This window comes from Lepagella muris (assembly GCF_004793975.1).
GTDB lineage: Bacteria > Bacteroidota > Bacteroidia > Bacteroidales > Muribaculaceae > Lepagella > Lepagella muris.
In genome coordinates this window covers 1-54528 of record NZ_SRYB01000031.1, presented here as the reverse complement: position 1 = coordinate 54528, position 54528 = coordinate 1, and the positions used below count along the sequence as shown (strand labels likewise).

Here is a 54528-nt window from a genome sequence, read left to right as displayed (position 1 = left end):
AGCACACCGGATTCTGGTTCCGTTTGTGAGAGTTCGAGTCTTTCCAAGGCAACAATAACATAGTAAATACACGATGCCTTGTGGTGTAATGGTAGCACACCGGATTCTGGTTCCGTTTGTGAGAGTTCGAGTCTTTCCAAGGCAACAAAAAAAGCGTTCTTTTGAACGCTTTTTTTGTTATCTTTATTTAAACACCGGATTTATCAATCTCTCAAACATAACATTCCTATAGATACAACGTTAATTTTATGGATTCATATTAAATTTGAGCAAATTTTTAGACATGAGTGAAAAGTCTATTGAAATTAAAGGTGCAAGAGTCAATAATCTTAAAAATATAGATCTCTCGCTTCCTCTTAACAGTTTTACTGTGATCACAGGAGTGAGCGGATCCGGCAAATCATCTCTTGCCTTCGATACAATATATGCAGAAGGACAACGAAGATATGTAGAAAGTTTATCATCCTATGCCAGGCAATTTCTTGGCCGATTAGCTAAACCAGAATGCGATTATATCAAAGGACTTCCTCCGGCAATAGCCATTGAACAAAAAGTCAATACCCGTAATCCACGAAGCACTGTAGGCACTTCTACAGAAATATATGACTATCTTAGAATATTATTTGCAAGGATCGGTCATACATACTCTCCAATATCTAATCTCGAAGTAAAAAAGCATACCATAGAAGATATCGTATCAATGATGTATTCTTATCCTGAAGGGACAAGAATGGCAGTACTCATAGATATAAATATCCCAGCTGATCGGACATTACGTCAACAACTTGAAATTTATCTTAAACAAGGATATTCCCGAATAGAACAAAATGGATCTTTTCTCGAGATCGAAGATATTCTTGCCAATAAAGCAGACGATATATCCCATAATTTCCGGTTGCTTATTGACCGACTTGCCGTATCATACAACAAAGATGAAATATCTCGTCTTACAGATTCTGTAGAAACAGCATATTATGAAGGGCATGAGGAGTGTATAATAAAGGTATGGGGTAATGATGGGATACATGAACACATGTTTTCAAAAAAATTCTCTGCAGATGGAATTGATTTCAGGGAACCCAATGATCTAATGTTCAATTTCAATAATCCTTATGGAGCTTGTCCTACCTGTGAAGGATTTGGAAAAATATTGGGTATAAGTGAAGATCTTGTAATACCGGATAAAACATTATCCGTATATCAAGATGCAGTCTGCTGTTGGAAAGGAGAGAAAATGAGTGAATGGAAAAAACATCTTATCCATTTGGCTCCTCATTTCAATTTCCCAATCCATACTCCTTATGCAGAATTGACTTCATCTCAACGAAATTTCTTATGGAATGGCAATTCTTCCTGGGAGGGTATAAACGGATTTTTTAAATGGGTTGATGAAAACCAATATAAAATACAATATCGTGTTCTTAAAGCACGATATCGAGGAAAAACCACTTGTCCGGAGTGTGGAGGTTCAAGATTAAAAAAAGATGTGGAATATGTCAAAATAGGAGGCTATTCAATCACCGAGATTGTCAAGATTCCAATATCGGAACTTCGCAATATATTCAATAATTTAAAAATTTCCGAGACGGAACGCATAATTGCTAAACGACTGTTGACTGAAATTAACAACCGTCTTGAGTTTTTAGATGAAGTGGGATTAGGATACCTCACTCTTGACAGACTCTCTTCTACCCTATCCGGAGGCGAAAGTCAACGTATTAATCTGGCTACCTCGCTTGGCTCATCTCTTGTCGGATCAATTTATATACTTGATGAACCAAGTATAGGATTACATTCCCGTGATACCAATAGATTAATTACTGTATTGCGTAAGCTGCAACAGATAGGAAATACAGTAATTGTTGTTGAACATGATGAGGAAATAATGTTGGCATCCGACTATATTGTGGATATTGGCAAAGATGCAGGCAGACTCGGAGGAAATCTCATATATCAAGGCAATTTAAAGGATGCAATTGATAAAAATGAGGAAACTGACTCATATACCGTCGAATACCTACGAGGTATTCGACAGATTGATTATTCTCCTATACGACGCCCTTGGAAGAAATATATAGAGGTCGTGAAGGCTCAGGAGAATAACCTAAAAAACATTGATGTGAAATTTCCTTTAGGAATAATGACAGTTGTGACCGGTGTCAGCGGTTCCGGGAAATCTACCCTTGTAAAAGAGATTTTATATAAAGCCTTGGCAAGATATCTCGGGAATACGGTAGATGCTCCCGGTGCCCATAATAAACTGACGGGAAATCTAAACGAGATTAAAGCAATTGAATTCGTTGACCAAAATCCTATAGGGACATCTACAAGATCCAATCCGGCGACATATCTGAAAGCCTTTGATGAAATTAGAAAGCTATTCTCCGAACAGCCACTTTCAAAGCAAATGGGATTCTCTCCATCCTATTTTTCTTTCAATTCGGAAGGTGGTAGGTGCGAAGAATGCAAAGGGGAAGGTACAATTACCATCCCAATGCAGTTTATGGCTGATATTCAAGTAGAATGTGAGGTTTGTCATGGCAAACGATTCAAAAAAGAGGTTCTTGATGTAGAATATCGTGGAAAAAATATCTATGATTTTCTTGACATGACTGTGAATCAGGCTATAGAATTCCTTGAAATAAACCCCGGAACGATTGAGAAGAGAATTATCCGTCGTTTAAAGCCCCTTCAGGATGTAGGATTAGGATATGTGAAACTTGGACAAAGCTCCTCTACGCTTTCAGGAGGAGAAAGCCAAAGAGTAAAACTGGCTTATTTCATATCGCAAGAAAAAACAGACCATACCCTATTCATTTTTGATGAACCAACAACAGGTCTTCATTTCCATGACATTGCAACCCTATTAAAATCTCTGAATGCTCTTATTGAGAAAGGACATACAGTGATAATTATAGAACATAATCTTGATATCATAAAATCTGCCGATTGGATCATTGATATAGGTCCGGAAGGGGGAGAAAAAGGTGGTGACATCGTCGCCCAAGGGACCCCGGAAGATATTGCAGAATGTAAGGAATCACATACCGCTCTTTTCCTAAAACCTAAATTAATACATTCTTCCAAATAAGATAAAGCCTATATGCTTTATAAGCAGATTCATTTCAACAATATTCACTCAATTCCTTCAGACGCAATAAAATTTGAGTCTGAAAGGGATAGATTCTAACTGATTTAAAACATTCACAGATGATAAAATCTACAAACATACACTCATCTTCCATATTGATTCCAATAGCAATTATACCAATATTCTCTATTGGCTGCACAAATAAAACTGAAAATAACAGACATGACTTCGCACGACAATTATTTGAGCGGAGTGCAGTCTTAACCAAAATGTATATCGACAGCTTAAGTAATGCATCTGATTCTACCGAAATTCAGCGAATCGCTCTGAATTTCAACAACAGAATAACATCTCTAAACTATGAGTTTCCGCCTGATACTGATCTTGAATTAAATGAGGAGGAAAATGACTCATTGATAAAACTGAATAAAATGTTTACCAAGATGATGCACGTTAAAGATTCCATAATCTCACATCCCACTGTCGCCAATGATTCAGTTATAATAAACCAGCCTGAAGCACCCAACGAAAAAGACCACTGATAGGATCTCTAAATGGATCCTACCAGTGGACATGAAATAATCTCATACATTCTTATTATGGAAGTATTATCTTGACAATACTTCCATTTCACAGATATTGCAATTAAATCTAAGATTCCAAGAAATCTTGCCATTTATCAAAGTCAACGGTTCTTCATACTTTATATTTGACTGTTCTCCCCTCTTCAATTGAAAATTTCCATGCGGCTTATTTCGCTTACATAGTCCGAGTTCTCTCAAGATACAATATCTCGTTGTCATGACAACTGTGCCCTTTTCCAATTCTTTTTTACGCTCCTCTATTGCATATTCTATCTCTGTCACTCCATGTTCCTTATAAAACGCTGCTGCTATGGAATTTGCCACATTATCTCGATAATCAAGTATTTTAGCAGGGAACTTAAATTCTCTATTTTCCGCACGACGCATATCAAAATGATATGTCGCCAGATTTGCCATATCAAGCATATATACCATCTTCCGCCTAAGTTTAGAAATTTCCGAACGAGGAATAAATATATCTGCACCAAGAGTTGATTTAAATGATACTAATGAATAGACAGTATTACCTAATTTTGCAAACTCTCTTTCAATATCCATTGGCTTTATCGCAATATCTTGCTTCACATCTAACGGCAATCTTATTTCCACACCTCTTTCATCACGTGCAGTGATGCCAGTTGGATCCACATCTATTTTTAATGTTATTTTCCTTATCGCAGAATCTTTTCGCATCAATTTTTGCCATTCAATATCACTTGTACGATGTATTATTGCTCCTTTGGGAATATTAATTTTTTTATTTGTAATAATCTTGCCATTCTCTACCCTATTTATGTTTACCCCATTATAGCAATTATTATGATCAAAGAAACTTATTCCATCTCCATTATTTAAATCACTTACATTTACCACTTCCCCCATTGATTTAGGAGTCAATAATGATGCAATAGAGGCTGGTCTACGGGACTCAAGAAAATAAGTGGTAAATCCCCGATTAAAACTCTTGTCCAATTTAGGATCAAATGAACACACAGACGTTCCACTTGAACTTCTGATATATTCATTAGGTCTTGATTTTATTAACTCGTTAATTCTTTTATTGTAAAAAGAGACCACATTCTTTACATAGTCTTCCTCTTTAAGACGCCCCTCTATTTTAAAAGAAGACACACCATTCTCAATAAGTCTATCAATTATATGCGATGCATTAAAATCTCTTAGCGACAACAAATGTTTATCTTCAGAGATTATCCTTCCAGCATTATCTCTCAACAAATAAGGCAAGCGGCAAATTTGTGCGCATTCTCCCCGATTCGCACTCCTGCCTGTAGCCACACAACTCGCATGACATCTGCCGGAATAGCTCACACAAAGAGCCCCATGTATAAAACATTCCACCGGGATATCCACACTTTTAACAATCGATTGTATCTCCGGAATTGTCAATTCTCTTGCAAGTACCAACTGGGAGAAACCAACTTCTTGTAAAAAGCGAGCCTTTTCAGGAGTCCTTATATCACATTGTGTGCTGGCATGTAAAGCTATCGGAGGTAAATCCAAACGGAGCATAGCCATATCCTGAACAATCAATGCATCAACACGTGCTTTGTATAAATCTCTACAAAGAGTCTCTACCTGCTTCAATTCCCTATCATAGATTATCGTATTTACTGTGACGTAAACCTTTGCCCTATATTGATGAGCAAAATCCACTACCTCCGCAATATCTTCAATACTATTTGAAGCAGCCTTTCTTGCACCATGACTTGTTGCTCCCAAATAAACCGCATCTGCACCATGCAGAATTGCTTGCTTTGCTATATGTTTATTGGCAGCCGGTGCTAATAACTCAATTTTTCGAGGGTTTACCATCTGTATTATTTTCTTATTACGATTTATATCTCGGAAACAGATACAATGAATTTATCTAAATTATCAAAGACTCCCGACAATCATAAATTTATTTCTTAAACAATCTGTCAATATTTCTCTTATCCTCTCGCTCTTTTATTGACTGACGCTTATCATACTGTTTCTTACCTCGTCCTATACCTATAATAATTTTAGCGTATCCTTTATCACTTATGAATATTCGAAGTGGAACAATTGTAAATCCGGCATCAGACGATTGCTTCGATATTTTTTCAATCTCCTTTTTTGACAACAATAATTTCCTATCACGTCTAACCACATGATTATTGTATGATCCATATTTATATTCTGAGATATGCATCCCTTTTACCCAAACCTCTCCATGGTCAACTATACAATAACTATCCGTCAGATTGGCCTTACCATCTCGGATTGATTTTATTTCAGTACCGGTAAGCACCATGCCTGCCGTATACGTATCGCCTATTTCATAATCAAAACGGGCTTTCCTATTCTTTATATTTATCTGATCTGATTTCATATTCTTTCTATTTAAAATTGTTTTGGCAATAAGAATCCTATACACCAAGAAAGTACTGATGGAATACCAACAATCAAAAGACATAAGATAAACGTATATGTCATTTGGATGTTCTCCGGAAATTTAAGGAATTTAGCACCTCTACTGATGATATATATAGTCCAAAGAGGTATAAATATCATAAATGACCACAACATTGGCAATAACACGGTCAATGTCCCGAATAATGATAATGTAGAGAGACTGATTACAATCAAGACCTTCCCAAAATCATTTGTTTGAAAATATTCCGCTTTAGGCATTACTATCTTTGAAATAATCAAGATGCAGAAATATCCAAAGAAAAACGAAACAAATGAACTCACGGCATCAATCATCGCATTAGCTAATGAAAGAGATGGATAATATGCCATCACAACAAATTTACTTAACGCCAACACTGCTAATAAAGGATAGAAACATCCTCGCTGAGCCATCTCTGATGTAATCTTAGCACGTCTTACTGATTTCCATCCCTCTATAGGGCTTAACATGACCTTAAGCATCAAGCGGAATACTACCGAAAATGAGACCATATTCTCCAGGGAGTCATCTTCAATATTATATTCAACTGAATTACGATCCACTTGCGCATAATTCGGACCGGAGTTATCAATTGGTGCATCTGATCCTTGCTTATCCACAAATTTATCGTCTGATTCTTCTGAATAAACGTATATATTATTGGTATCTTCTTCTTTCATATCTAACTACAAAGTTAGCTAATTCTAAAATATACACAAAATTATTTTCAGTAATCATAATAAATAAAAATAAGGTCCCTCTAAGAGAGACCTCATTTTTATTTTTCAATTGCATTTGTATCATTCAGCAGCACGATCTTCATTCAGAAGACGAATCATCTCAATCGCACTCTTCGGAATACGCGTGCCGGGACCGAAAATAGCGGCAACTCCAGCCTTATACAAGAAGTCATAATCCTGAGCCGGAATAACGCCACCTGCAGTAACCATAATATCAGGACGGCCCAATTTCTCCAATTCTGCTATAACTTGAGGAATCAGGGTCTTATGTCCTGCGGCAAGAGAAGAGACACCAAGAATATGCACATCATTCTCTACAGCCTGACGGGCTGCTTCTTCCGGAGTTTGGAACAATGGTCCCATATCCACATCAAATCCACAGTCTGCATATCCTGTTGCCACAACTTTTGCACCTCGGTCATGACCATCTTGCCCCATCTTGGCAATCATTATACGAGGTTGACGACCTTCCTTCTTTGCAAAATCAGCAACGACTCTACGGGCTTCCTCAAATTCAGGATCACCCTTCTCTTCACTACTATACACTCCAGATATGGTTTTAATTACAGCCTTATATCGACCTACAACTGCCTCACAGGCATCTGAAATCTCACCAAGTGTAGCACGCAATCCGGCAGCCTTTACAGCCAAATCAAGAAGATTACCCTTTGATGGATCCTTCACACATTCAGTTATAGCCACCAAGGCCTTCTTTACTGCCTCTTCATCTCTATGAGCCTTAAGATCCTCAATTCGGGCACACTGTTCTTTACGCACTTCAGTATTGTCCACCTCAAGGATATCTATCGGATCCTCATGATCAAGACGATATTTATTGATACCGACAATTGTCTGCTTTCCGGAATCAATACGAGCCTGAGTGCGGGCAGCTGCCTCTTCAATCCTCATTTTCGGAAGACCGGTCTCAATAGCTTTTGCCATTCCACCCAACTTTTCGATCTCTTGAATATGCTCCCAAGCCTTATGTGCGATCTCATTTGTCAGAGCTTCCACATAATAGCTACCGCCCCAAGGATCCACCTGTTTGGTGACGTATGTCTCCTCCTGAATATAAATCTGAGTATTACGTGCAATACGTGCAGAGAAATCTGTAGGAAGAGCTATCGCCTCGTCAAGTGCATTGGTATGTAGTGATTGAGTATGACCAAGTACAGCTCCCATTGCTTCCACACAAGTACGTCCAACATTATTAAACGGATCCTGTTCCGTAAGGCTCCAGCCAGAAGTTTGACTATGCGTACGCAATGCAAGTGATTTCGGATTCTTCGGGTTAAATTGTTTTACAATCTTAGCCCAAAGCATACGCGCCGCTCTCATCTTTGCAATCTCCATAAAATAGTTCATCGAAATTGCCCAGAAAAATGACAAACGAGGTGCAAAAGAGTCAATATCCATTCCTGCATTTACTCCTGCCTTCAGATACTCCAGACCATCTGCCAAAGTATATGCCAACTCAATGTCTGCTGTTGCTCCTGCCTCTTGCATGTGGTAGCCGGAAATTGAAATTGAATTGAACTTAGGCATATTCTTTGAAGTATATTCAAAGATATCGGCTATGATCTTCATTGAGAACGACGGCGGATAGATATAGGTGTTACGCACCATAAACTCCTTCAGAATATCATTCTGAATCGTACCTGCCATTTCATCAAGCTTCGCACCCTGCTCAAGACCCGCATTGATATAGAACGCAAGCACAGGAAGCACAGCACCATTCATCGTCATTGAGACAGACATCTTATTCAATGGAATACCATCGAACAATACCTTCATATCTTCAAGCGAACAGATTGAAACACCAGCCTTACCCACATCTCCAACCACACGCTCATGATTTGCATCATAACCACGGTGAGTAGGAAGGTCGAATGCAACAGAAAGTCCTTTTTGACCGGAAGCAAGATTACGGCGATAGAATGCATTCGACTCGGCAGCAGTCGAGAATCCTGCATATTGGCGTATTGTCCAAGGACGAAGGGGATACATCGCACTATACGGACCTCTCAAAAATGGAGGGATACCGGAAACGAAGTCAAGATGCTCTAATCCGTTGAGATCTTCTTCTGTATATATCGGTTTTACCGGGATAAGCTCGGCTGTAATCCAATCGGCTTCCTTATTAACCGACGCGGGGGCAGACGTGCGTTCAGCAATCGCTGCTTTAATATCTATTTCTTTGAAATTGGGTCTCATGTCAGTTGAGGAGTTTTGCGTTAAACTTAACAAGTGTGTCAAGCACATTCACACGAACATGGATAAATTCTTCAATGCCAACAGCCTTGAGATCTTCCATACATGCCGGAGCTCCGGCAACTACAAACATCGCACGTCCATCAAGCTCCTTGTAGGCCTCAGGTGCCAACTCCGCATATTCGTCATCACTTGAACAAAGGACGACAATATCCGCGCCCTTCTCAATCGCTGCATCAACACCCTCTTTTACAGTATTGAATCCGATATTGTCAATTATTTCATATCCGGCACAACCGAAGAAGTTTGCAGAGAACTGCGCACGAGCAAGACGCATAGCAAGATTTCCAATCGTGAGCATAAACACTTTAGGACGCTTTCCACTGCGTTCTGTATCAAGTCTGAGCTGTTCGAACTGACTTGCTGCACGATCAAAAATCAATGACTCTACCGCACCATCCTCTACAGCTGCATTACATCCGCAACCACAGATTTCTCCGGATTTCTCCAATTTACCAAGAGCAGTCTCATTGAAATTAGGATATTGGTTTGTTCCAAGAAGAATCTCTTTTCGTCGAGCCACATCTGTATGACGTTTAACTCCGGATTCATTTACCTTCTTCTGGATTTCTCCGGTTTCAAGCAATGCAAGGAATCCACCTTGCTCCTCCACTTCACTGAATAAATTCCATGCAACTTCAGCTATTGAGGCTGTCAAAGTCTCCACATAGTAAGATCCGCCCGCAGGATCAACCACTTTATTCAAATGGCTCTCCTCACGAAGAAGCAGCTGCTGATTGCGTGCAATACGTTCGCTGAACTCATCAGGACGTTTATATTGCAAATCAAATGGAAGAGTCTCTATTGAATCTACACCTGCCAATGCTGCACTCATAGTCTCAGTCTGTGAGCGAAGAAGATTTACGTGAGCATCATAGATTGTCTGATTAAACTGGCTGGTCACTGCGTGTACCATCATTTTGCAACATTCCTCTTCTGCACCGTATGCCTTGACAATTTCCGCCCACAACATACGTCCTGCACGGAATTTTGCAAGTTCCATAAAATAATTAGAAGAAATGCCCATATTAAATTTGATTCTTCCAGCCGCATCACATGCCGGCATTCCTGCCTCAGTAAGGATTGTCATCCATTCAGCACCCCAAGCAAGGGCATATCCCAACTCTTGAGTGATATATGCGCCAGCATTATTTAGCATGCAGCTATCAACGACAAAGCAACGTATATTCTTAATGTCTTTTACGACATCATACAGCTTCAACGCCTCTTCTTTTATATCCTTTGGGAAAGAAATGCCATGACGGAGAAGACGTTTAAACGGATCAAAGTTAATTGATCCGCGGAAGCTATCTTCAAGACCATGCTTCTTTATATATTCAACCAATATCCCTGCTATTGCAACAGCCTTACCATTACAGCATCCGATATTCAGTTCCACCTTATTAAGGTCAATACCTGCAAGTATAACCTCAAGATCCGCCATTGTGGTGTCACGTTCAAGCGTGATTCCTATCGAATCAACCCCTCTGTCAATGGCATGCAATGCCTCTCGGTTAATCGCTTCAGGAGTTTCTCCTGAAATCTGCTGTCGAATAAGCCAGTCGTTATTGTCACGTGTGCCTCTGACATAAGGGAACTGACCTGGAAGAGTTCCCATGTGTGCGAGATGCTCAAGATCCTCGCGACGATAAAAAGGCTGCACATTAAAGCCCTCATTTGTACGCCAAACAAGTTTCTTGTTGAAATCGGCGCCCTTGAGGTCGACAGTTATCTTCTCTTTCCAAGCCTCTGTTGAGGTGGGAGAAAACATGTCAAATAATTTTTCGGTGTTTGCCATAAGTTTTATAGCTCGTTAATGATATAGATGTATAAGATCTTATCTTTTTAATCATGGAAACGTGTTCTTAAACTCAATCCTATTGGATTCTTGAAATATCACAAGAAGGTATTAAATTCAAGGCATGCATCATTTACGATGCATGCTTATGCATCGCTTCCGTTGCAAATTTAACCAATACTTTTAAATTGAAGAAATTTTTCCGTTATTAATTTACATTTTTTATAATAGTTACTCCACAATCAGCTGTTTTCCCTCACATCTCATTAATTTTCCGGGAAAATCCGATGCTAACTGAAGATTATGCGTAGCCATTACCACGCAATGTCCTGCATTCGAAAGTTGATGAAGCAACGCAGCAATCTGATAGCCGGTTTGAGGATCCAAGTTTCCGGTAGGCTCATCGGCAAGTATAAGATCAGGTTTATTAAGCAATGCTCTCGCTATTACAATTCGTTGCTGTTCCCCACCACTGAGTTCATGTGGCATCTTATAGCTTTTATTTGCCATACCAACCATTGACAAAACCTCATCAATCCGACTGTCAATATCATTTTTATTATTCCACCCGGTAGCCTTCAACACAAATTTCAGATTTCCACTTACCGATCGGTCTTGCAATAATTGGAAATCCTGAAAAACTATCCCTATTTTTCTGCGAAGATAGGGAATCTGCGATTTTTTTATGGAAAGTAAATCAAACCCCATTATCTCTGCGCAATCGCCCGAATATAAGGGCACATCAGCATACATCGTTTTCATAAGACTACTTTTCCCACTTCCTACTCTACCGACAAGATAGTAGAATTCTCCCTTTGAAAGAGAAAATGTGACACCTTTAAGCACATTCTTATCTCCTCTTTCTATCTCCACTCCTCTATATTTAACTATTATGCTCATTTCTTTTTCATATTATTTCACAAAATTAAGTAAATATTTTTCAATGTCAAAACAAAATATTGGCTGCATTCGTCTGAAATCATTTCAAATGAATGCAGCCAATATTTAACAATGTTTTAGACTAATCAATCGCAAATAAAAAAAATAACAGAATTTGAAGTTATCTTTTCCAATTATCTTCCGAATGATATTTTTAATGCAGATGTCTTTAATCCAGGAGAGCTGACAGTTATCTTGGCATTACCCTTCCTACCATTATTTTTCAGCACACCTAAAGCCCGTCCATGCCACGCTTTATGTGTAGAATCGTAATAGGGATCATCATCCTTTATATCTGCATTTCCTAATGCAATGAGTTCGCCACCCCCTATCACAGAAACATTCAATTCATTATCAGCAGTGGGCACCACATTTCCATTCTTATCAACAATCTCAATTGAGACAAATGCCATAGAAGGAGTATCTGATGACGCATCTTCAGAATCAACCGTCAACCTTATACCATACGGCTTCCCGGCAGTAGTAAGCACTTTAGTCTCTTTTACAATCCCATCCGCTCCTATGCCTTCCGCTCTCAATACGCCTTCCTTATAAGGTAACTCAAAAGTCGCCTTCATGCACTCCACTCCCTTTTCTGCAATTTTATCATCATTCAGATACAGCCTAACTTTTGGATAATGAGAATAAACTTCCACCTCTATAGGCTTACCCTCATATCCGGGCCAATTCCACGACTCGTATGTAGGCCAATTCCCCCACATCGTGGTTTTTATTTTTCCCACATATCCGTCAGGCTCTTTCACAGCCAAATATAATTGTTCGCCATCTTCATTCCACAACATAGAACGATAATGGCTGATAGGTTTTCGATATCCGGTCAAATCAATATCACCACAATGGGAAGCATGCCATGGATAAAGCGGGCGTTCAAAATGTTCACCGGGCACATCTCCTTCATAATAATGTCTCCCTATTCCTGATTCTCCTATATAATCTATGGCAGTCCACACAAAATCCCCCACGATATAAGGATTCTCAACACATTTTTTATAATTACTCCAGGCATCCTTTGGAAAAGATTCTGTCTGCACCATCACTCTCTCAGGATTACGCAAATGATCTTTCTCTGATTCATGAATCATATAATTGTACCCAACTATATCATGAACGTCTGCAAGTGGATCATACGTCTTCCAATCCTTTCCCCAACAAGCTAATGCAGATGTCACTGGACGCAAGGGATCCAATTCTCTACAACGAGATGCCAACATATTTGCCGTGGTCACGACTTCAATTTTATCTCGTTCTATCACTTCATTCCCAATACTCCAGCAAAACACAGAAGGATGATTGCGGTCTCTAAGCAGCATAGCATCCAGATCAGACTGCCAATGCTCATCAAATAATATATGATAATCATGATCATTCTTAGCATCTCGCCAACCATCAAATGATTCATCGATCACAAGGAGTCCATATTCATCACATGCATCAAGAAATTCTTCTGAAGAAAGATTATGCGATGTACGCACTGCATTAAAACCAGCATCCTTCAACAATCTTACCCTCCTACGTTCTGCTGCAGGATAGGCAGCCGCGCCAAGGATTCCATTGTCATGATGCACACAACCTCCATTAAGCAGTATTTTCTCTCCATTCAATTTCAATCCCTCTGCTGCATTCCATTCAACCGTGCGAAACCCAATATTTTTTATAATAGAATCCAACGTCTTCCCATTTTCCCGAACACAAACATTAGCTTCATACAACATCGGAGAATCTGGCGACCACGATTTAGCCTCAGGGACGTCTATTGATTGCTTAACTATAAAACCCTTCGTATTAGATGGCACCGTCACTGATGATAATTTTTCATGTCCCAAAATGCTCAAAGAAACATCAACTGAGCGCGGTTCATCACCATCATTATCCAACGACAACTCCATATAAAGCGTAGAAAGATCCGGCGTAGTGAAAAATACGCCCCAATTAGATATATGCAGATTCTCTTGCTGAATAAATTGCACATCTCTATACAGACCCGAACCGGAATACCAACGGCAATTTTTTTGTTTGGAATTATCCACCCTGATAACTACCACATTCTTTCCCGATTTTAAATATTTCGAAATATCCACAAAATATGGACTATAGCCATATCTGTGTCCCCCAACTTTCTCACCATTCAAATACACATCTGAATTCATGTAAGCACCACCCACATACAGCTGATATCTCTTATTCTTCTCCACGTCCTTTATAAAAAAGGATTTTCGATACCATCCGATTCCACCTTCAAGATATCCGCCATCATTTCCAGGCAAAGCATTTTTATCAAAAGGTAATTCTATGCTCCAATCGTGTGGTATGTTAAGTTTACGCCACTCATGGTCATCGTATGAGGGAGATATGCATGTGGAGTCTGAATGAAGAGAGAAGCTCCAATCTTTATTAAAGACAACATCGTTACCGGCGACAGGCAATACATACAGAGTTGAAAGCATTCCAACAACTGAAAATATACCAAAACGTTTACTCATGATACATTATGTTAGGCATAACTATTAATAATTTTACACAAAAAAGTGGAGACAAATTAAAAATTTATCTCCACTTAAGTGTCCAAGATGAGACTCGAACTCACACAGCCTACCGGCCACTACCCCCTCAAAGTAGCGCGTCTACCAATTCCGCCACCTGGACATACATTGATCGGAGTGGAGCGAAAAACGGGACTCGAACCCGCGACCCCGACCTTGGCAAGGTCGTGCTCTACCAACTGAGCTATTTTCGCATTGCGTTCAGAAAATTCCGATCAATTATTATTTCAATGTTCTTGGAGCGAAAAACGGGACTCGAACCCGCGACCCCGACCTTGGCAAGGTCGTGCTCTACCAACTGAGCTATTTTCGCATTGCGTTCAGAAAATTCCGATCAATTATTATTTCAATGTTCTTGGAGCGAAAAACGGGACTCGAACCCGCGACCCCGACCTTGGCAAGGTCGTGCTCTACCAACTGAGCTATTTTCGCATATTTATTTTGCAACTTTCAAGAGTATCATTCTCCCTTTTTGCGTTGCAAAGTTACTACCTTTTTTTCATCTGTGCAAACTTTTTATTTAATATTTTTATATCTATCTTAATATCTCATTGATTCTAAATCCAATAATTTCTTATTTTTTTTATAATTTTATAATCCTAATTCATCAAAATTCTCATAAAATCCACAGATAGCCTTAGTCTTTTTATCTCACAGGTCATCATCTCTTCGAATATGAAGTGATATTCCCGACCTGGACCTCAAGTATCAATCGCTGATAAAAAATAAAATTATTCTTTGCGAAATTGAAATTCAATTGAGCTTCCAGATTAAGATTCTTATTTGAAAAAATTTTTGCATATATATCAGTCCTATTGTAGAAAGAAGACATATAGAATGGCTCACCTTGATACAATACACTGCCAAGTTCTCCATACTCCGGGAATAGCTTTCCTCCAATATAAAGAGAATTTCTTAAGCCTAAGAATTTCCATTCTGCCAACAGATCCATCCAAAAACCTCCGGGAGTGCGCCAGCCTATTTCATCCGCCCTATTCCTCTCTATAGTCATTACAGCTCCTGCCTTTACGTTAAATTTATCCAAAGGCACGTATTTATCTAACTCCATACCCAAATATGTATTTACAAGAAAATTATCAACCACACGTTCATCATCCGGAGAATTTTTTCGTCGGGCAAGGTGATTCATCATCAAATGCCCTCCTATAATAAACACATCCCCCTTGGGTTTACACTCCCCATGAAACACTATATTAAACGCCTCTCGCGTAATCTCCGACTGAATACCTCTCCAGTCTATATATGCATCAAAGAATCCTTTATCATGATTATATTGCACAAGAGCCCCCCGGATGCTTTTTTGGAAATACTCCAACGAATCATTCCATAGAAATCCAGGCAATCGCTGATGCAATTGCGTCCGTGGAAACATTCCCATAGAAAATTTCCATGTGTCAGATTCATGCCGATAATACAACAATGGTATAATCTTTCCATTTTTCACTGTATTTTCAAGTGGTTGAGTCCACACTGCGCCTCCGGAAATCCTATCCTTATCAGAAAACTTCAAACCTATTTCAGGCGCAAGCGTAACAAAAAAGAAGGTCTTTGCATTATTCATTTTTGTATCCCCCTCTCTATTATCAAATACAGAACCCATATTTACTTCCCATGTCGGCTCAATCGCCAAAACAATATCAACACAGAGCAATGACAACATCATTACCCCTAATATACGTTTCACTCTGTTAATCATAACAATATCTTTTTTATCAAAATTTATATTGCAAAAATATAAAAATATCCTCAATTCATTTGCACAATTCAAAATAATGTTGTAATTTTGCATCGCAATTCAGAAAGGACCCATTCTTTTTAAGTTGCACAACTCTCAGTATTTGTCCAGGTGGCGGAATTGGTAGACGCGCTACTTTGAGGGGGTAGTGGCCGGTAGGCTGTGTGAGTTCGAGTCTCATCTTGGACACCTGAAACTGCAAATCGCAAATTGCGATTTGCAGTTTTTATTTTATCTTATTAGCTCCAAATACTGCATAATAAGGAGAGACGACATCATATCGCCTCCCCCTATTATTCACTTAAAATACAATATAGTTCAGACAACTTCAATATCAGACCAATGTTTTCCCAAACGGGAACATTGCAAGACGCATTAATTTGAAGTGTTGCATTCCAAATGGCACACCTACAATAGTAATACAAAATACTACCCCCCATAGCAGATGAGTTAATGCTATCGGAATCCCACCTACAAACCACCATATAAAATTCAGAATCGAATTAAGACATCCTCCGGACGATGGCGACGTAGGCTCAACTGAAGTGCCAAACGGCAATAATGCCAACAGACTCAACTTTATCGTCTGCAATCCAAATGGAATGCCAATAATTGTCAACATCATAGCCACACTTGACACAAGATATTCAACAGCGATCATCAATCCGCCGAAGATTATCCATATTATATTAAGCAATACATTCATAATCTTCAATATAACTCAATAAGACATATCATCTCAATTTTCAATCTCCACTTTTGATGCCTACTTAAATGTATCTGGCAAATCATTCTCATACAAGACTATATCTCCAGACCTCAACAACGTGGATAACACCAGCTGAGCATCATTGAAGCTGTCCACCACATGTAGATTCTCCTTTTTGAATCCAGCCTTATTTATACCGGAGAGAATTGCATCACGATTATATTGCCCAACGATAATCGCAACATCGCAACTTTTAGCGATTTTCTCTCCGAATGCTTCATTAAGTTCATTCTGCCGACTTCCCAATTCAATCATTCCCGGGGTGACTACAATACGTTTCCCTGTCTTAAATTCAGACAAGACATCCAACGCCATTTTCGAACCGGTAGGATTTGAATTAAAGGCGTCATCAATTATAGTAACGCCACCGGCTGTTTGCTTCATGCTCAACCTGTGCTCCACCTGTTCTATTCCAGAAACACCACGTCGTATTTTTTCCTCACTCATTCCCAAACGCAATGCCACTATGACAGCCGCAATAAGATTTGATATATTACATTCTCCGACAAGACGCGTCGACAATTCAATCACCCCGCCATCCGGTTTACGTATTGCAAATGAAGTTCCGTTTACAGTATATTTTATCGACTCCGCACTATATTGACAATCTTTTCTATTTTCATTTGCCACACAATAGCGGACACATTCCACATTCCTCACATCTCTATTGGCACAATATTCAAAATCATTATTAACTACAGCAAAGCCATCCGCCGGTAAGGAATCCACAAGTTCAAACTTAGTGGATTGCACATTCTCTATACTTTTGAAAGACTCGAGATGCATTGGACCCACTGCCGTAATAATACCCATATCCGGATGAACCAAATCACAGATCTCCTTTATATCACCTTTCTGCTTTGCTCCCATCTCACATATAAAAATGGTATTGTATGGCTTCATCATTTCCCTTACAGTACGTATTACCCCCATAGGCGTGTTGAATGATCCAGGTGTCATCAAGACATCATACTCTTCCGATAAAATTCGGTAAAGATAATGCTTAGTACTTGTCTTACCATAAGACCCGGTAATTCCTATTATCTTTAAATTTGGCATAGATTGCAGTATCGAATAAGCCTCATTCCAGTATCGCCTATTGATCATCCTTTCCACAGGCATAAGCACAACTACTGCCAACATGACAATCGCCCACGAAAATATTGCCATAAGCAGAACGCTTCCTATTGCAATAGCTTGCGGCGGATACAAACCAAACACAATGTTCTCTTTATAGGTAGAAATGACTAATCCAATAAATATCAATAAGGAAATCAATGCCGATACTGTATATATACGCCAGACCCTATTAGTAAACACCAACGGCTTTTTATGTTTTTTCTTGAAAATCATAAAACATTTAACTACCATTACAATCGAAGCAATCAGCATTGCGAGCCTCAAATCAAGCAATGTTGAAAACACAAGAAACAACAAAGCCACATCCACCATTCGCCAGGTGCTTCCTATATCTTGCTTCAAGTATTTCCAATACCTCTTAATCCTGTAACTATTCTGCTGCAACATGTGGATATCATGCTTAAAGTTCAATACCATATAAGCACCACATACCACATAAATAACTATTAAAAATAGACTCATATCTTATATTTTATTTGAATTTACAAATTAAACGACCGATTTTTAAGCAGGAATTTAAAGGACATATATCCTATTTCAGCTCTTCTTTAAAAAACTCCCTAATCACTGACTTAAACCCATAAGGATTATCCAGGAAGCTATAATGCCCACAAGCCTGGAAACTAACCAATCCGGAATCCGGAATCAACCGCTCCATTGTCTTGGCATCTGAAAGTGGAGTGGCAGTATCATCTTCCCCCCATATCAATAGAGTAGGTGCCTTTATCTTTGGCATGACATATTTCAGATCTTCATTCACACATTTGCTCATCACGCCTCGCATGACTGGAGATGAATTTCGATAATCTGCAGATCCTCTTTGGGATCTGATGCTATCTATCAATGCATTCCCCTTATTCTTCCCAAGTATCATTGGCGCAATCTTCTTTAAGAGTTTAAACGTATAAACCTTATAGTAATATCTCAAACTGCGCTTAGGCTTAATTCCCGCTGCATCCACGAGCACAACCTTCGACACATCATTTCTTGAAGATAATAGAATAGCAATACGTCCCCCGAAAGAATGCCCTATTAATACAGGTCGACAAATATTTAGTTGAGCAATAAATTGCTCAACTGTTCGTGTAAACTCTTCAATTCCCCACACTTCAGTTGGTTCTTGGCTTTTACCATGACCGGGAAGATCAATATTATACACCTTCATGCCCGGCTCAAGTATAGACGCAATGCTTTTTACTGTCGTATGGTCGCAACCCCATCCATGCATCAAAACGACGGGCACACCCCCATCCTTACCCGACTCTTCATAAAAGAGCCTGATTCCATTTATAGTTATTTCTTTTTCCATACATTACTTTCATATTAACAGACAACCCGACACTCAATTTCTTGATTCCGGACTTAACCTACATCAGCAGCATCAAATGCCCTGTCTGACCAATTCCAAACTACAAAATTATAAAAAATACTTAAGAGCACTCCCCCTTACACCATTTATATTTGCTCATACCGCAATTTTTTCGTATATTTGCATCCAACTCAAATCCTCGTGGTGACGCACATTTGCGTAATTATTTGATTAACCTCTCAGTTGTGCGGTGCGTACTGCGCAACTACAAGTTTTTTCGTCTGCAATGATAACAAAATGGAATTACCAACCACTCTCCCTTCAGCAAAAATCTGCAGCTGACGAGATGCTCCCTCAATGCGGGGGGGCAGCACCTATTGCAGAATTGCTTATCAGGCGAGGAGTCAATACACCTCGAGGTGCACAAGCATTCTTCACCCCATCCATCGCGGATCTACATGATCCATTCCTGATGCCGGACATGGACAAGGCTGTTAATCGTCTTAATAAGGCCATGGGGGCTAAAGAACGAATAATGATCTACGGAGACTATGATGTCGACGGAACTACTGCAGTAGCATTAGTCTATAAGTATCTCCAGAATTATTATAGCAATATTGAATACTACATTCCTACCAGATATGAGGAGGGATATGGAATCTCTTTAAAGAGTATTGATTACGCAGCAGAAAATGATGTTAAGCTCGTAATCGTGCTGGATTGTGGAATAAAAGCAATTGATGAAATCGCATACGCAAAAGAAAAAGGTATCGACTTCATTATATGTGATCATCATGTTCCTGATGACATTCTTCCTCCTGCTGTGGCAATACTCAATCCCAAGATGCCAAACACCACTTATCCCTGCCCTCACCTATCGGGATGCGGTGTTGGATTTAAGTTCATGCAAGCTTTTGCATTGAGCAATGGGCTTTCCAATCATAATGAATTAGAATCACTCCTTGATCTTGTTGCTGTCAGCATTGCCGCCGACATTGTGCCCATTGTTGGAGAAAATAGAGTCATGGCATATCATGGTTTACGTAGACTCAACTCAAATCCCAATCTTGGATTAAGAAGTATTATACGCCTGTGCAAACTTACCAATAAAGATATTACCATCAGTGACGTGATATTCAAAATTGGTCCACGGATTAATGCTTCCGGAAGAATGCAGAGTGGTATTGAGGCAGTCGATCTGCTTGTCTGTCGTGACCTGCATGATGCTTATGAGAAAGGGAAGGATATTGATCAATACAACCGCAACAGAAAGGAACTTGACAAAAAAATCACAGACGAGGCAAACGACCTGATTGAACGGAATGTAGGCATAATACATGGAAAGCGTTCAATTGTCGTATACAATAAGGATTGGCACAAAGGCATCATTGGCATTGTAGCCTCCCGATTGACTGAACTATATTACAAGCCATCTGTTGTATTGACATTCTCCAACGGGATTGCCACCGGATCTTCAAGATCCGTACAAGGTTTTGATATCTATTCCGCAGTAAATTCCACTCGTGATCTTCTTGAAAACTTCGGTGGTCACACCTACGCCGTAGGTCTTTCGCTCAAAGAGGAAAATATTCCGGAATTCCAAAGAAGATTTGAAGAATATGTTGCTACTCACATTCAGCCAAATCAATTGTCGCCAATGATTGATATTGATGCCACAATTGAATTTGCAGACATAACTCCTGAATTAGTGGCATACTTGAAAAAATTCAATCCCTTCGGTCCCGGAAATCAAAATCCGATATTCTGTACAAGAAATGTTTTTGATTTCGGCACGAGCAAATTGGTAGGTAAAAATCTTGAACATATCAAATTGGAGTTGGAAGATGACAGCACAAGCAGAGTAATAAATGCAATTGCTTTTAATATGGCACCATATTTTGAGCACATACATGCCCACAAACCTATTGATATCTGCTATACAATCGAGCAGTCTAAACATTCCGGCAGCCTTGACTCCATTCAATTGATGATTAAAGATATCAGACCATCAACAGAATAACGTTTTGTATTTATTAGATTTCAATGATTACCTTCTTCGTAAAATATGACAACCCACGAAATTCTCAAGAGATATTGGGGATATGATAGCTTCAGACCTCTTCAGGAAGATATCATAAATTCAGTGTTAAAGGGGGACGACACCCTTGGATTAATGCCCACTGGAGGAGGTAAATCCATTACTTTTCAAGTGCCGGGACTTTTTTTTGAATCCGGAGTAACTGTTGTTGTGACTCCCTTGATATCATTAATGAAAGACCAAGTAGATAATCTGAAAAGGCACGGTATAAAAGCTGTATGTTTCCATTCGGGAATGTCTGGGAAAGAAGTACGTTATGCTTGGGAAAAATTAATGTATGGGAAAGCAAAATTTCTATACATTGCTCCGGAACGATTACAAAACGAAAGATTTATGCTGGAACTACGTCAAATAGACGTAAGGCTTATCGTTGTAGATGAGGCACATTGCATATCTCAATGGGGATATGACTTCAGACCATCATATCTAAGGATAAAATCCTTACGCCTGTTAAAGCCAAACGTTCCGGTTCTTGCACTTACTGCCACAGCTACTCCGGAAGTCGTAGATGATATAATGTTGCAGTTAGACTTCAAGAAAACCAATATATTCAAGAAGAGCTTTTCAAGAGACAACATAAGTTATATTGTCAGATATTCTGACACAAAAATACATGATATTTTACATATTCTCTCCAGAACATCCGGATCCTCTATCGTGTATGTACGAAGTCGGAAAAGATGCCGGGAAATTTCCGATTTTCTGTCATCAGCCGATATATCGTCAACATATTACCATGCCGGGCTTGATTTCAAAGTAAAAGAGCAACGTCAGAATGCATGGCAATCAAATGCCGTAAGGGTTATGGTCGCGACAAACGCATTTGGTATGGGAATTGACAAGCCGGATGTAAGGGTCGTGATCCATTACGATATACCGCCATCTCTTGAAGAATATTATCAAGAAGCCGGTAGAGCCGGTAGGGACGGACTCGCCTCCTTTGCTGTACTTCTCGCAACGAAGACAGATCCCGGAGTGATGCGCCGAAGAATTACTGAAGCCTTTCCCGAAAGAAAAATTGTAAAAAAGACTTATGAACGCATCTGTAATTTCCTGCATGTCTCAATAGGTGAAGGTTATGATTCTGTAAGAGAGTTTGACATCACTAAATTTTGTAATTTATTTGAGATTCAGGAAAAACAATGCCGGGCAAGTATTCGCCTACTATCTCAAGCCGGATATTTACACTTCATTGAGGAAATTGACAGCAGGTCTCGATTCAAAATGTTATGTCCGAGAGAAGAGCTATACGATATCCATGAATGGTCAATAAATGCAGAAAAGACTCTGACAGCCACACTAAGGAAATATACAGGAGTCTTCTCTGACTATGTATATATTGTGGAATCAGACATCGCTTCCTGTACTCAGCTTTCTAAAAATGAAATCTACGAGGCTATGCTTGAATTATCAAGGATGAAAATCATAAGCTATATTCCTCATTCCGGCATACCTATGATATATTTTCCAACAGCACGAGAAGAAACATCTTCATTATTAATTGGGAAAAATATTTATGAATCTCGGAAAAATGCAATGTCTGCCAGAATTGAAGCCATGCTTGATTACACTTTTTCAAAAAAGGATTGTCGGGTGCAACGTATGTTAGCATATTTTGGAGAATCCGATTCCGGAAATTGCAGCAAATGTGATATATGTAGGGATAAAAGAAAGAAATTAAAGTCTGATTCCAATAATCAGACAGAGATTATAAATAATATTCTCTCTTTTATGAAAACAAAACCTGATGGCACAACTCTTACAATCATATTACAACAATGTGGAAAGGATACTGCTTTAATCTCTTCTGCCATATCTTTTCTTTGCAATGAAGGATTCATGTCATGTAATAATAATATTTATCGTCTCAATTCCTCTGTAATATGATAATTCGTAAGTTTCTTATGCAATATGATCTGACTTGCTGATTGTAATAACTTATTTGTCTCCTATGAGCGATCAACAAATCCGGAAATTGAAGGGATACAAACAATATGATAATTGAAATTCATAATGGCTCATATCATATAGGCTACTATACATTTGACGACATTTCTGATATAATTGAATATATCTGCAATCATACAACTTCTATATGAGAGGCTCAGTCACTTCAATATTCACCATACTGCCAAATGCCGGGATATGATCAAACGGTCTTTCATCATCGATACTTCCTGCCAAAATCATGGCATGAAGTATCGTCCCTCCATGTGTAAAACACAGGACTGACTTATACCCATCTCGGATACATTCATTTATAAATACTCTCACCCGCCTTTGATGATCCTCAAATGACTCTCCTCCTGGAGTGACCTTATGTCTCCAATCATTGAAGTATTCTTCAAGCTGATGCTCTTCAATTTCTGCATAAGATTTCATTTCCCAATCACCGAAATCCATCTCGGCAAGATTATCATCAACATCCGCATATCCAAAACCACAAAATTCTGCCAATCGACGACAACGCGTAAGTGGACTTGTAAACACCCTATCAAATTTATTATCTCCAATATTCATCCTGACGATCTCCGCCTCGGCTTCAAATGTACTTTTCAACAACACATCTGTCTTCCCATATATAGTCCCCTTTGGCACATCAGGAGTAGTGTGCCGAATCAACGTTAATTTCATATATACATCGCCACAAAAATTATACAAAACACCAATTCCGTCATTATATAGACAGCCCCACAACAATCTCCCGTATATCCTCCTATCTTCTTTTTCAAGTATAACATCAGAAGAAAGGATACGGCAAATGCGCCCAACGAAGCAAAAAGGAATATATATGATAATTCCATAAAAACAACTGACATAACAACCATAGGCATAACACCCAATACAAATGCCAATACAGTATCCATTACACCCGGACGATTATATGACACTGCATTTTTTGACACATTTCTCCTTGCATACTCCAAAAATGATAGCATTCTACCTGAACAAAATTTTCCCCATGGGTCCGCGCCTAAAATCATGCAGACACCACCTTCAACAGGCAATGATGATAACAGAGACACAATAAGGCAAAACATTACAATCAGCGAGATCACACCGTATGTGCCCACATGAGAATCTTTCATTATCGAAAGAATCTTTTCCCTATCACGTCCGCCTCCAAACCCATCAAAGAAATCTGCCAATCCATCTTCATGGTATCCGCCTGTAGCCATCATGCGGCAACCAACAGCCAAAATTGCAGAAGGCAACGGTGGAAGCATCTGGCAAAGCAATACATATATTCCTCCACATATAAGTCCTGTAATCCAGCCGCAAAATGGCCACCAAGTGACCACATTCCTATAAGATTCAGAAGACAGATTGGGAAAAATCCTCCAAAATGGGATTTTTGTAAACATCGTTAATGATGCTATTGCCTGTTCCGCGAGCCTGTTCATGTAAAATATTTTGTGACACTTACCTTTTTAAAACTATCCATTTCATTTATCATTCTCACCGCAGAATCAACTATCGGATAGGCACAGACTGCACCGGTGCCTTCACCAAGACGCATTGACAGGTGTAAGACCGGACGGCCACCAAGTATTTCCAACAATTTCTTATGACCGGACTCATCTCCGACATGACCATATATGACATATTCTTTTACTTCCGGATAAAACATTGAGGCAGCCAACAGACATGCCGACATTATGAACCCATCCAACAAAATAACCATTTTAAGTTCAGCAGCCTGAAGCATAGCTCCGATTGCCATCACCATCTCAAACCCTCCGTATGCGCAAATAGCTTTTTCGGGATTACTTCGCAAATACTGCTTATCATAACGGTCAAGTGATTTCTTGAGGACATTAAGTTTATGTCTGACTCCGGAGGAATCAAGTCCAGCTCCTGCCCCTACACACCTCTCCAAATCAACATCTCCGAAAATTGACATCCATAATGACGAAGAAGATGTATTGCCACTACCCATTTCTCCAAAACTTACAACGTTGCAACCCTCAGCATATATTTTTCTAACTACATCTGCACCCGCCTCTATCGCTTCATTCATCTCATCAATAGACATTGCATCCTCATGCAAATAATTACGGGTACCTCGGGATATTTTCTTACATAAAATTCCCAATTCTTCAGGGAAATCAAAATCAACTCCGGCATCAACTAACATCAATTTAAAACCATGCTGATTACACAAAAAATTGATTCCGGATGTACCTGTAGCGAAATGAATCATCTGCTGGTATGTCACCTCCTTCGGAGAAAGACTTATACCCTCCTCTATTACTCCATGATCTCCTCCAAACAAAACGTTATACGGATTCTTCAGACATGGCGACAATGTTTGCTGAATTAAAGACACCCTTAATGCTAATTCCTCCAAGAAGCCTAATGAACCCTTAGGCTTTGTAAGGAAATTGATTTTTTCAATTATATCATTCTCAATCCCTTTATCAGGAGAATCGATCTTAAATTCTTTCATTACCAAAATATTGATGTTTTTGCTTGATGTCTGATTATTTTTTATTTAAGTCTTAATGGAATTCCGGAGACTATCATGTATACCTCGTCTGCGACAGATGCCACATACTGATTAAGTTCACCCTGAAGATCAGAAAAATCACGTTGCATTTTATTCGCAGATATACCACCCAGTCCTATTTCATTACTCACGACCACTATTGTCGAGCCTACATGATGAAATAGTCTATCAAGTTCCATTTTTACTGAATCATACGCAATTTCCGATTTTTCTCCACATGCGAAGAAATGATTTGTCGCAAACATTGTCAGACAATCAAGCAACACGGTCTTATTCGTGAAATCAGCATCAAAATGAAGTGGAGACTCAATCGTATCCCAATTGTCGCCTCTTCTTTTTCGATGTTTTTCCACTCTCAAGACCATCTCCTGATCTGAGATCTCCGCTGTGGCAAGATACACTGGATTTTTTGAATTTGCCAAGACATAACTCTCAGCAAATCTACTTTTTCCTGATCTTTGCCCTCCGGTAATCAGAACAATCTTGCCATTCTCCATTAATTATTCGATTTAGTGATCATAAAATCAGATCAGAACGCAATCCTACCCTTTTGTGCCTGTTGAACCATCTTTTCTCCCGGCACAAGATAAATCTCCAATCTACGATTCTTATCCCTATTATCCATTGAATCATTCGACTTCAAGGGCATGTCATCTCCTAATGAATATGAAAATAAATAGCGAGTATCTGCTCCACTCTCATCAAACCAATCAAAGACTGCATTTACCCTATCTGTCGTAAGCTGTTCTCTATACAAATCTGATCCGGTGTTATCAGTATGCATGACAAGCATTACCCTATACATATCCGGATCCTTCAGATACCGTCTTATCGGAGCAAGATAATCTCCCGCATCACGACGCAGTTCTGTCATATTAGGAGCAAATAGCAAATGAGCAGGAATCGTGACTAACAGCACTTCCTTGTTTCGGAATGCCTCTACCGTACATTCACCTTTTGGAGTATACTTCCCATTAAGCAGACGAGTCTTACCCTCCTTTGTCTGGAACTTCTGAATCAATTCTGAAGTTTTACCAACATCTACAGAATTCAGCATCTCAATAAAATCCATACTATCAAGATCACTAAATCGGGCAGTTGCCGACACAGTAGAGTCCTGTGGCTTAGGCTGCTTACCATTAATTGTTACCGGAGACAACATAATCAGGCAACACCCTGCAATACTATTAAATAAAATCTTCAAGCGATTCTTCATAATCCAATTCTGCCTTTACGATAAGTTCCACGTCTTTTGAATCCATAATCAATTCTTGATCATTCTTCACCTCTTTTTTCACGTATTTAACGAGATCGTCCACATCAAGCTGCTCCTCTTCTGTCTCTATAGAGTTTAACGAAAGATATCCATTATCCTCATAATAGTCCCAAATTATATCTACTATGCTCAATATTTCATCATCGTCATATTTCTCCCTTATAGATTCAGGAAGTTCCGCACGAATGAATTTTACGGCATTATCCTCATTAAATGAATATTGATTATTTTCCATATTTCTTGCTATTTTTAATAAATATAATTTCGACTCCCGACTTAGTTGTCATTTGTCTTTATTCTTTTTATTAAGGTCAATCAAGCCATCCGGCAAACTCATTTTTATAACTTTATCCTCATCATTGATTTCTTGTATAAAGTCATCCACAACAGGGATAAAAACCTCATCTCCTTCAGGGGTATCAACTACAAATAGAAGATTCTCCGTAGATGAGTCAACCCTCGACACAACGCCTATCATCTCTTTGGATGAATCATCAAATACACCATAGCCACTGAAATCATCCTCCTCATAGACATCGTCTCCATCCAATTCCAGGAAAGATACCAATTCTGATTTAATACCATAGATTGTTTTATTCACAAAATCCTTTGCATCGTATTCCGAATCAATACCTTCAAGTTTTATCAGATATGATGTAGAACCTTTAGGTCTCACCGACGAAGCAAAAAACGGTACAAATATTCCATCAATATCTACCACTACAGCATTACCTTCTGACACATATTCTGAATCAATATCCAAAATTGCATTCAATTCTCCTTTGAGTGCATGTGTCTTCTGGAATTTACCTATTGCCTTTATATCCTTCTCTTCTATCATTCCTCACTTCTTATAATATGGGCTCCAAGCTTATTCAAGCGTTCATCTATTCTTTCATAACCACGGTCTATCTGATTGATATTTTGTATCCGGCTCGTACCCCTTGCTCCCAACGCCGCTATGAGCATCGCTATTCCGGCACGAATATCAGGTGAGACCATATTGGTAGAATGTAAACAATGAAACTTACCGGCTCCGATTACAGCAGCACGGTGTGGATCACACAATATTATCTTTGCTCCCATATCTATCAATTTATCCACAAAGAACAAGCGACTCTCAAACATCTTTTGATGAATAAGCACACTCCCCTTAGCCTGGGTGGCAACCACAAGAAATATACTTAACAAATCAGGAGACAAACCGGGCCATGGAGCATCAGAAAATGTCATTATAGATCCATCCATAAACGAATCTATGGCATAAATCTCGTCTTGTCTGACATGAATGTTATCCCCCTCAACCTCCATATTCACTCCAAGACGACGAAAACATTCCGGCATTATTCCCAAATCATCTATACCCACATTCTCCAACACAATATCCGAACCGGTCATGGCCGCCACTCCTATAAAGCTGCCCACCTCTATCATATCGGGAAGCATTTTATGATCAGTCCCACCAAGATAATCCACCCCACAGATTGTAAGCAAATTCGAACCGATACCAGTTATTTTAGCACCCATTCTTACGAGCATCTTACACAATTGCTGAATATATGGTTCGCATGCCGCATTATAAATTGTTGTGACTCCGGAGGCAAGCACTGCTGCCATTATGATATTGGCAGTGCCTGTAACCGATGCCTCATCAAGCAACATGTAACATCCCTTTAGACCGTTGGGAGCAGTAATATTATAATACTTTCCTAATTCATCATATTCAAATTCCGCCCCAAGTTTCTGCCAACCCCAGAAATGGGTATCAAGGCGACGACGACCGATTTTATCTCCACCCGGCTTAGGAAGTATTGCCTTACCAAATCTTGCAAGCAATGGTCCGACTATCATGACTGAGCCCCTCAAAGACTGAGCCTTCTTGCGAAATTGCTCAGAATAAAGATATTCGGTATCTATTTCTTTTGCACTGAAACTTACCGTATTATTATCTATATGCTCTGTCTCCACTCCCATTTCCTCTATCAGGGATATTAAGTTTCTTACATCCGCGATATCAGGGAGATTACTGATAACCACCCTTTCAGGTGTCAATAATGTAGCACAAATCACTTCCAATGCCTCATTCTTGGCTCCTTGTGGAGATATATTGCCTTGCAACCTATGACCTCCCTCAACAATTAGTGAACTCATGAATATGATGCTTTACTTTTTCTTTTTCGCTTTTTTACCACTCGCCTGTTGTGTCACATCAAGGTATTCATTCAGACGATAATTTTCCGGATCTATCTGAATCTTACCATCAGAAATTTCTGCTATATCCATAAATACACGTGCATCATTTGCCAATTCAGGATTTTGCATGACAAGAAGTTTCTTCATCTGATTTGCTATCAGGAAAATCAACTGATCTTTTTCCACACAGTTATCCATTACGGCAACTTCCTGTATCATCAACTGGATATTTCTGCCATAATGTCTGAATCTATTCACCTCCCCTCCGTATGGTATTTTTTTACGTTCCGGACTTAATTGATCTTTACCAATCACCTCACAGGGGAATTCTATGTCAAGCTTAAATCTTGACATTACATTAATGTGATCCCAAATCTTCTGTTTATCCCCTTTATCTCCAAGCATTGATGGGAAAAGAGTAGCCATGACTTCAGAGATTGCAACCGCACACCTTGTACGCTCCTCCTTATCCTCTATCGCCACACAATAATCAATCATCCGTTGTATGTTTCTGCCATACTCAGGCATGAGCAATTGCGACTCATTGGTATTATATGGTATTATTTTCATATTCATCTGATTATTGGATATACATCAATAAAATATTTAATGATATCCTTGGTTTGCAATTAATATCTGACGTTTTGACACCTACTTATTCAACACTCTATTTTTAGGAATTGTTGTCTGATATTCCTTTAGATAATTGGGAGTGGAATAAGCGACATCAATAAAACGGTTCTCCTGGAAATATTTCTCAGCCAATGCCATCATATCACGCGCATGAGGATTAATATTTTCCAACCATTCACCATTCTGTCCTCCATAGACACCTTTGAATTTAGCAGCGCCGTCACCAAAAAACACCACTTTACGATAGGGATAAAGATTTTCAAACGAACCTTCGTCAAGAATCACAGGACCTTCCTCTATAATATTTGAAAGCCTGAAATCTATTGCTCCGGCAAAGACCTCCATCCGCCTGGCATCTACCATTGGCACCAATATTTCGTCACCTTGCCATTCAAGATTTCGGAACATCGCCTTGACTGCCATTATCTGTAATGTAGATATTCCTATCAACGGGACACCAAGACTAAATGCCAAACCTTTTGCGAGAGATAACCCTATTCTAAGCCCGGTATAAGATCCCGGTCCAAGACTGACAGCCACTGCATCGAGTTTTTCCCCTTTTCTATTAACTTCATCCATGCAGCGTTCAACAAATGGAGCAAGTTTCACCGCATGATTCATCCCTTCGGTATCCTCCAATTGGAACTCCACCACTCCATCCTTTGTCAAAGCCACGCTACATGTCATAGACGATGTTTCAATATTTATTATTAGTGCCATTATTCTTTTCGATTAATTTTTGCATGATAAGCCTCCACACAATTTTGACCATCTATTGCAGCCGATACTATACCGCCTGCATATCCTGCCCCTTCTCCCGCCGGATAGAGATCCTCTACCGATATATGGTTTAAAGTTTCTTTATCCCTTGGGATTCTGACCGGACTCGATGTCCGTGATTCCAACCCCACCATCAATCCATCATGGGAAATAAACCCATGACATTTACGGTCAAAGATTTTAAATCCCTCCTTCAATCTACTTGAAATTTCTGTTGGCAACAGTAGATCCAGACGCGCGGCATGCACTCCGGCAGGATAAGAACTGCGAGGAAGGCTCTTCGAATCTTTTCCGGATATAAAATCTGTCATTCTTTGAGCCGGAGCATTTATTGAATTTCCTGATGCCTCAAAAAATCTTTTTTCAAGATTCTCTTGTAATGCCATCATCTCAAGTGGTCCTTCTGATTCAAATCCTGATATATCTCCCGGATGAAGTTCCACCACCATGCCAGAATTTGCCCATTGGCTGGCTCTTGCAGAAGCCGACATTCCATTGACTACAGACTGACGATCTCCCGACATAGCAGGGACAACAACACCACCGGGGCACATACAAAATGAATACACACCTCTTCCATCAACCTGAGTCACGAAACTATATTCCGCTGCCGGCAAATATTCCCCTCTACCATCTTTTGAATGATATTGCAAACAGTCTATCAATGTTTGGGGATGTTCAAGTCTGACCCCAATCGCAAGACCTTTTGCTTCAAGCGCAATATTTTCTTTATGTAGAAAGCGGTATACATCCCTTGCTGAATGTCCGGTTGCCATGATGACTGCACCCCTAACTTCTCCTGAATTTGTCCGCACACCTCTGACTACATTATCTTCAAGAATCAATCCGGTGACCTTCTCCCGAAATCTCACCTCTCCTCCACATTTCAATATCGTATTGCGGATATTCTTTATGACATCCGGAAGTTTATCACTCCCGATATGAGGATGAGCGTCCACAAGAATATCTTCCGAAGCTCCATGTTGATGCAGCAATTGAAGTATCTCTCTCACATTTCCCCTTTTCTTGCTGCGGGTATATAATTTACCGTCGCTATACGCACCGGCACCTCCTTCCCCAAAACAATAATTAGATTCATTGTCAACCTTTCCTTCCCGGCTTATTTTAGCAAGCTCTATCCTTCGTGTATCAACATCGCTTCCTCTCTCAAGCAAAATCGGACGGATACCCAACTCAATTGCCTTTAATGCTGCAAACAATCCTGCCGGACCAGCTCCTACTATCACAATCTGAGGAGCATCCTCCGGTAACTTTTTAAAAACTACCGGCTCATATTGAGCCTTAACTTTCAAGTCATCGCCTGTAGCGATTCTTACCGTAAGGTTAATCGCCACATTACGCTGACGAGCGTCAATTGATCGCTTTATGATTTTCAAATCATTTATGTCATTCTCCTTTATTCCACAATCCGTTGCCACCCTCTTTTTCAGCAAAGAAGGTACTGCCGCGATTTTGGGAGAAACCCTAAAGGAAACATCTGTTATCATTTCATACACTTTTTTCAAACTGCAAATATAATTTATTATATTGGATTTAAAAATATTTTGTATAAGTTAATATCGTTTTTTTATAATTTTCGTAATGAAGTTGCCTAAATCTCATCTACAGACTTTGAATATAAAGATCACGTATTATGTTTCAAATTGAAGATTTTTCACTAAATTTGCAGATGAAGTTGTTCGTCACACAATATTACAATGACATCTTTTCAAAGATGGATATATGTCAATTTCATGGGCAAACCGATAAGCCTTTGATGATACTTGATTTTAAATTATTTAAAATCAAAGGAATAACTTCAGATTTTCATCACTTTAATTTTTAATAATATGAGAGATATAACCAATGCCGGTTTTTTATTTGATTTAGACGGTGTGCTCATTGACAGCGAAAAGGAATATTCAAAAATATGGTCACAAGTAAACTGCGAATATCCAAGTGGCACCCCATCATTGGAAAAAATAATCAAGGGTTGCACCCTGGATAAAATTCTTGATGATCATTATCCAGATCCGGAAATCAGAGTCAAGGTAGTAAAACGTCTTTATGAACTTGAGAAACTAATGAAATACGATTATACCCCCGGAGCAGAATACCTATTAAAAAGACTTAAAGAATTAAAACAGCCCATAGCTCTTGTCACCAGCAGCAACGATGATAAAATGGCTCATCTTGATGAGGAAATCCCGGAATTGAGAGGGCTATTTGATTATATCGTGACAGCAGACCAAATATCCAAATCAAAACCGGATCCGGAGGGCTATCTTCTTGGTGCGGAAAAAATAGATCGAGACATCCGAAACTGCGTCGTATTTGAAGATTCTCTTCAAGGAGTAAAAGCAGGCAAGGCTTCCGGAGCATTCGTCATCGGAGTCGCCGGCACTCTTCCTAAAGAGACGCTTGCCCCTTATTCCGATATTGTCATTGATTCCCTAACAGAGCTTAATATTGAAGAGCTCGTCAAAATTGCCTCGCAACGAAATGAATAATAATATACCTCTGGCAGAAAGGCTTCGCCCTACATCTCTGGATGATTATATCGGGCAACAGCACCTTGTGGGAGACAATGGCATAATCAGGAAAATGATTGATTCCGGAAGAATCAATTCATTCATTCTATGGGGACCTCCGGGCGTAGGAAAAACCACTCTTGCAAAAATCATTGCAAAAACCACAGAAGCGGCCTTCTACACTCTCAGTGCCGTGACATCCGGAGTGAAAGATGTAAGAGACGTGATTGATCGCTGTAAAGCTGAAATGAGAAGCATGTTTACAACGGTCCGCCCTATTCTTTTCATTGATGAAATACATCGGTTCAGCAAATCACAGCAAGATTCATTACTTGGAGCCGTGGAACAAGGCATAGTCACTCTTATCGGTGCCACTACAGAAAATCCATCATTCGAAGTAATCCGCCCTCTTCTTTCAAGAAGCCAGGTCTACACTCTCAAGCCTTTGGACAACTCTGATCTTGAGACATTACTTGATCGTGCGTTACACAAAGACACTATCCTTTCCTCAAGAGATATTGAAGTGATTGAGAAAAAGGCCCTGTTCCGTTTTTCCGGAGGAGACGCCCGAAAGTTGTTAAATATACTTGATTTAATTGAACAATCCACTCCCAAAAATGAAAAAATAACTATCACCGACAATCTCGTCACTGAACGGCTTCAAGAAAATCCGGCTGAATATGATCGAGATGGTGAGATGCACTATGATATCATTTCTGCATTCATAAAATCAATCAGAGGAAGCGATGCCGATGCAGCCATATACTGGCTTGCACGAATGGTAGCAGGGGGAGAAGACCCAAAGTTTATAGCCCGACGCCTTGTCATTCTTGCAGCGGAAGATATTGGACTCGCTAATCCCAATGCCTTGTTGCTTGCCAACGCGACATTTGATTCAATCCACAAGATCGGATGGCCTGAAGGGAGGATCATCTTGGCAGAATGCACAATCTACCTTGCCAATTCGCCAAAGAGCAATTCTGCATATAAAGCTATTGGGGCGGCAATGGAGGCTGTAGCTCAAACCGGGAATCTCCCCGTCCCTTTGCATTTGAGAAATGCTCCCACAAAACTCATGAAAGACCTCGGCTATCATGAAGGCTACAAATATGCACACGACTATAAGGGGAATTTCGTAAAACAACAATATCTTCCTGACCAGCTAATCGAATCCAGATTCTGGATACCATGCGATAATCCTCAGGAAGCCCGAATGTGGGAAAATATTGAAAAATTACGTTCCGAAAACAGTTGACTGCTATATTTGAAAAATAATTAAAGAATTTTTTCATTATTTCATTGTTTTATTTTGAAGATATTAATAAAACAATTAAATTTGCCACGTATTCGTACTAAAACTTTAGATTTCATGAAAAAACACAATTTCTACGCAGGCCCCAGTATAATGAGCCAGTTCACCATTGAAGAAACTGCTAAGGCAGTTCACAACTTCGCGGATATGGGATTATCCATTCTTGAGATTTCTCACCGTAGCAAGCAATTTCAAGCGGTGATGGATGAAACGGTAGCTCTCTTCAAGGAGTTGCTCGAAATTCCGGAAGGATATAGTGTCCTGTTCCTCGGTGGCGGCGCAAGTCTTCAGTTCGCAATGGTGCCGATGAATATGCTTTCAAAAAAAGCTGCCTATCTTGACACAGGTGTATGGGCAAGCAAAGCAATCAAAGAGGCAAAATTATTTGGAGACGTTGACATCGTTGCTTCTTCCAAAGACAAAAACTACACCTATATTCCAAAAGACTTTGTAGTGCCTGCAGACGTGGATTATTTCCACTACACTTCAAACAACACTATCTACGGAACTGAGTTGCGTAAAGATCCTGAAGTTGGGGCTCGTCTTATAGCAGATATGAGTTCCGACATATTCAGCCGTCCTGTTGATATATCCAAATATGACCTTATCTATGGAGGCGCACAGAAAAATCTTGCACCTTCCGGTGTCACTTTCGTTATCGTCAAAGACGATGCCCTCGGTCATGTGGATCGCCCAATACCGACAATGCTTGATTATCGCACCCATGTAAAGAAGGGTTCCATGTTCAATACGCCGCCGGTTCTCCCGATTTTCTCTGCATTACAGACTCTAAAATACTACAAACAACTCGGTGGTATTCGCGAAATAGAGAAAATGGATATTGCAAAGGCAGAGACCCTTTACAATGCAATTGATGGCAGTAAGATGTTTGTCGCCACTGTTCCTAATCATGAAGACCGTTCTATTATGAACGTTTGCTTCGTGATGAAACCGGAATATAAAGAATTGGAAAAAGAATTCATTGATTTCGCTACTGAAAAAGGCATGGTAGGCATAAAAGGTCATCGTGACGTCGGTGGATTCCGTGCTTCTCTCTACAATGCGCTACCAATGGAGAGCGTGAATGCTCTTGTCGCTGCAATGAAAGAATTCGAAGCGAAACACTAATTTCCCCTAACAGGAACATAATCTAACAAAAGCAGACAGAAGGTAGTATTACTTTCTGTCTGTCAAACATCCTTTATTATGAAAATTCTTGTATTCACAGAAAAACCTTTTGCTCCGGCAGCCGTTAAGGCGATTGCAGACGTAATCAATGCATCTGGAAATGATATGGAACTGGTGGAAAGAGGGACCAGAGCTGATCTTCTAAATGCAGTTAAAGATGCTGAAGGATTAATCGTCCGTAGCGATGTGATTGATGCTGAGGTAATGGAGGCTGCACCAAAACTTAAAGTGATCGTAAGAGCCGGTGCAGGCTACGACAATATTGACCTTCAAGCAGCCACAAACCATGGTATTTGCGTAATGAACACCCCGGGACAAAACTCAAATGCTGTGGCAGAACTTGTATTCGGTATGATTGTCATGATGTGTAGAAACCAATATAACGGCACATCCGGCTCCGAACTGAAAGGGAAATCTCTTGGTATATATGCCTTCGGACAAGTTGGCAGAAATGTAGCACGTATTGCCAAAGGATTCGGCATGAAGATACAGGCTCTCGACGTGTTTGTCTCTGACGAGGTGATGGAGGCTGAAGGTGTCACTCCGGTGCATGATGTAAATGAACTCTTCTCTCAGAACGATTTTGTTTCGCTTCATATTCCCGCCACTCCTCAGACAAGAAATTCCATTGGGTATGATCTTGTGATGAAAATGCCCAAAAACGGTGTGCTGGTAAATACTGCGCGTAAGGAAGTAATTGATGAAGAAGGTTTAAAGAAAGCTTTGGAAGAGCGTCCTGATCTTCGTTATGTAAGCGACATCAAGCCGGCTGCTGCCGAGGAATTTGAGAAGCTATTTGCATCTCGCGTATTCTTCACACCAAAGAAAATGGGAGCACAGACAGCTGAAGCCAACTTTAATGCCGGGGTTGCTGCTGCCGAACAATCGATTGCATATCTCAAAGATGGTTGGAATAAATTCCAAGTAAATAAATAATTTATTTCTCAGTTAATATAAGATCCTGTTTTTCATCAAATCAGGAATCTAAATCTCGGAAGGAATCCCACTTCCGAGATTTTTTATATTATATCCAGATCTTACATAAAATGAAAAAATTTATACGCACCTAATTACCAATTAATTACGCACAAACATTCATTCCTAAGTAATTTTATTTATAATCAAACGTTTATATCATAAAATTATAACACTGACAATCAAAAATACATTACCATATCATAAAACCATCTATCAATGTCTGGTATAAAAGTTGATATATCTTATTCAAGGGAACTTTTGGCAATATCCCCCATCATTGTGTTTCTTATCGTCTATCTTGTTACTTCTCTTATATTTGGCGATTTCTATAAGATGCCTATAAGTGTAGCCTTGATGATAGCATCTATATGGGCAGCATTCACATTGAAAGGAAAAAGTATTTCGCAAAAAATAGAAATCTTTTCAAAAGAAGCCGGATCCTCAAATGTGCTATACATGGTGTGGATCTTCATTTTAGCCGGAGCTTTTGCAGCAATCGCTAAACAAAGTGGAGCAGTTGAAGCCACCGTTGATCTGGCTCTCATCATACTTCCATCTTATATGATTGTTCCAGGTCTTTTTATCGCCACATGCTTTATTTCCATGGCTATAGGCACATCTGTAGGAACCGTGGTTGCATTGACACCTCTCGCGGTGAATATGGCTGAAGGTGCAGGTGCCCCGGTCCCTTTCTTTGTTGCCATTCTACTTGGAGGCGCATTCTTTGGAGACAATCTCTCATTCATCTCTGACACAACTATTGCTGCCACAAGGACACAAGGTTGTGATATGAAAGATAAGTTTTTAGCAAATATACGGATTGTTTTGCCTGCTGCAGCAATAGCCTTATTCCTATATTGTCTCTTTTCTCCGACACTCGAATCCGCCCCACAACCATCCGGAAGGAGTTTGTGGCTCGTGATTCCTTACTTAATCGTAATAGCCTGTGCATTATATGGCATAACTGTGACAGTGGTTCTACTTATAGGAATCATCTCTGCCATGATAGCAGCAATATTGGAAGGGATATCAATACTTGATATCTTCTCTATTGCTGGAGAAGGTATCGATTCAGTTGGACCTCTCGTAATGATAACCTTATTAGCTGCCGGAATGTTGGGCATGATTAAAAGCGCAGGGGGTATCGATTTTATTCTTAAAATTCTTGGCAGGAATATTTCAACCTCCAGAGGCGCTCAACTAAGCATATCCCTACTCGTAGGAATTGTCAATTTATGTACCGCAAACAATACGGTTGCTATTCTGACTGTAGGCTCTCTTGCGAAAAAAATCGCAGATACATATAATATCCCACCTCGCAAGACCGCTTCATTACTTGATACCGGATCTTGCATCGTACAGGCTATAATCCCTTATGGCGCACAGACGCTAATGGCGGCATCACTTGCAGGTATATCCCCGATAGCTCCTTGGCAATATCTTTTCTATCCGCAAATTCTCATTCTATGTCTGGCAATATCAATCATGATAACCCCAAAGCGCAAATTACACAATAAATAAATTGAGATCTCAATATTTTACAAAGAAAGGTCTGCATCCTCATTATTAAGATGCAGACCTTCCTTCTTTAGGATAATTAAATTTCATTTACTTCGAGCTCAGCCGCACCGTAGTAGTGAACGTGCCTATTTCAGGTGCTCCCTCCGGTAATTTCTCTTCATCCTCTACGACAACTAACGGAATATTCACAACAGCACTTGTAATGCTCTTATCCACCTGTAGCACTGTAGAAGTTACTGTAAATGTATGAGTTCCGGGCTTCATATCCTTTGTTGTAAAGGAGAAATTGAATTTACCCTCCTCTATACTTGCCCATATAGGGTATCCATCCAAATGATATCTTACCCCAGTGACGGTAGCTGCCTTATCCGTAAGAGATTTAACTGATACTCCGTCAACCGATACTGTATCACCTACTACCGTATAAAATTTACTGTCAACCTGACTTACCCCACTCAACGTCACAGAAAAATCAACCTGAGCGAGATCATCATCATCACTGCACGATGCAAAGAATGCCAAAGGCAACAGGAATAACAGATAGAATAGCTTTTTCATTTTTTATCTCCTTCTTTCTTGTTAATTTATTAAATTGTTAAACTTCTTATTTTATGACTCTTTATCACTTTTTAATTATGAGTCATTTTATATATCCAATGAGTATTTACCTCAACATTGATCAATGTATCTGAATGGACTTTATCTTATAACATCCGACAAACAATAATGTTGAGTATTTACATATAAAAAAGCGAAGGAGTCATCATGATTCCTTCGCCTTCTAAATTTCTGTAACACGTATGCCTACAACTTATTTAAGTTTTAATCAAGTTTGTGAATTACAAGACCGGATCTCAACTTCGGTTCAAACCAAGTTGTCTTAGGCGGCATTATATTACCACTGTCTGCTATGTCTATAAGCTGTCCCATCGTCACTGGGTACAATGCTAATGCCATTTTCATTTCGCCACTGTCTACTCGCCTCTTTAGCTCGCCGAGTCCTCTGATTCCGCCGACAAAATCTATACGCTTATCTGTGCGTAAATCAGTAATTCCTAATATATCGCGAAGTATAAGATTGGAAGATACCGTCACGTCAAGAATACCGATTGGATCATTATCGTCGTATGTCCCCTCCTTTGCTGTCAAAGAATACCATTTACCATCCACATACAGAGAAAAATTGTGCAAACCAGCAGGAGAATAGATATTCTCACCCTTCTCCTCAACTTCAAAATTCTCACGCAGTTTATCAAGGAATTCATCAACTGTCAATCCGTTAAGATCCTTCACAACTCTATTATAGTCTATAATACGAAGATGTGAAGCAGGGAAAGCCACTGCCAAGAAATAATTATACTCCTCATCCCCTTTATGCGACGGATTATTAGCCGCTTTCTCGGCTCCGACAAGAGCTGCCGCTGCCGATCTATGATGACCATCCGCAATATAGAGATTAGGAATCTTTGCAAATTCTTCTGTTACTTTTGAAATGGTATCCTCATCCTCTATCACCCACAATGAATGACCAAAGCCATCCGGAGCAATAAAATCATATTCCGGCTCCCTGGCAGTCACTTCCCGAATTATCTGTTCAAGAGCATCATTATCAGGAAATGCGAAAAACACCGGCTCTATATTAGCATTATTTATTCTGACATGCTTCATTCGGTCTTCTTCCTTATCCCGACGAGTAAGTTCATGCTTCTTTATCCTTCCCTCCATATAATCATTGACCCAGGCTCCCACTACAAATCCATACTGTGTACGGCCATCCATTGTCTGGGCATAAATATAATAATTCTCCTTGGAATCCTGAACAAGCCAGCCCTCCCTTTGAAATTTATTAAAATTCTCGACTGCCTTGTCATATACTTTGGGATCATGCTCATCTGTGCCCGGTTCGAAATCTATCTCCGGTTTGATGATATGGTATAACGATTTCTCATTATCCCCTGCCTCTTTACGGGCTTCGTCACTGTTCAGCACGTCATACGGACGCGAAACAACTTCTTCTACAAGCTCGCGGGGTGGACGCACTCCACGAAATGGTTTCACTTTTGCCATGGTAATAATTTAAGATTTATGATGTAGGTACTATATGTCAAGTTACCTCTATTCATGTAACGTAACCTATCTCATTCTATTTTATGAATAGATGACTTCTGACTCTTTTTTCTACACTTCTCACATACTCCATATATACATGTAGAGACATAAGCTGCACGGAAATCGCTAAACTTCATATTTGCTAATGCACCGTCGATATCTTCCAAATCCACTTCTCGAATCTCTCCACACTCCGTACAAACCAAATGACTGTGGGTCTGGCTTGCTCTTTCATATCTCGCCTGATGAGTATCAAAAAGCAAACGTCTGACAATTCCTGCCGAACACAGTAATTCCAACGTACTGTATATTGTAGCACGACTGACATGATACCCACTGCTCTCAAGAGCCTTATAAAGGCAATCCACGTCAAAATGGTCGTTGTAATAAAGCACACAACGTAATATCTCAAAACGTTCCGGTGTTTTACGTAACCGTCTCAAACGCAAAAATGAGATGAATTTTTCCTCTTCCTCCTTATGATTTTCAAGACATCGGTTGCACATTCTTATGAAATTCTTCATGTTAATCGGCATCTTACAAGATAAGACACCATGTATGGCGCCCATTGGAATAAATATCTTGAAGTCTGCCGGGATCAATTTATTGAAAACTCCATTGCAAATTTAAAAATATAGGGGCAGAAATGCAAATTTCTGCCCCTAAAATACCTATTTATATGTAGATGATTATATCCTGACCTCATTTTCCGGATAATGAAGTCTTTTAGTCTTATTTCAAAAATTTAAAAATTTCAGAGTTATGACTTCAATATTAGAAGCTCAACATCATCATAGCCGTTATCCTGTTGGCACTCCCATTTGTCCCATTGAAATTCATCCTTTTGCCCGATAGATACTCCATACCTACCTCAAATCTTGGAGTAATGTCCCAATATAGATTAAATGCGCCATACAGTCCATACTTATATTGTCCGTCGCCGGGATTATGTTTCGGATAATAACGTTGTTCTGAAAGTGCCACATCTGCAAACAATTTATGAGTGAAATAATATTTTGCACCAAGCACAAACCCTGTAGCCATCGGAGCATACAATTTCCCTTTCTTATCCGGATCTGCGATGAGATCAAAACTTCCACCGGCAAGATCTGTGGTATAGGATGCATGTCCTTTCCCTAAAGACGCTATTCCATAAAGATTTAGGCTGTTGTTTACTTTTATTATTGTCGACAATTGGGCTCCCCAGCCAAATATATTATAATTTTTACCAACAATCAGATCCCGGTATGATAAAATTCTACCAAGCCCTGACAATCTCACATGGCTCTCACCCCCATCCCATTGATATTGTGCAAATGCTGCCACATCAGGCACGTAATCACTACAGGCCTTGGTGGTAGTTCCATCTGCTGATATCGAACTTGACGGAAATTCTAACGATCCTGCGACACTCCAACGGTTCTTAAATGTATGCATGTATCTTACAAGCACACTTGTCCTACTATTAATCCCATTTGGTCCTGCTGCATCTATTGTAGACGGCTCCGCTTGTGTATCCTCAAACGTGGTGGTGGCATATCCGGCTGTCCAGTCGCCCATAGTGATGTACGCCTTCTTCAATTTAAAGTCCCTGTTATTATAACCGGAAAAGTCTGCCTGAAAGAATCCCATGAAATTACCGAAAACACTGTTTTTACCTAATATTGTAAAAAACAATCCGGTGCCTGCCGGTGTAGCGGCAAGTCTTCTCATTGACGTCGGATCTTTGGGGATCTGTATAAAATATGGTGAAAAACCACTGATTGGAATCGAACCATTCCAATCATAATATCCTCTGATACGCACAACTCCTCCAATTCCCATTGCAAGATTATTACTCTTACTCATAAACATAAAATATGGAGCACGTGGATCCTGAAAATGTCTGAATTGGTTGACATAAAACATATTCAGCATCTTCTCAACGGAATCCTTTGCCACATTAGCGTCACCGGAAGATATAACATGCGTAGATTCTATTATTGACCTATCCCTTTTCTTTGCTTTAGACACCAAGGGTTCTGGTTCTGGTCCTGATTCTGACACCGCTAATGGCACACCATTACCGGAATCCAAACTATCAATCGACAGGATTCCTACGTTGCCTGCTAATTCCGCATATTGAGCGGCTGCCTGGATTTGAGGCACATAAATGCCTACAGCTAACGCTCCTAAAGCCAGACCTCCAATTAATGTCCTTTTTGATGCAATGAAATTCATAGTGGAATGTTTTTAAACGTGTGGATTAATTAAGTTGTATGATCCAACTTTTGTATAAATAACATCCCTTACTCGTGATAGGTTCAAACTGTATTCTGCTTAGATACCCCATATTCAGGATAGAGTGAGAGTTGTCACTATTCAAACAGATACCGCAACAATTCCTCTATCTTTCCAACCTCCACTACCTTTATCTTAAACTTATCCTTTACTCCTTTTAAATTATCTTTAGGAATAACCACAGCATCAAACCCAAGTTTCTCCACTTCTGCCACACGTTGATCTATTCGCGTAACTGTCCTGATTTCCCCGGAAAGACCGACCTCTCCTATAAAACATGTTTTTCTTGACACGGATATGTCAAAATTAGACGACATTATCGCTGCGACAACAGCCATGTCTATCGCAGGGTCAACCACTTTCAATCCCCCCGCCATATTCAGGAATACGTCTTTCTGTCCCAATTTGAATCGGGCACGTTTCTCTAATACCGCAAGAATCATATTCAGACGACGCTGATCATAACCCGTGACTGAACGTTGAGGCGTGCCATACGCCGCCGTAGACACCAATGCCTGTACTTCCACCATAAATGGTCTGACTCCCTCTATTGTCACCCCTATTGCTATGCCGCTCATCTCTTCCTCACGATTTTCTGAAAGAAGCATTTCCGATGGATTCTTCACCTCTCTCAATCCCTTCTGTACCATTTCATAAATCCCTATCTCCGATGTAGAGCCGAAGCGGTTTTTTATTGAGCGTAGAATACGATATAGATATTGGCGATCACCTTCAAACTGAAGCACGGTGTCCACTATATGCTCCAACACTTTCGGACCTGCAATTGCCCCATCCTTATTGATATGACCTACAAGAATAACCGGCACACCTGATTCCTTAGCATATCGGAGAAGTGCCGCAGCACATTCCCTTACCTGACTGACACTGCCAGAGGCTGATTCAATCTGATCTGATGCAATCGTCTGGATTGAATCGACCACGACTATCTCCGGAACCACATTTTCAATTTGGGTAAATATATTATCAAGTCTTGTTTCACACAAAATATATGTATTATCCGATACTTTTCCAAGCCGATCCGCACGCAATTTAAGCTGGGTTGCACTCTCTTCTCCCGACACATATAGTATTCTCTTATTACGTATCGACAGAATATTTTGAAGCAACAGCGTCGATTTTCCTATGCCCGGCTCACCACCAATCAAAGTAAGACTGCCTGCAACAAGTCCCCCTCCAAGGACTCGATTCAATTCGCTTGAGGGCATAATTATACGAGGTTCATCAAGTGTCTCTATCTCTGACAGTTTTACAGGACGTTGGATTTTACTACTGCCAAGCTTCAAATCAGTCTTCTTTGACACCGTTATTTTTTCCTCTGCAAATGAATTCCATTCTCCGCATCCGGGACACCTGCCAAGCCATTTAGGAGATTCGTATCCGCAAGACTGACAGAAAAACACATTCTTTACCTTCGCCATTGATATTAATGCTTTATATTATTTCCACACATATCTTCTCTCCATTAATCATAAAAGATCATGATAAAGGAAATCATCATGCTATTTATCCTAATGATTTCTGAACGTTGACAACGTTATCGCAGTTGCAATTGCCACATTCAACGATTCCCCATGGGAGTCATCTCTATATGGAGGTATCAGCAACGGATGATCAACCAGACTTCTTACATCCTCCGACAATCCATTCCCCTCATTTCCCATAACAATAAAACCGGCTTGCCCAAGCGTAGTCTTAAATATATCGTTCCCTTCAAGCATCATTCCATAAACCGGGAATGACTGATGACAATTAATAACACTGCATAAATCCGCATAACACACTTTCACTCTTTTCAACGATCCCATTGTGGCTTGTATCGCTTTCGGATTATATATATCCACCGTATCTTCCGAAGCAATCACCTTATCCACCCCAAACCAGTCGGCAGTGCGCACGATTGTGCCAAGATTGCCCGGATCTTGAATACCATCCAGCAGCAATATCAATTCGTCATTAAAATTCTCCAATATCTTATTCTGTTCCGGAATATGAAAGACAGCTATTACTTCAGAAGCATTAGATAGCGTTGATATCTTCTTTAATAATGTATCTGATGCTTCCAGCACCCTATTCTCCCAATCCCGACATAGATCAAGATGCGTTGCTATCCAATCACGTGTAGCCACTATGCTCTCCAGTTCAAACGCGCCTAAAGTATCAACCACACATTTCTCTCCTTCTGCCAAAAAAAGCCCATGCTTTCTCCTCATTTTTTTTGACGATAACGATGCATATACGGCGGCTTTTGTTTTAGACAACTCCATTCTCACGTAATTTTATTATTTTTAATTATTTTAAAGGCAAAGATAATGTTATTTTTTGGAAACAAATAAGAATTTTGTTAATTTTGTACGTTAACTATAAATAAATTCTTCACATGAAATATATAGGTGCCCACGTAAGTATAACGGGAGGTGTGTCAAATGCTCCTGTAAAGGCTCACACAATAGGAGCAAAGGCATTCGCCCTATTCACAGGAAGTAGCTCTCGTTGGGTCTCGAAAGAGATTTCCCCAAAAGAGGCAGACAAATTTAAAGAGAATTGCGACAAGTTGGGATTTTCCCCCGACGTAATCTTACCACATGATAATTTTCTAATTAATCTCGGTTCGCCGGATAGTGCAAAACTCGAACTTTCAAGAAAATCATTTCTTGATGAGATGAACCGTTGCCAATTGTTAGGACTGACGATGATTAATTTCCATCCCGGAAGTCATCTCAACCAAATAGACCATGACAAATGTCTTGACAGGATAGCAGAATCAATAAACATCACACTTGACAAGACGAATGGTGTGACTGCCGTGCTTGAAAATGTGGCAGGACAGGGATCTAATATGGGGCATTCTTTTGAGCAACTTGCCCACATCATCGATAAGATTGAAGACAAATCAAGAATTGGTGTATGTGTCGACACCTGTCACGCATATTCCGCTGGATATGATCTCGCAACAGAAGCTGGATATATCGATACCTGGAAACAATTCGACAACATCATTGGGATGAAATATCTGCGTGGAATGCATCTCAATGATGATAAAAGAGAACTCGGATCAAGAATCGACCGTCACGAATCTATCGGGAAAGGCACTCTTGGGAATGAATTCTTTTCCCGGCTCGTAAATGATCCAAACCTTGATGGAATACCATTAATCCTTGAGACTCCGGACGACAGCATCTGGGCACAAGAGATTGCTTGGCTTTATGACCAAATCAGAAAATAAATAAAAATTATTATAATGAAAATTAAACCTGATTTAAGTTTCTGGAAGCTGTGGAATCTCAGTTTCGGATTTTTTGGCGTACAGATTGCCTACGCCCTGCAAAGTGCAAACGTCTCAAGAATATTCACAACGATTGGTGCCGACCCACACGATCTGAGTTATTTCTGGATTCTTCCCCCTCTTATGGGTCTATTGGTGCAACCTATAGTGGGAATGATGAGCGACAGGACATGGAATAGGTTTGGACGACGTCTTCCCTATCTAATCTTCGGAGCCACAATTGCCGTAGTTGTCATGTGTCTTCTTCCTAACGCCGGAAGTTTCCAGTTTACTGTAGCAAGTGCTATCCTTTTTGGTCTTATTGCCCTGATGCTCCTCGACACGTCAATCAACATGGCAATGCAGCCATTTAAGATGCTCGTTGGCGATATGGTCAACGAGAAACAGAAAGGTCTGGCATATTCCATACAAAGTTTCTTATGCAATGCCGGTTCTGTAGTCGGATACATCTTCCCGATCTGTCTCGGATGGATTGGAATGAAAAACACGGCTCCTTCCGGTGTCGCTCCTCCCACTGTAATATGGTCTTTCTATATCGGGGCAGCTATTCTATTGATATGCGTCGTATATTCATTGTTAAAAATCAAGGAATGGCCTCCTCATGTCTACAATGAATATAATGGTGGTGAGAATGCAGCTAAAGAGAAGACTCCTGGGGTCATTTCCCTTCTTAAAAATGCACCCTCCACATTCTGGTCTGTCGGTCTGGTGCAATTCTTCTGTTGGTTTGCATTCCTATTCTTATGGACATACACAACAAATACCGTAGCCCTCAATGCATTCGACACGCCTGCTACAGAGAATATTGTCGGCATTAAGGATGGCGACAAGACATACGCCTCAAAAAATCTTCTCATCGGTGACTCCGTCCTAATCGTAAGCCACGGACATGCTCTTGTAGAAGGTATTAAGGCAGATGGTGCATTCTATCCGGCTTCTACTGTAGTGATAAATGGCAACGATACTATCGTAAAAGATCACAAAATCACCAACGATGAATCAGGAATAGCAAAAGCTAAATTCGGTAATCAAATCAGCAATGTCAAATCTCTTAACGTTGATGGTAAAGCTATTGAAAACTGCTCCGACGTATCTGTTGTAGATTATCTATCAAGAATACAGGGACCATTTAATCTCACTGAAGCAGCAATCGTAGTGCAAGGTGCTGACGGAAAACTTTCGATAGAGGATGCCACGACACATCAAATCTCGGATGCAGCAAAATGCAGCTTCGCTACAAATACAGTGCTCAATTCGGCAACGCCTCAATATAATGACGCAGGCAACTGGGTTGGTCTTCTATATGCGATACAGGCTTTAGGTTCCGTCGTATGGGCAATACTCCTTCCCAAATTCAGAAGCCGTAAGTTATCTTATTCTTTGAGTCTGTTGCTTGCCGGCATAGGATTCATAATGTTGGCTTTCATTTCCAACCAGTACCTCCTCTTTATCGCATTTATTCTTATTGGCTGTGGTTGGGCTGCCATGTTGGCTTGGCCTTTCACCATACTGACAAATTCTCTGACAGGTGGAAATATCGGTGCATACCTTGGTCTTTTCAACTGCACAATCTGTGTGCCGCAGATAATTGCAGCTCTTGCCGGCGGATGGATACTAAGTTCTCTCAGCAATCCGGGTGAAATCGCTCCGGAATACCTTATGATGGTTGTGGCTGGCATATCAATCATAATCGGTTCTGTATGCGTATTCTTCATCAAAGAAAAGAATTCTGCAAAGACTGCCCCTGTAGAGACCCCTCTCGAAAGCGAAAATATATGATCCTGCAATCAGCCTTCAATAAAAAATCTCGTGGATTAATCCACGAGATTTTTTATTGAAGCTATCTAAACTCCATTACATTTATCTTAGCAACGGGGATACAAAAGCATCTTCAAACACTTCCACCTCATAATCATCAAAATCACCGGTGAGTGCAAATATATCATACCGATATTCATAATCCCCATTAAGTCTTTTGAGGTAAGCATCAGCACCTCGTGTCATGTTCTTCATCTTGGATACTGTTACAGCATCAACAGCCGCCATATCCCGACCGCTTCTGCCCTTAACTTCAACAAAGACCACCACATTACCCGTTTGGGCTATTATATCGATTTCAATATGATGAAAACGCCAATTACGTTCACGTATCGCATATCCTTGAGAGATGTAATATTCTACGGCTTTATCTTCCGCAAATATCCCGAATGCACGATCCCGCTCTTTAGTATCCCTGCTCATCGCAAAATATTTTATCAATATGCCTTAAACGACATATCCAGACCCTTCACACTATGCGTGAGTGCACCGACTGATATAAAATCAACTCCAGCCTCACCATATTTGCGTAGATTATCAAGCGTTATACCTCCTGATGATTCCGTCTCCATTGTGCCGTTCACCAATGCAACTGCCTCCTTGGTCAATTCCGGGGTAAAATTATCGAACATGATACGATCCACTCCACCAATGGCCATTACACGGCGTATATCATCAAGCGACCTTACCTCTACCTCTATCTTGAAATCCTTCCCATTTTCCTTGCAATATGCTCGCGCACGTTCTATCGCCTTTTCGATTCCTCCGGCAAAATCTATATGATTATCCTTGATGAGAATCATATCAAACAGACCGATTCTGTGATTAGTGCCACCACCAATCTTTACAGCCTCCTTCTCCATGATACGCATGCCGGGAGTTGTCTTTCGAGTATCAAGCACCTTTGTATGCAATCCTTCAAGTTCATCCTGATACCTGCGTGTCATAGTTGCAACGCCACTCATACGCTGCATGATGTTAAGCATAGTTCGCTCTGCTACAAGCAACGACCTTACCGGACCTTCAGCTGTAAAAGCTATATCTCCGGGATTCACGCGTGCTCCATCCTTGATCATCACTGTCATTTTTATTGACGGATCCACTTTGTGAAGCACCTTCTCAGCCTCTTCCACTCCGGCAAGGACTCCGGATTCCTTGATAATCAGACGCGAACGTCCCATTGCGTCTGCCGGTATTGTTGACAAAGTTGTATGATCTCCATCGCCTATATCTTCGGCAAATGCAAGTTCAAGCAATTGATTGATTAACTCTTCTTTTGTTTCCATAGTTGTTTTTACTAATTTTGTGCTAAGTTAATAAAAAAAAATGGAAATCGTACTCTTGACAGTGGGTAAAACCACGCAATCTTATGTTATTGCCGGCATTGAGGATTTTGTCAAAAGACTCCGGCGTTACATACCATACAAAATTGAATGTATCCCCGACATTAAGACAACGAAAGGGTTGTCTACTGACATGCAAAAAGAAAAGGAGGGTGAAGCTATAATTGCCTCACTCTCCCCTTCTGATATATGCATACTCCTTGATGAGCATGGTAAGGAATTTACTTCAACCGAATTTGCGAATCACATTCAGAAACTAATGGCATCAGGAAGAAAGCGTGCCGTATTTGTCGTCGGGGGTCCTTATGGATTCTCAAAAATGGTATACCAAAGAGCCGATTCTAAAATATCGCTTTCAAAAATGACATTCACTCATGAAATGATTCGGCTCTTCTTCACCGAACAAGTATATCGCGCAATGACCATTCTAAGAGGTGAGCCATATCATCATGAATAAACTCACTGTCATACCCCCTTATCATTCGGATTCTCTTAATCTCCGGAATCATTAATCAACCCCTTTCCATCCTGTTCAGATCCGCACTTTTTCTTTCGCCCCTTGTTTATATATAGATTACGCAATTGGGGCGTAAGAGAGAGTGTGATCAACAATCCGATAAATATAAGATATACTGACACACAATTGCGTAATATACTTTTATTATCAAATGAAAAATTTTCAGCCTCATACGACGTGTCAGGTGAAAGGAAGTCATCAATGTTAATGGCATTCAATGTCATCTTCCATTGTATGACTCCATCTATCAAATACACAATTCCCGGGTTACCTCTGACCACCTCCTTTATATGCGTATCATCAGCCGTGAAAATAGGATAACTCGCCATGGAAAGATCCTCCCATGTGGAAATTTCCAAGGAGCTGCCCGACACTATTCCGACCATGGTTATATCATTTTGTTGCGACCATTCATACAATGAATTCAATTTCCATGTGGTTGCAGGAGAAACCGCCCCAAGTTCCGGAATCATTACGATAAGCTCATTTCCATCTGCCACGACAGCCTCGTCTGTCTCATCATCCTCTCCGTTTTTACTCCAGGCTCTGAATGATTTCCCTTCATCCTGACCTTTATCATTCTTTCCCCCTTCGGACAATATCTCCTCCCGATCCACAAATATCCATCCATCATTCTCTTCGGGAAGAGAATCTGTTTCCTTAAATTTCTTCCTTATACCATCTTTTTCATACACAAACAAATATTGTGGTCCCTCTTCAAAGGATTCTTCCGAATCAACAATACGCTCACCTATCTTGTAGGGTCGGAAATCAATTAGCGGCTGAACCATGTAGCCAAACAATTCTATCGTAACAATAAAGATACACGATCCCACAATACAGATCCATTGAAGAGCCGGCGTAATCAAGCAGATAATCTTACGATTATATCTCCACAACCATATCAGACCTACCGACAGACCTACATTTTTCCAAAAAGTCGCCCAGTTTGACAAAAGAAATGCATCTCCAAAACATCCGCAATCCGCAACCGGATTACTCACCGCTATCCATAATGTCAACGGTAACATAAATGCCATTATGCCACCGGCAATTATCACTGAAGACCTACGGAAGCATCCCGTAAGCAAAAATACTCCGGCTAGAAATTCCAATGCACACAAGCCGAAGACTCCTACAAGCACCAAATTAGGCCATACCGATAATGACAACACCGACAAATAATCCTCCACCTTATATAAGGTGCCGTATGGATCTATCCCTTTTGCAAACCCGGAAAAAATAAAGACGCCTCCGACAACAATACGAATAATCCATGTCAGAGGCGAGACATATTTTGTCATCTCAATCTTCATAATTCAATTTTATGAGGGCAAACATGGCATAATTAATCATATCCATATAATTTGCATCCACACCTTCACTTATTATTGTCTGTCCATTATGATCCTCTATCTCTCGGGTACGTAATAATTTCTGCAATATTATATCTGTAAAACTTGACACTCTCATGTGACGCCAAGCCTCGTCATAGTCATGATTCTTGTTAAGCATCAATGAAGTGGAATCCGATATTGCCTTATCATATAACTCTGTGGCCTTCTCCTGACTGATATAATCGCCCGGACCGATTCTGAGTTGAATGAGTGCAATCGCACAATAATTTACAATCCCTATAAACTCCGGTTCTATACCCTCGTTAACTCTGGCGGATGCCATCCCTTTCTCCTCAATAGATCTGATCCTCCTGGCCTTGATATAGATCTGATCCGTAAGACTTGATGGGCGCATGACTCTCCACGACATACCGTAATCCGACATCTTTTTTATAAATATGTCGCGACACAAGGCCGTCATGGCAGCAAATTCTTTTGATGTGTCATGTTTAGATTTGATATTATCCATAATTATTCTTTTTTATTTTTGACAACTACAATTACTGATTTTATTGCATCATTTTATTGAAGTCATTCTAAAATTTTATGCAACTTATCAGATGAATATATCTTTCATAATGCAAATTTAACAAAAATTCCCCTCAATATTATGACAGTGATTACTTTTTTATTTAAATTTGCATCCTGACGATATGTACTCCTCTACTTCACTTTATAAGAATTTACAACATGAGAATTTTCCTTCCCGAATGGGCTCCACAAGAATCTGTGCTGATGGCTCTTCCAACTGCAAATACAGATTGGGAATATATCCTTGAAGAGGCTCAGTCTCAATATCAAAGGATAATAAAGACATTCACTGATGAGGGCGTCTGTGTGGTGTTGCTATGTCATGATGCAAATGAAGCTCACGACATTCTTCAATCATGCGATCAAGACCTCATAAGATATATTGAAACAGATTATAACGATACCTGGACACGTGACTACGGACCAATATCAGTAATAAAGGATGATCGTCTGCGAGCGTTGGATTTCGGATTTAATGGGTGGGGTCTGAAATTTGCATCCGATAAAGACAACCTTGCAGTGAGCCGTCTGAACAAAACTTCAGTTATAGACGACAATACCTACCGCAATGAAAGGGATTTCATTCTTGAGGGCGGATCAATTGAAACTGACGGAGAAGGCTCTCTTTTGACCACATCCTTATGCCTGTGTTCCCCCAACAGGAACGGCGGCTTATCAAAAACTGAGGTGGAGAGACAACTCCGCCTGCGTCTTGGTGTAGATCATGTCTTATTCTTAGATTATGGTGCTCTTGAAGGCGATGACACCGACTCCCACATCGACACGCTCGCCCGATTGGCTCCGGAAAATATAATTCTGTTTACCGGATGCCGAAACATCGACGATCCTCAATTTGAGGAATTGCTACAGATGAGGGCTCAGCTTACCATGTTCCGCAACGCCACAGGCGAACCTTTCAACCTGGTGGAACTTCCATTGCCCGACGCTATCTTTGATGAATCAGGATTACGTCTACCTGCCACTTATGCAAACTACCTTGTCACGAATAATGTTGTATTTATGCCTACATATCAACAACCGCAAAACGATTTTCTGGCAATGCAGACAATCAAAATAGCATTCCCGGATCATAAAGTCGTTGGTATTGACTGCACCACCCTTATAAAGCAACATGGTTCATTGCATTGTGCCACCATGCAGATTCCCAAAAATCTATTTAACCCCTCAATCTATGATAAACAATAATTATTCCTTCCCTACAGGACAAGAGGATATTGACAACCAAGATATTATACCCTCTTCTGATAATACTCTTAAGGTAGGGATCATTCAGCACTCATTTTCTGTTGACGTAAACACCAACCGACAGCGTAATCTTGCCGCTATCGAAAGTCTTGCTTCTGATGGGGCACAAATTATCGTGCTTTCCGAACTGCACGACTCTCTTTATTTCTGTCAATGCGAGGATGTTGACAATTTCCGATATGCATCCCGACTTGAAGACTTCGCCAACTTCTATTCGGATGCTGCTGCGGAGAACAATGTGGTGCTGGTGACAAGTGCTTTTGAAAGAAGAGCTCCCGGACTTTACCACAACACGGCTATTGTTTTTGACTCCGATGGTTCGATAGCGGGAAAATATCGAAAGATGCATATCCCGGATGACCCCGGATTTTATGAAAAATTTTATTTCGCTCCGGGTGATCTCGGTTTTGAACCAATAGATACGTCTGTAGGTAAATTAGGAGTGCTTGTATGTTGGGACCAATGGTATCCCGAAGCTGCCAGAATCATGGCATTAAAAGGAGCAGAACTACTGATATACCCTACTGCCATTGGCTGGAATCCGGATGATGCACAAGATGAAAAGGATCGGCAACGCGATGCCTGGATTACTATTCAGAGATCGCACGCTGTGGCAAACGGTATTCCCGTTGTCAGTGTCAATAGATGCGGCTTTGAGGAAGATCCTTCAGGTCAGACTTCCGGCATTGATTTCTGGGGCTCAAGTTTCATTGCCGGACCACAGGGGGAGATTTTAGCAATGGCATCTGAAAACACTCCCGAGGAGTTCATTTTAGGAATTGACAAATTAAGAACTGAAAACGTCCGGCACTGGTGGCCATTCCTTCGTGACCGACGTATTGATTTCTACGATGGTCTAAAATCCCGTTTCATAGACTAAGCAAATAAATAGTAGACAGTATATTGTATTCTTCAGAATCCTCAAAATAAAGAATGCAATATACTGTCTCTACCTACCTTACGGTCCTGTTTAAATCCTGACAGATTCTATTCTTTATTTCCCGATTTACTCTGACGGGCAGGATTTGAAGGAAACCAACCCTTTCGCACGCGCTCAACCTGTTCCGACACCTCCTTTATACTCCAAAAAGAACTGAAGGATGCCACTCCCAATAAAGCCGACGTAAAAGTATTCTCAACCGCGATGGAGCCTATCAGGAATATTATTCCGGCAACAAGAAACCACCATTTCACTTTCTCTCCAAAATAATACTCTCCTTTTATAACTAATGGATGATACAATCCTATTATAAGGAACGTGCATAACCCAATCACAAGACCTTCAAGCCTGTATTCTGCTAACATTTCTAACATAAATATTACTTTCTTATTTTTATTACAATAATGAAGTTTAGACAACCTCATTATTATCCAATTGGTTAAACAAATTAGTTTTCAATACATTTTCTATAATTCTCTGCCATATCATCCATGCCACATTTTTCATATACATCTATTAGCTTAAATATCGGTTCGTCACTATTCTTATTAAGTAGGGTGTTCAGTTTGACGTTCCGAAAAACGGCATCCAGAACACCGGATTTTACA

General features: G+C 40.0%; 47 protein-coding genes, 6 tRNA genes and 1 pseudogene. 17 read left to right on the top strand and 37 right to left on the bottom strand.

The genetic code is table 11. The annotated features are described in order from the left end of the window. The first annotated feature begins 74 nt into the window (after window positions 1-74). The 3 genes from E5331_RS16370 (at window position 75) to E5331_RS16360 (ending at window position 3633) form a co-directional block, all read left to right on the top strand. Window positions 75-145 (top strand) — tRNA-Gln (locus E5331_RS16370). A gap of 138 nt (window positions 146-283) precedes the next feature. Beyond that, window positions 284-3091, top strand: coding sequence for an excinuclease ABC subunit UvrA (uvrA, locus tag E5331_RS16365; protein WP_123481360.1), 2808 nt, complete (start codon window positions 284-286; stop codon window positions 3089-3091). Between the two features lie 119 nt (window positions 3092-3210). Next, window positions 3211-3633: a hypothetical protein gene (locus tag E5331_RS16360; protein WP_135985863.1), complete on the top strand. Its 423-nt coding sequence runs from the start codon at window positions 3211-3213 to the stop codon at window positions 3631-3633. Between the two features lie 66 nt (window positions 3634-3699). Here the strand turns inward: E5331_RS16360 and E5331_RS16355 are convergent, their stop codons facing one another. The 12 genes from E5331_RS16355 to E5331_RS16300 all read right to left on the bottom strand — a co-directional run bounded on the left by E5331_RS16355 (window position 3700) and on the right by E5331_RS16300 (window position 16231). Continuing rightward, window positions 3700-5508, bottom strand: coding sequence for a peptidase U32 family protein (locus E5331_RS16355; RefSeq protein ID WP_123481358.1), 1809 nt, complete (start codon window positions 5506-5508; stop codon window positions 3700-3702). A gap of 88 nt (window positions 5509-5596) precedes the next feature. Beyond that, entirely contained in the window at window positions 5597-6049 is a 453-nt protein-coding gene (gene smpB, locus E5331_RS16350; protein ID WP_123481357.1) for an SsrA-binding protein SmpB, read from the bottom strand. A gap of 11 nt (window positions 6050-6060) precedes the next feature. Continuing rightward, window positions 6061-6792 (bottom strand): hypothetical protein, encoded by a 732-nt coding sequence (locus tag E5331_RS16345; protein WP_123481356.1) that lies wholly within the window; start codon window positions 6790-6792, stop codon window positions 6061-6063. Between the two features lie 120 nt (window positions 6793-6912). After that, window positions 6913-9066, bottom strand: coding sequence for a methylmalonyl-CoA mutase (gene scpA / locus E5331_RS16340; RefSeq protein WP_123481355.1), 2154 nt, complete (start codon window positions 9064-9066; stop codon window positions 6913-6915). Window position 9067: 1 nt separating this feature from the next. Continuing rightward, complete coding sequence (gene mutA / locus E5331_RS16335) at window positions 9068-10921, bottom strand: methylmalonyl-CoA mutase small subunit (RefSeq protein ID WP_135985861.1); 1854 nt, start codon at window positions 10919-10921, stop codon at window positions 9068-9070. 231 nt (window positions 10922-11152) lie between these two features. Beyond that, window positions 11153-11821 carry a cell division ATP-binding protein FtsE gene (locus E5331_RS16330; RefSeq protein ID WP_123481353.1) on the bottom strand — a complete coding sequence of 223 codons (669 nt, stop codon included), beginning with the start codon at window positions 11819-11821 and terminating at the stop codon, window positions 11153-11155. A gap of 173 nt (window positions 11822-11994) precedes the next feature. Continuing rightward, complete coding sequence (locus E5331_RS16325) at window positions 11995-14361, bottom strand: glycoside hydrolase family 2 protein (RefSeq protein ID WP_123481352.1); 2367 nt, start codon at window positions 14359-14361, stop codon at window positions 11995-11997. Between the two features lie 79 nt (window positions 14362-14440). Further along, window positions 14441-14524 (bottom strand) — tRNA-Leu (locus tag E5331_RS16320). Between the two features lie 15 nt (window positions 14525-14539). Continuing rightward, window positions 14540-14615, bottom strand: a tRNA-Gly gene (locus tag E5331_RS16315). 43 nt (window positions 14616-14658) lie between these two features. Continuing rightward, a tRNA-Gly gene (locus E5331_RS16310) sits at window positions 14659-14734 on the bottom strand. Between the two features lie 43 nt (window positions 14735-14777). After that, a tRNA-Gly gene (locus tag E5331_RS16305) sits at window positions 14778-14853 on the bottom strand. A gap of 229 nt (window positions 14854-15082) precedes the next feature. Then, on the bottom strand, window positions 15083-16231 hold the full coding sequence (locus E5331_RS16300) for a hypothetical protein (protein ID WP_123481351.1): 1149 nt from the start codon (window positions 16229-16231) through the stop codon (window positions 15083-15085). Between the two features lie 51 nt (window positions 16232-16282). Between E5331_RS16300 and E5331_RS16295 the strand changes: the two genes are divergently transcribed. Then, a tRNA-Leu gene (locus tag E5331_RS16295) sits at window positions 16283-16366 on the top strand. Between the two features lie 145 nt (window positions 16367-16511). Here E5331_RS16295 and E5331_RS16290 read toward each other — a convergent pair. From E5331_RS16290 to E5331_RS16280, 3 genes are all read right to left on the bottom strand, one after another. Beyond that, complete coding sequence (locus tag E5331_RS16290; protein WP_123481350.1) at window positions 16512-16883, bottom strand: YccF domain-containing protein; 372 nt, start codon at window positions 16881-16883, stop codon at window positions 16512-16514. 60 nt (window positions 16884-16943) lie between these two features. Then, window positions 16944-18548 carry a UDP-N-acetylmuramoyl-tripeptide--D-alanyl-D-alanine ligase gene (locus E5331_RS16285; protein ID WP_123481349.1) on the bottom strand — a complete coding sequence of 535 codons (1605 nt, stop codon included), beginning with the start codon at window positions 18546-18548 and terminating at the stop codon, window positions 16944-16946. A gap of 70 nt (window positions 18549-18618) precedes the next feature. Beyond that, on the bottom strand, window positions 18619-19395 hold the full coding sequence (locus E5331_RS16280) for an alpha/beta fold hydrolase (protein WP_123481348.1): 777 nt from the start codon (window positions 19393-19395) through the stop codon (window positions 18619-18621). A 286-nt stretch (window positions 19396-19681) separates the two neighbouring features. On the opposite strand from E5331_RS16280, the gene recJ reads away from it, so the two are divergent. Both recJ and E5331_RS16270 read left to right on the top strand, forming a co-directional pair. Next, window positions 19682-21415 (top strand): single-stranded-DNA-specific exonuclease RecJ, encoded by a 1734-nt coding sequence (recJ, locus tag E5331_RS16275; protein WP_136013283.1) that lies wholly within the window; start codon window positions 19682-19684, stop codon window positions 21413-21415. A 45-nt stretch (window positions 21416-21460) separates the two neighbouring features. Beyond that, window positions 21461-23380 (top strand): RecQ family ATP-dependent DNA helicase, encoded by a 1920-nt coding sequence (locus E5331_RS16270; protein WP_123481346.1) that lies wholly within the window; start codon window positions 21461-21463, stop codon window positions 23378-23380. A 204-nt stretch (window positions 23381-23584) separates the two neighbouring features. Here the strand turns inward: E5331_RS16270 and cobC are convergent, their stop codons facing one another. From cobC to E5331_RS16215, 11 genes are all read right to left on the bottom strand, one after another. Continuing rightward, complete coding sequence (gene cobC, locus E5331_RS16265) at window positions 23585-24127, bottom strand: alpha-ribazole phosphatase family protein (RefSeq protein WP_123481345.1); 543 nt, start codon at window positions 24125-24127, stop codon at window positions 23585-23587. Continuing rightward, window positions 24124-24897 (bottom strand): adenosylcobinamide-GDP ribazoletransferase, encoded by a 774-nt coding sequence (cobS, locus tag E5331_RS16260; protein WP_123481344.1) that lies wholly within the window; start codon window positions 24895-24897, stop codon window positions 24124-24126. The genes cobC and cobS overlap by 4 nt, the downstream gene beginning before the upstream one ends. Next, window positions 24894-25943, bottom strand: a complete 1050-nt coding sequence (gene cobT, locus E5331_RS16255; RefSeq protein WP_123481343.1) for a nicotinate-nucleotide--dimethylbenzimidazole phosphoribosyltransferase — start codon at window positions 25941-25943, stop codon at window positions 24894-24896. Before cobT ends, cobS begins: the two co-directional genes overlap by 4 nt. Before the next feature lie 41 nt (window positions 25944-25984). After that, window positions 25985-26500: a bifunctional adenosylcobinamide kinase/adenosylcobinamide-phosphate guanylyltransferase gene (gene cobU, locus E5331_RS16250; RefSeq protein WP_123481342.1), complete on the bottom strand. Its 516-nt coding sequence runs from the start codon at window positions 26498-26500 to the stop codon at window positions 25985-25987. A gap of 32 nt (window positions 26501-26532) precedes the next feature. Beyond that, complete coding sequence (locus E5331_RS16245) at window positions 26533-27165, bottom strand: OmpA family protein (RefSeq protein WP_168355275.1); 633 nt, start codon at window positions 27163-27165, stop codon at window positions 26533-26535. Between the two features lie 25 nt (window positions 27166-27190). After that, window positions 27191-27514 (bottom strand): hypothetical protein, encoded by a 324-nt coding sequence (locus E5331_RS16240; protein ID WP_123481340.1) that lies wholly within the window; start codon window positions 27512-27514, stop codon window positions 27191-27193. Between the two features lie 48 nt (window positions 27515-27562). Then, the gene (rimM, locus tag E5331_RS16235; RefSeq protein WP_123481339.1) at window positions 27563-28120 is read right to left on the bottom strand and encodes a ribosome maturation factor RimM; all 558 of its coding nucleotides are present in this window, start codon (window positions 28118-28120) and stop codon (window positions 27563-27565) included. Then, window positions 28117-29430, bottom strand: a complete 1314-nt coding sequence (murA, locus tag E5331_RS16230; RefSeq protein ID WP_123481338.1) for a UDP-N-acetylglucosamine 1-carboxyvinyltransferase — start codon at window positions 29428-29430, stop codon at window positions 28117-28119. Before murA ends, rimM begins: the two co-directional genes overlap by 4 nt. Window positions 29431-29442: 12 nt before the next feature. Beyond that, entirely contained in the window at window positions 29443-30042 is a 600-nt protein-coding gene (locus tag E5331_RS16225; protein WP_168355274.1) for a DUF4290 domain-containing protein, read from the bottom strand. Window positions 30043-30123: 81 nt separating this feature from the next. After that, the gene (tsaB, locus tag E5331_RS16220) at window positions 30124-30825 is read right to left on the bottom strand and encodes a tRNA (adenosine(37)-N6)-threonylcarbamoyltransferase complex dimerization subunit type 1 TsaB (RefSeq protein ID WP_123481336.1); all 702 of its coding nucleotides are present in this window, start codon (window positions 30823-30825) and stop codon (window positions 30124-30126) included. Continuing rightward, on the bottom strand, window positions 30825-32393 hold the full coding sequence (locus tag E5331_RS16215; RefSeq protein WP_123481335.1) for an NAD(P)/FAD-dependent oxidoreductase: 1569 nt from the start codon (window positions 32391-32393) through the stop codon (window positions 30825-30827). Before E5331_RS16215 ends, tsaB begins: the two co-directional genes overlap by 1 nt. Window positions 32394-32735: 342 nt before the next feature. Here E5331_RS16215 and E5331_RS16210 point away from each other — a divergent pair, with 342 nt between their 5' ends. The 5 genes from E5331_RS16210 to E5331_RS16190 all read left to right on the top strand — a co-directional run bounded on the left by E5331_RS16210 (window position 32736) and on the right by E5331_RS16190 (window position 38415). Beyond that, window positions 32736-33395, top strand: a complete 660-nt coding sequence (locus E5331_RS16210) for an HAD family hydrolase (RefSeq protein ID WP_123481333.1) — start codon at window positions 32736-32738, stop codon at window positions 33393-33395. Beyond that, on the top strand, window positions 33388-34671 hold the full coding sequence (locus E5331_RS16205) for a replication-associated recombination protein A (RefSeq protein WP_123481332.1): 1284 nt from the start codon (window positions 33388-33390) through the stop codon (window positions 34669-34671). The genes E5331_RS16210 and E5331_RS16205 overlap by 8 nt, the downstream gene beginning before the upstream one ends. A 114-nt stretch (window positions 34672-34785) precedes the next feature. Beyond that, window positions 34786-35856 (top strand): 3-phosphoserine/phosphohydroxythreonine transaminase, encoded by a 1071-nt coding sequence (serC, locus tag E5331_RS16200; protein ID WP_123481331.1) that lies wholly within the window; start codon window positions 34786-34788, stop codon window positions 35854-35856. Window positions 35857-35934: 78 nt separating this feature from the next. After that, entirely contained in the window at window positions 35935-36852 is a 918-nt protein-coding gene (locus tag E5331_RS16195) for an NAD(P)-dependent oxidoreductase (protein WP_123481330.1), read from the top strand. 258 nt (window positions 36853-37110) lie between these two features. Then, window positions 37111-38415, top strand: coding sequence for a Na+/H+ antiporter NhaC family protein (locus tag E5331_RS16190; protein WP_123481329.1), 1305 nt, complete (start codon window positions 37111-37113; stop codon window positions 38413-38415). Between the two features lie 87 nt (window positions 38416-38502). On the opposite strand, the gene E5331_RS16185 is transcribed toward E5331_RS16190, so the two are convergent. From E5331_RS16185 to E5331_RS16160, 6 genes are all read right to left on the bottom strand, one after another. Continuing rightward, window positions 38503-38973: a hypothetical protein gene (locus E5331_RS16185; RefSeq protein ID WP_123481328.1), complete on the bottom strand. Its 471-nt coding sequence runs from the start codon at window positions 38971-38973 to the stop codon at window positions 38503-38505. Between the two features lie 264 nt (window positions 38974-39237). Beyond that, the gene (locus tag E5331_RS16180) at window positions 39238-40482 is read right to left on the bottom strand and encodes a DUF1015 domain-containing protein (protein ID WP_123481327.1); all 1245 of its coding nucleotides are present in this window, start codon (window positions 40480-40482) and stop codon (window positions 39238-39240) included. Between the two features lie 71 nt (window positions 40483-40553). After that, window positions 40554-41048 carry a Fur family transcriptional regulator gene (locus E5331_RS16175; RefSeq protein ID WP_168355273.1) on the bottom strand — a complete coding sequence of 165 codons (495 nt, stop codon included), beginning with the start codon at window positions 41046-41048 and terminating at the stop codon, window positions 40554-40556. A 250-nt stretch (window positions 41049-41298) separates the two neighbouring features. Continuing rightward, window positions 41299-42744, bottom strand: coding sequence for a DcaP family trimeric outer membrane transporter (locus E5331_RS16170; protein WP_123481325.1), 1446 nt, complete (start codon window positions 42742-42744; stop codon window positions 41299-41301). A 137-nt stretch (window positions 42745-42881) separates the two neighbouring features. Then, a complete protein-coding gene (gene radA / locus E5331_RS16165; RefSeq protein ID WP_123481324.1) occupies window positions 42882-44243 on the bottom strand; it encodes a DNA repair protein RadA in 1362 nt (453 codons plus the stop codon). Between the two features lie 90 nt (window positions 44244-44333). After that, window positions 44334-45089, bottom strand: coding sequence for an RNA methyltransferase (locus E5331_RS16160; RefSeq protein WP_123481323.1), 756 nt, complete (start codon window positions 45087-45089; stop codon window positions 44334-44336). A 113-nt stretch (window positions 45090-45202) separates the two neighbouring features. On the opposite strand from E5331_RS16160, the gene nfo reads away from it, so the two are divergent. From nfo to E5331_RS16150, 3 genes and pseudogenes are all read left to right on the top strand, one after another. Beyond that, window positions 45203-46048, top strand: coding sequence for a deoxyribonuclease IV (gene nfo, locus E5331_RS16155; RefSeq protein ID WP_123481322.1), 846 nt, complete (start codon window positions 45203-45205; stop codon window positions 46046-46048). A gap of 15 nt (window positions 46049-46063) precedes the next feature. Next, window positions 46064-46918 (top strand): annotated as a pseudogene (locus tag E5331_RS20795) (MFS transporter); the annotation flags it as partial. Between the two features lie 135 nt (window positions 46919-47053). Continuing rightward, window positions 47054-47887: an MFS transporter gene (locus tag E5331_RS16150; protein WP_275441269.1), complete on the top strand. Its 834-nt coding sequence runs from the start codon at window positions 47054-47056 to the stop codon at window positions 47885-47887. Between the two features lie 81 nt (window positions 47888-47968). Here E5331_RS16150 and E5331_RS16145 read toward each other — a convergent pair whose 3' ends face one another. Then, window positions 47969-48349, bottom strand: coding sequence for a YraN family protein (locus E5331_RS16145; RefSeq protein ID WP_123481321.1), 381 nt, complete (start codon window positions 48347-48349; stop codon window positions 47969-47971). Between the two features lie 14 nt (window positions 48350-48363). Then, window positions 48364-49212: a carboxylating nicotinate-nucleotide diphosphorylase gene (gene nadC / locus E5331_RS16140; RefSeq protein ID WP_123481320.1), complete on the bottom strand. Its 849-nt coding sequence runs from the start codon at window positions 49210-49212 to the stop codon at window positions 48364-48366. A 40-nt stretch (window positions 49213-49252) separates the two neighbouring features. Here nadC and rlmH point away from each other — a divergent pair, with 40 nt between their 5' ends. Further along, entirely contained in the window at window positions 49253-49726 is a 474-nt protein-coding gene (rlmH, locus tag E5331_RS16135; RefSeq protein WP_123481319.1) for a 23S rRNA (pseudouridine(1915)-N(3))-methyltransferase RlmH, read from the top strand. A gap of 35 nt (window positions 49727-49761) precedes the next feature. On the opposite strand, the gene E5331_RS16130 is transcribed toward rlmH, so the two are convergent. Both E5331_RS16130 and E5331_RS16125 read right to left on the bottom strand, forming a co-directional pair. Continuing rightward, on the bottom strand, window positions 49762-51102 hold the full coding sequence (locus E5331_RS16130; RefSeq protein ID WP_123481318.1) for a BT_3928 family protein: 1341 nt from the start codon (window positions 51100-51102) through the stop codon (window positions 49762-49764). Next, window positions 51092-51652: a DUF1599 domain-containing protein gene (locus E5331_RS16125; protein WP_123481317.1), complete on the bottom strand. Its 561-nt coding sequence runs from the start codon at window positions 51650-51652 to the stop codon at window positions 51092-51094. Before E5331_RS16125 ends, E5331_RS16130 begins: the two co-directional genes overlap by 11 nt. A gap of 221 nt (window positions 51653-51873) precedes the next feature. Between E5331_RS16125 and E5331_RS16120 the strand changes: the two genes are divergently transcribed. Both E5331_RS16120 and E5331_RS16115 read left to right on the top strand, forming a co-directional pair. After that, window positions 51874-52920 (top strand): agmatine deiminase family protein, encoded by a 1047-nt coding sequence (locus E5331_RS16120; protein WP_123481316.1) that lies wholly within the window; start codon window positions 51874-51876, stop codon window positions 52918-52920. Beyond that, window positions 52907-53860 carry a carbon-nitrogen hydrolase gene (locus E5331_RS16115; protein WP_123481315.1) on the top strand — a complete coding sequence of 318 codons (954 nt, stop codon included), beginning with the start codon at window positions 52907-52909 and terminating at the stop codon, window positions 53858-53860. Before E5331_RS16120 ends, E5331_RS16115 begins: the two co-directional genes overlap by 14 nt. A 107-nt stretch (window positions 53861-53967) precedes the next feature. On the opposite strand, the gene E5331_RS16110 is transcribed toward E5331_RS16115, so the two are convergent. Then, window positions 53968-54294: a DUF4491 family protein gene (locus tag E5331_RS16110; protein ID WP_123481477.1), complete on the bottom strand. Its 327-nt coding sequence runs from the start codon at window positions 54292-54294 to the stop codon at window positions 53968-53970. Between the last annotated feature and the right edge of the window lie 234 nt (window positions 54295-54528).

What these genes read in the sequence shown, in the direction of transcription:
- E5331_RS16175 (WP_168355273.1), bottom strand. Translation starts at nt 41,048, where the DNA reads ATGAAGAATTTCATAAGAATGTGCAACCGATGTCTTGAAAATCATAAG.
- E5331_RS16195 (WP_123481330.1), top strand. Translation starts at nt 35,935, where the DNA reads ATGAAAATTCTTGTATTCACAGAAAAACCTTTTGCTCCGGCAGCCGTT.
- E5331_RS16290 (WP_123481350.1), bottom strand. Translation starts at nt 16,883, where the DNA reads ATGAATGTATTGCTTAATATAATATGGATAATCTTCGGCGGATTGATG.
- E5331_RS16325 (WP_123481352.1), bottom strand. Translation starts at nt 14,361, where the DNA reads ATGAGTAAACGTTTTGGTATATTTTCAGTTGTTGGAATGCTTTCAACT.
- E5331_RS16360 (WP_135985863.1), top strand. Translation starts at nt 3,211, where the DNA reads ATGATAAAATCTACAAACATACACTCATCTTCCATATTGATTCCAATA.
- E5331_RS16130 (WP_123481318.1), bottom strand. Translation starts at nt 51,102, where the DNA reads ATGAAGATTGAGATGACAAAATATGTCTCGCCTCTGACATGGATTATT.
- E5331_RS16185 (WP_123481328.1), bottom strand. Translation starts at nt 38,973, where the DNA reads ATGAAAAAGCTATTCTATCTGTTATTCCTGTTGCCTTTGGCATTCTTT.
- E5331_RS16210 (WP_123481333.1), top strand. Translation starts at nt 32,736, where the DNA reads ATGAGAGATATAACCAATGCCGGTTTTTTATTTGATTTAGACGGTGTG.
- E5331_RS16240 (WP_123481340.1), bottom strand. Translation starts at nt 27,514, where the DNA reads ATGGAAAATAATCAATATTCATTTAATGAGGATAATGCCGTAAAATTC.
- E5331_RS16285 (WP_123481349.1), bottom strand. Translation starts at nt 18,548, where the DNA reads ATGAGTCTATTTTTAATAGTTATTTATGTGGTATGTGGTGCTTATATG.
- E5331_RS16145 (WP_123481321.1), bottom strand. Translation starts at nt 48,349, where the DNA reads ATGAGCAGGGATACTAAAGAGCGGGATCGTGCATTCGGGATATTTGCG.
- rlmH (WP_123481319.1), top strand. Translation starts at nt 49,253, where the DNA reads ATGGAAATCGTACTCTTGACAGTGGGTAAAACCACGCAATCTTATGTT.
- E5331_RS16345 (WP_123481356.1), bottom strand. Translation starts at nt 6,792, where the DNA reads ATGAAAGAAGAAGATACCAATAATATATACGTTTATTCAGAAGAATCA.
- E5331_RS16160 (WP_123481323.1), bottom strand. Translation starts at nt 45,089, where the DNA reads ATGGAGTTGTCTAAAACAAAAGCCGCCGTATATGCATCGTTATCGTCA.
- smpB (WP_123481357.1), bottom strand. Translation starts at nt 6,049, where the DNA reads ATGAAATCAGATCAGATAAATATAAAGAATAGGAAAGCCCGTTTTGAT.
- E5331_RS16280 (WP_123481348.1), bottom strand. Translation starts at nt 19,395, where the DNA reads ATGGAAAAAGAAATAACTATAAATGGAATCAGGCTCTTTTATGAAGAG.
- serC (WP_123481331.1), top strand. Translation starts at nt 34,786, where the DNA reads ATGAAAAAACACAATTTCTACGCAGGCCCCAGTATAATGAGCCAGTTC.
- E5331_RS16245 (WP_168355275.1), bottom strand. Translation starts at nt 27,165, where the DNA reads ATGTTGTCTCCGGTAACAATTAATGGTAAGCAGCCTAAGCCACAGGAC.
- E5331_RS16190 (WP_123481329.1), top strand. Translation starts at nt 37,111, where the DNA reads ATGTCTGGTATAAAAGTTGATATATCTTATTCAAGGGAACTTTTGGCA.
- E5331_RS16330 (WP_123481353.1), bottom strand. Translation starts at nt 11,821, where the DNA reads ATGAGCATAATAGTTAAATATAGAGGAGTGGAGATAGAAAGAGGAGAT.
- E5331_RS16110 (WP_123481477.1), bottom strand. Translation starts at nt 54,294, where the DNA reads ATGTTAGAAATGTTAGCAGAATACAGGCTTGAAGGTCTTGTGATTGGG.
- rimM (WP_123481339.1), bottom strand. Translation starts at nt 28,120, where the DNA reads ATGATAGAAGAGAAGGATATAAAGGCAATAGGTAAATTCCAGAAGACA.
- cobU (WP_123481342.1), bottom strand. Translation starts at nt 26,500, where the DNA reads ATGGAGAATGGCAAGATTGTTCTGATTACCGGAGGGCAAAGATCAGGA.
- E5331_RS16215 (WP_123481335.1), bottom strand. Translation starts at nt 32,393, where the DNA reads ATGATAACAGATGTTTCCTTTAGGGTTTCTCCCAAAATCGCGGCAGTA.
- recJ (WP_136013283.1), top strand. Translation starts at nt 19,682, where the DNA reads ATGATAACAAAATGGAATTACCAACCACTCTCCCTTCAGCAAAAATCT.
- scpA (WP_123481355.1), bottom strand. Translation starts at nt 9,066, where the DNA reads ATGAGACCCAATTTCAAAGAAATAGATATTAAAGCAGCGATTGCTGAA.
- cobT (WP_123481343.1), bottom strand. Translation starts at nt 25,943, where the DNA reads ATGAAAGAATTTAAGATCGATTCTCCTGATAAAGGGATTGAGAATGAT.
- E5331_RS16115 (WP_123481315.1), top strand. Translation starts at nt 52,907, where the DNA reads ATGATAAACAATAATTATTCCTTCCCTACAGGACAAGAGGATATTGAC.
- mutA (WP_135985861.1), bottom strand. Translation starts at nt 10,921, where the DNA reads ATGGCAAACACCGAAAAATTATTTGACATGTTTTCTCCCACCTCAACA.
- E5331_RS16225 (WP_168355274.1), bottom strand. Translation starts at nt 30,042, where the DNA reads ATGAAAATAATACCATATAATACCAATGAGTCGCAATTGCTCATGCCT.
- E5331_RS16170 (WP_123481325.1), bottom strand. Translation starts at nt 42,744, where the DNA reads ATGAATTTCATTGCATCAAAAAGGACATTAATTGGAGGTCTGGCTTTA.
- uvrA (WP_123481360.1), top strand. Translation starts at nt 284, where the DNA reads ATGAGTGAAAAGTCTATTGAAATTAAAGGTGCAAGAGTCAATAATCTT.
- murA (WP_123481338.1), bottom strand. Translation starts at nt 29,430, where the DNA reads ATGAGTTCACTAATTGTTGAGGGAGGTCATAGGTTGCAAGGCAATATA.
- radA (WP_123481324.1), bottom strand. Translation starts at nt 44,243, where the DNA reads ATGGCGAAGGTAAAGAATGTGTTTTTCTGTCAGTCTTGCGGATACGAA.
- E5331_RS16300 (WP_123481351.1), bottom strand. Translation starts at nt 16,231, where the DNA reads ATGCAAAATTACAACATTATTTTGAATTGTGCAAATGAATTGAGGATA.
- E5331_RS16355 (WP_123481358.1), bottom strand. Translation starts at nt 5,508, where the DNA reads ATGGTAAACCCTCGAAAAATTGAGTTATTAGCACCGGCTGCCAATAAA.
- tsaB (WP_123481336.1), bottom strand. Translation starts at nt 30,825, where the DNA reads ATGGCACTAATAATAAATATTGAAACATCGTCTATGACATGTAGCGTG.
- E5331_RS16120 (WP_123481316.1), top strand. Translation starts at nt 51,874, where the DNA reads ATGAGAATTTTCCTTCCCGAATGGGCTCCACAAGAATCTGTGCTGATG.
- E5331_RS16180 (WP_123481327.1), bottom strand. Translation starts at nt 40,482, where the DNA reads ATGGCAAAAGTGAAACCATTTCGTGGAGTGCGTCCACCCCGCGAGCTT.
- nadC (WP_123481320.1), bottom strand. Translation starts at nt 49,212, where the DNA reads ATGGAAACAAAAGAAGAGTTAATCAATCAATTGCTTGAACTTGCATTT.
- cobS (WP_123481344.1), bottom strand. Translation starts at nt 24,897, where the DNA reads ATGAACAGGCTCGCGGAACAGGCAATAGCATCATTAACGATGTTTACA.
- nfo (WP_123481322.1), top strand. Translation starts at nt 45,203, where the DNA reads ATGAAATATATAGGTGCCCACGTAAGTATAACGGGAGGTGTGTCAAAT.
- E5331_RS16125 (WP_123481317.1), bottom strand. Translation starts at nt 51,652, where the DNA reads ATGGATAATATCAAATCTAAACATGACACATCAAAAGAATTTGCTGCC.
- E5331_RS16270 (WP_123481346.1), top strand. Translation starts at nt 21,461, where the DNA reads ATGACAACCCACGAAATTCTCAAGAGATATTGGGGATATGATAGCTTC.
- E5331_RS16205 (WP_123481332.1), top strand. Translation starts at nt 33,388, where the DNA reads ATGAATAATAATATACCTCTGGCAGAAAGGCTTCGCCCTACATCTCTG.
- cobC (WP_123481345.1), bottom strand. Translation starts at nt 24,127, where the DNA reads ATGAAATTAACGTTGATTCGGCACACTACTCCTGATGTGCCAAAGGGG.